Origin of the sequence: Synechococcus sp. MU1617 (assembly GCF_020514235.1) — a bacterium.
GTDB lineage: Bacteria > Cyanobacteriota > Cyanobacteriia > PCC-6307 > Cyanobiaceae > Parasynechococcus.
Genome location: NZ_VTLB01000001.1, coordinates 439,460 through 492,780, shown reverse-complemented (window position 1 = coordinate 492,780; position 53,321 = coordinate 439,460). Strand labels below are relative to the sequence as shown.

General features: G+C 61.8%; 60 protein-coding genes and 2 tRNA genes (1 of these 62 cut by a window edge). 37 read left to right on the top strand and 25 right to left on the bottom strand.

The features are described 5' to 3' along the window. Positions 1–120: 120 nt before the first annotated feature. Positions 121–309 (bottom strand): hypothetical protein, encoded by a 189-nt coding sequence (locus FZZ90_RS02730; protein ID WP_226424221.1) that lies wholly within the window; start codon positions 307–309, stop codon positions 121–123. A gap of 677 nt (positions 310–986) precedes the next feature. Beyond that, positions 987–1,112 carry a hypothetical protein gene (locus FZZ90_RS12795; RefSeq protein WP_255613474.1) on the bottom strand — a complete coding sequence of 42 codons (126 nt, stop codon included), beginning with the start codon at positions 1,110–1,112 and terminating at the stop codon, positions 987–989. Between the two features lie 123 nt (positions 1,113–1,235). Between FZZ90_RS12795 and FZZ90_RS02725 the strand changes: the two genes are divergently transcribed. Next, the gene (locus FZZ90_RS02725; RefSeq protein ID WP_226424447.1) at positions 1,236–1,451 is read left to right on the top strand and encodes a hypothetical protein; all 216 of its coding nucleotides are present in this window, start codon (positions 1,236–1,238) and stop codon (positions 1,449–1,451) included. Between the two features lie 124 nt (positions 1,452–1,575). Here FZZ90_RS02725 and FZZ90_RS02720 read toward each other — a convergent pair whose 3' ends face one another. Further along, positions 1,576–1,737, bottom strand: a complete 162-nt coding sequence (locus tag FZZ90_RS02720) for a hypothetical protein (RefSeq protein ID WP_226424220.1) — start codon at positions 1,735–1,737, stop codon at positions 1,576–1,578. Positions 1,738–1,910: 173 nt separating this feature from the next. Here FZZ90_RS02720 and FZZ90_RS02715 point away from each other — a divergent pair, with 173 nt between their 5' ends. Both FZZ90_RS02715 and FZZ90_RS02710 read left to right on the top strand, forming a co-directional pair. Beyond that, the gene (locus FZZ90_RS02715; RefSeq protein WP_226424219.1) at positions 1,911–2,072 is read left to right on the top strand and encodes a hypothetical protein; all 162 of its coding nucleotides are present in this window, start codon (positions 1,911–1,913) and stop codon (positions 2,070–2,072) included. A gap of 74 nt (positions 2,073–2,146) precedes the next feature. Next, entirely contained in the window at positions 2,147–2,308 is a 162-nt protein-coding gene (locus FZZ90_RS02710; protein ID WP_226424218.1) for a hypothetical protein, read from the top strand. Between the two features lie 642 nt (positions 2,309–2,950). Here FZZ90_RS02710 and FZZ90_RS02705 read toward each other — a convergent pair. Then, positions 2,951–3,106 (bottom strand): hypothetical protein, encoded by a 156-nt coding sequence (locus FZZ90_RS02705; RefSeq protein WP_226424217.1) that lies wholly within the window; start codon positions 3,104–3,106, stop codon positions 2,951–2,953. A gap of 79 nt (positions 3,107–3,185) precedes the next feature. Between FZZ90_RS02705 and FZZ90_RS02700 the strand changes: the two genes are divergently transcribed. The 5 genes from FZZ90_RS02700 to FZZ90_RS02680 all read left to right on the top strand — a co-directional run bounded on the left by FZZ90_RS02700 (position 3,186) and on the right by FZZ90_RS02680 (position 6,922). After that, the gene (locus tag FZZ90_RS02700) at positions 3,186–3,437 is read left to right on the top strand and encodes a DUF1651 domain-containing protein (RefSeq protein ID WP_226424446.1); all 252 of its coding nucleotides are present in this window, start codon (positions 3,186–3,188) and stop codon (positions 3,435–3,437) included. A 1,253-nt stretch (positions 3,438–4,690) separates the two neighbouring features. Continuing rightward, entirely contained in the window at positions 4,691–4,930 is a 240-nt protein-coding gene (locus FZZ90_RS02695; protein WP_226424216.1) for a hypothetical protein, read from the top strand. A gap of 142 nt (positions 4,931–5,072) precedes the next feature. Next, entirely contained in the window at positions 5,073–5,873 is an 801-nt protein-coding gene (locus FZZ90_RS02690; protein WP_226424445.1) for a PfkB family carbohydrate kinase, read from the top strand. A gap of 218 nt (positions 5,874–6,091) precedes the next feature. Then, the gene (locus FZZ90_RS02685) at positions 6,092–6,364 is read left to right on the top strand and encodes a hypothetical protein (RefSeq protein ID WP_226424215.1); all 273 of its coding nucleotides are present in this window, start codon (positions 6,092–6,094) and stop codon (positions 6,362–6,364) included. Positions 6,365–6,703: 339 nt separating this feature from the next. Continuing rightward, positions 6,704–6,922, top strand: coding sequence for a hypothetical protein (locus tag FZZ90_RS02680; RefSeq protein WP_226424214.1), 219 nt, complete (start codon positions 6,704–6,706; stop codon positions 6,920–6,922). A 374-nt stretch (positions 6,923–7,296) separates the two neighbouring features. Here the strand turns inward: FZZ90_RS02680 and FZZ90_RS02675 are convergent. The 3 genes from FZZ90_RS02675 to FZZ90_RS02665 all read right to left on the bottom strand — a co-directional run bounded on the left by FZZ90_RS02675 (position 7,297) and on the right by FZZ90_RS02665 (position 8,818). Further along, positions 7,297–7,370: transfer RNA gene (locus tag FZZ90_RS02675), tRNA-Pro, on the bottom strand. A 13-nt stretch (positions 7,371–7,383) separates the two neighbouring features. Next, complete coding sequence (locus tag FZZ90_RS02670) at positions 7,384–8,535, bottom strand: NAD(P)-binding protein (RefSeq protein WP_226424213.1); 1,152 nt, start codon at positions 8,533–8,535, stop codon at positions 7,384–7,386. A 211-nt stretch (positions 8,536–8,746) separates the two neighbouring features. Beyond that, positions 8,747–8,818, bottom strand: a tRNA-Lys gene (locus tag FZZ90_RS02665). A 79-nt stretch (positions 8,819–8,897) separates the two neighbouring features. On the opposite strand from FZZ90_RS02665, the gene FZZ90_RS02660 reads away from it, so the two are divergent. From FZZ90_RS02660 to FZZ90_RS02630, 7 genes are all read left to right on the top strand, one after another. Continuing rightward, entirely contained in the window at positions 8,898–9,410 is a 513-nt protein-coding gene (locus FZZ90_RS02660; protein ID WP_370631013.1) for a gamma carbonic anhydrase family protein, read from the top strand. 193 nt (positions 9,411–9,603) lie between these two features. Next, complete coding sequence (locus tag FZZ90_RS02655) at positions 9,604–9,726, top strand: photosystem II protein Y (protein ID WP_025362202.1); 123 nt, start codon at positions 9,604–9,606, stop codon at positions 9,724–9,726. Between the two features lie 47 nt (positions 9,727–9,773). Further along, positions 9,774–11,144, top strand: a complete 1,371-nt coding sequence (gene trmFO, locus FZZ90_RS02650) for an FADH(2)-oxidizing methylenetetrahydrofolate--tRNA-(uracil(54)-C(5))-methyltransferase TrmFO (protein WP_226424211.1) — start codon at positions 9,774–9,776, stop codon at positions 11,142–11,144. Continuing rightward, positions 11,141–12,106 (top strand): cation transporter, encoded by a 966-nt coding sequence (locus FZZ90_RS02645; protein ID WP_226424210.1) that lies wholly within the window; start codon positions 11,141–11,143, stop codon positions 12,104–12,106. The genes trmFO and FZZ90_RS02645 overlap by 4 nt, the downstream gene beginning before the upstream one ends. A gap of 24 nt (positions 12,107–12,130) precedes the next feature. After that, on the top strand, positions 12,131–13,687 hold the full coding sequence (crtH, locus tag FZZ90_RS02640) for a carotenoid isomerase (protein ID WP_226424209.1): 1,557 nt from the start codon (positions 12,131–12,133) through the stop codon (positions 13,685–13,687). 35 nt (positions 13,688–13,722) lie between these two features. After that, entirely contained in the window at positions 13,723–14,007 is a 285-nt protein-coding gene (locus FZZ90_RS02635; protein WP_226424208.1) for a hypothetical protein, read from the top strand. Then, positions 14,004–14,558, top strand: coding sequence for a hypothetical protein (locus FZZ90_RS02630; protein ID WP_226424207.1), 555 nt, complete (start codon positions 14,004–14,006; stop codon positions 14,556–14,558). Before FZZ90_RS02635 ends, FZZ90_RS02630 begins: the two co-directional genes overlap by 4 nt. 965 nt (positions 14,559–15,523) lie before the next feature. On the opposite strand, the gene FZZ90_RS02625 is transcribed toward FZZ90_RS02630, so the two are convergent. Continuing rightward, a complete protein-coding gene (locus FZZ90_RS02625) occupies positions 15,524–16,291 on the bottom strand; it encodes a response regulator transcription factor (protein ID WP_226424206.1) in 768 nt (255 codons plus the stop codon). A gap of 74 nt (positions 16,292–16,365) precedes the next feature. Here FZZ90_RS02625 and FZZ90_RS02620 point away from each other — a divergent pair, with 74 nt between their 5' ends. Next, positions 16,366–16,638, top strand: a complete 273-nt coding sequence (locus FZZ90_RS02620) for a DUF6761 family protein (protein ID WP_226424205.1) — start codon at positions 16,366–16,368, stop codon at positions 16,636–16,638. Between the two features lies 1 nt (position 16,639). Here the strand turns inward: FZZ90_RS02620 and grxD are convergent, their stop codons facing one another. Genes grxD through FZZ90_RS02600 form a run of 4 tightly spaced genes read right to left on the bottom strand, consistent with a single transcriptional unit; the run spans position 16,640 to position 18,591 of the window. Next, entirely contained in the window at positions 16,640–16,963 is a 324-nt protein-coding gene (gene grxD / locus FZZ90_RS02615; protein ID WP_226424204.1) for a Grx4 family monothiol glutaredoxin, read from the bottom strand. Positions 16,964–16,983: 20 nt separating this feature from the next. Continuing rightward, entirely contained in the window at positions 16,984–17,232 is a 249-nt protein-coding gene (locus FZZ90_RS02610; protein WP_226424203.1) for a BolA family protein, read from the bottom strand. 48 nt (positions 17,233–17,280) lie between these two features. After that, positions 17,281–17,808, bottom strand: a complete 528-nt coding sequence (locus FZZ90_RS02605) for a hypothetical protein (protein WP_226424202.1) — start codon at positions 17,806–17,808, stop codon at positions 17,281–17,283. Between the two features lie 27 nt (positions 17,809–17,835). Continuing rightward, positions 17,836–18,591 (bottom strand): 1-acyl-sn-glycerol-3-phosphate acyltransferase, encoded by a 756-nt coding sequence (locus tag FZZ90_RS02600; protein ID WP_226424201.1) that lies wholly within the window; start codon positions 18,589–18,591, stop codon positions 17,836–17,838. Between the two features lie 26 nt (positions 18,592–18,617). Between FZZ90_RS02600 and FZZ90_RS02595 the strand changes: the two genes are divergently transcribed. From FZZ90_RS02595 to FZZ90_RS02575, 5 genes are read left to right on the top strand one after another with little or no spacing between them, the layout of a single operon-like run. Next, on the top strand, positions 18,618–19,367 hold the full coding sequence (locus FZZ90_RS02595; protein WP_226424200.1) for a pyridoxine 5'-phosphate synthase: 750 nt from the start codon (positions 18,618–18,620) through the stop codon (positions 19,365–19,367). Then, entirely contained in the window at positions 19,364–19,684 is a 321-nt protein-coding gene (locus tag FZZ90_RS02590; protein WP_226424199.1) for an MgPME-cyclase complex family protein, read from the top strand. Before FZZ90_RS02595 ends, FZZ90_RS02590 begins: the two co-directional genes overlap by 4 nt. Further along, positions 19,684–20,019 carry a hypothetical protein gene (locus tag FZZ90_RS02585; RefSeq protein ID WP_226424198.1) on the top strand — a complete coding sequence of 112 codons (336 nt, stop codon included), beginning with the start codon at positions 19,684–19,686 and terminating at the stop codon, positions 20,017–20,019. Before FZZ90_RS02590 ends, FZZ90_RS02585 begins: the two co-directional genes overlap by 1 nt. A gap of 46 nt (positions 20,020–20,065) precedes the next feature. After that, positions 20,066–20,749: a metallophosphoesterase gene (locus FZZ90_RS02580; protein ID WP_226424197.1), complete on the top strand. Its 684-nt coding sequence runs from the start codon at positions 20,066–20,068 to the stop codon at positions 20,747–20,749. Further along, a complete protein-coding gene (locus FZZ90_RS02575; protein WP_226424196.1) occupies positions 20,743–23,988 on the top strand; it encodes an exodeoxyribonuclease V subunit gamma in 3,246 nt (1,081 codons plus the stop codon). The genes FZZ90_RS02580 and FZZ90_RS02575 overlap by 7 nt, the downstream gene beginning before the upstream one ends. Here FZZ90_RS02575 and FZZ90_RS02570 read toward each other — a convergent pair. Further along, entirely contained in the window at positions 23,985–24,131 is a 147-nt protein-coding gene (locus FZZ90_RS02570; protein WP_226424195.1) for a hypothetical protein, read from the bottom strand. The genes FZZ90_RS02575 and FZZ90_RS02570 overlap by 4 nt on opposite strands. A gap of 269 nt (positions 24,132–24,400) precedes the next feature. On the opposite strand from FZZ90_RS02570, the gene FZZ90_RS02565 reads away from it, so the two are divergent. The 5 genes from FZZ90_RS02565 to FZZ90_RS02545 all read left to right on the top strand — a co-directional run bounded on the left by FZZ90_RS02565 (position 24,401) and on the right by FZZ90_RS02545 (position 32,080). Further along, positions 24,401–28,009 (top strand): UvrD-helicase domain-containing protein, encoded by a 3,609-nt coding sequence (locus tag FZZ90_RS02565; RefSeq protein WP_226424194.1) that lies wholly within the window; start codon positions 24,401–24,403, stop codon positions 28,007–28,009. Beyond that, positions 28,006–29,586 (top strand): AAA family ATPase, encoded by a 1,581-nt coding sequence (locus FZZ90_RS02560; RefSeq protein ID WP_226424193.1) that lies wholly within the window; start codon positions 28,006–28,008, stop codon positions 29,584–29,586. Before FZZ90_RS02565 ends, FZZ90_RS02560 begins: the two co-directional genes overlap by 4 nt. 13 nt (positions 29,587–29,599) lie before the next feature. Continuing rightward, positions 29,600–29,941: a phosphomannose isomerase type II C-terminal cupin domain gene (locus tag FZZ90_RS02555; protein WP_226424192.1), complete on the top strand. Its 342-nt coding sequence runs from the start codon at positions 29,600–29,602 to the stop codon at positions 29,939–29,941. Between the two features lie 103 nt (positions 29,942–30,044). Then, entirely contained in the window at positions 30,045–31,832 is a 1,788-nt protein-coding gene (locus tag FZZ90_RS02550) for a DEAD/DEAH box helicase (RefSeq protein WP_226424191.1), read from the top strand. Beyond that, complete coding sequence (locus FZZ90_RS02545) at positions 31,832–32,080, top strand: hypothetical protein (protein ID WP_226424190.1); 249 nt, start codon at positions 31,832–31,834, stop codon at positions 32,078–32,080. Before FZZ90_RS02550 ends, FZZ90_RS02545 begins: the two co-directional genes overlap by 1 nt. A 20-nt stretch (positions 32,081–32,100) precedes the next feature. On the opposite strand, the gene FZZ90_RS02540 is transcribed toward FZZ90_RS02545, so the two are convergent. Further along, the gene (locus tag FZZ90_RS02540) at positions 32,101–32,295 is read right to left on the bottom strand and encodes a hypothetical protein (RefSeq protein WP_226424189.1); all 195 of its coding nucleotides are present in this window, start codon (positions 32,293–32,295) and stop codon (positions 32,101–32,103) included. A 197-nt stretch (positions 32,296–32,492) separates the two neighbouring features. Here FZZ90_RS02540 and FZZ90_RS02535 point away from each other — a divergent pair, with 197 nt between their 5' ends. Beyond that, positions 32,493–32,783, top strand: a complete 291-nt coding sequence (locus FZZ90_RS02535; RefSeq protein ID WP_226424188.1) for an RNA-binding protein — start codon at positions 32,493–32,495, stop codon at positions 32,781–32,783. 3 nt (positions 32,784–32,786) lie between these two features. On the opposite strand, the gene FZZ90_RS02530 is transcribed toward FZZ90_RS02535, so the two are convergent. Next, on the bottom strand, positions 32,787–33,023 hold the full coding sequence (locus tag FZZ90_RS02530; protein WP_370631012.1) for a hypothetical protein: 237 nt from the start codon (positions 33,021–33,023) through the stop codon (positions 32,787–32,789). 59 nt (positions 33,024–33,082) lie between these two features. Between FZZ90_RS02530 and FZZ90_RS02525 the strand changes: the two genes are divergently transcribed. The 3 genes from FZZ90_RS02525 to FZZ90_RS02515 all read left to right on the top strand — a co-directional run bounded on the left by FZZ90_RS02525 (position 33,083) and on the right by FZZ90_RS02515 (position 38,013). Next, positions 33,083–34,840 carry an ABC transporter ATP-binding protein gene (locus FZZ90_RS02525; RefSeq protein WP_226424187.1) on the top strand — a complete coding sequence of 586 codons (1,758 nt, stop codon included), beginning with the start codon at positions 33,083–33,085 and terminating at the stop codon, positions 34,838–34,840. Positions 34,841–34,902: 62 nt separating this feature from the next. After that, positions 34,903–37,002, top strand: coding sequence for a cation:proton antiporter (locus tag FZZ90_RS02520; RefSeq protein WP_226424443.1), 2,100 nt, complete (start codon positions 34,903–34,905; stop codon positions 37,000–37,002). 66 nt (positions 37,003–37,068) lie between these two features. Beyond that, complete coding sequence (locus FZZ90_RS02515) at positions 37,069–38,013, top strand: LCP family protein (protein ID WP_226424186.1); 945 nt, start codon at positions 37,069–37,071, stop codon at positions 38,011–38,013. On the opposite strand, the gene psbP is transcribed toward FZZ90_RS02515, so the two are convergent. Beyond that, positions 38,014–38,568, bottom strand: coding sequence for a photosystem II reaction center PsbP (gene psbP / locus FZZ90_RS02510; protein ID WP_226424185.1), 555 nt, complete (start codon positions 38,566–38,568; stop codon positions 38,014–38,016). A gap of 134 nt (positions 38,569–38,702) precedes the next feature. Here psbP and recR point away from each other — a divergent pair, with 134 nt between their 5' ends. Further along, on the top strand, positions 38,703–39,278 hold the full coding sequence (gene recR, locus FZZ90_RS02505; RefSeq protein WP_226424442.1) for a recombination mediator RecR: 576 nt from the start codon (positions 38,703–38,705) through the stop codon (positions 39,276–39,278). Continuing rightward, the gene (gene lipA, locus FZZ90_RS02500; protein ID WP_226424184.1) at positions 39,275–40,174 is read left to right on the top strand and encodes a lipoyl synthase; all 900 of its coding nucleotides are present in this window, start codon (positions 39,275–39,277) and stop codon (positions 40,172–40,174) included. Before recR ends, lipA begins: the two co-directional genes overlap by 4 nt. On the opposite strand, the gene FZZ90_RS02495 is transcribed toward lipA, so the two are convergent. The 8 genes from FZZ90_RS02495 to lysA all read right to left on the bottom strand — a co-directional run bounded on the left by FZZ90_RS02495 (position 40,159) and on the right by lysA (position 47,194). Next, entirely contained in the window at positions 40,159–40,656 is a 498-nt protein-coding gene (locus FZZ90_RS02495; RefSeq protein WP_226424183.1) for a hypothetical protein, read from the bottom strand. The genes lipA and FZZ90_RS02495 overlap by 16 nt on opposite strands. A gap of 34 nt (positions 40,657–40,690) precedes the next feature. Further along, complete coding sequence (locus FZZ90_RS02490; protein WP_226424182.1) at positions 40,691–41,662, bottom strand: DUF952 domain-containing protein; 972 nt, start codon at positions 41,660–41,662, stop codon at positions 40,691–40,693. A gap of 49 nt (positions 41,663–41,711) precedes the next feature. Continuing rightward, positions 41,712–42,680, bottom strand: a complete 969-nt coding sequence (locus FZZ90_RS02485) for a rhodanese-related sulfurtransferase (protein WP_226424181.1) — start codon at positions 42,678–42,680, stop codon at positions 41,712–41,714. A gap of 67 nt (positions 42,681–42,747) precedes the next feature. Further along, positions 42,748–42,873 carry a hypothetical protein gene (locus FZZ90_RS12790; protein ID WP_255613467.1) on the bottom strand — a complete coding sequence of 42 codons (126 nt, stop codon included), beginning with the start codon at positions 42,871–42,873 and terminating at the stop codon, positions 42,748–42,750. A gap of 317 nt (positions 42,874–43,190) precedes the next feature. Next, on the bottom strand, positions 43,191–44,186 hold the full coding sequence (gene bioB, locus FZZ90_RS02480) for a biotin synthase BioB (RefSeq protein ID WP_226424180.1): 996 nt from the start codon (positions 44,184–44,186) through the stop codon (positions 43,191–43,193). Beyond that, positions 44,183–44,965 carry an isoprenyl transferase gene (locus FZZ90_RS02475; protein ID WP_226424179.1) on the bottom strand — a complete coding sequence of 261 codons (783 nt, stop codon included), beginning with the start codon at positions 44,963–44,965 and terminating at the stop codon, positions 44,183–44,185. The genes bioB and FZZ90_RS02475 overlap by 4 nt, the downstream gene beginning before the upstream one ends. Next, a complete protein-coding gene (cdaA, locus tag FZZ90_RS02470; RefSeq protein WP_226424178.1) occupies positions 44,962–45,792 on the bottom strand; it encodes a diadenylate cyclase CdaA in 831 nt (276 codons plus the stop codon). Before cdaA ends, FZZ90_RS02475 begins: the two co-directional genes overlap by 4 nt. Before the next feature lie 22 nt (positions 45,793–45,814). Then, positions 45,815–47,194: a diaminopimelate decarboxylase gene (gene lysA / locus FZZ90_RS02465; RefSeq protein ID WP_226424177.1), complete on the bottom strand. Its 1,380-nt coding sequence runs from the start codon at positions 47,192–47,194 to the stop codon at positions 45,815–45,817. Positions 47,195–47,197: 3 nt separating this feature from the next. On the opposite strand from lysA, the gene FZZ90_RS02460 reads away from it, so the two are divergent. The 5 genes from FZZ90_RS02460 (at position 47,198) to FZZ90_RS02440 (ending at position 53,005) form a co-directional block, all read left to right on the top strand. Continuing rightward, the gene (locus FZZ90_RS02460) at positions 47,198–47,713 is read left to right on the top strand and encodes a GNAT family N-acetyltransferase (protein WP_226424176.1); all 516 of its coding nucleotides are present in this window, start codon (positions 47,198–47,200) and stop codon (positions 47,711–47,713) included. A gap of 175 nt (positions 47,714–47,888) precedes the next feature. Next, positions 47,889–50,429: an ATP-dependent Clp protease ATP-binding subunit gene (locus FZZ90_RS02455; protein ID WP_226424175.1), complete on the top strand. Its 2,541-nt coding sequence runs from the start codon at positions 47,889–47,891 to the stop codon at positions 50,427–50,429. Continuing rightward, on the top strand, positions 50,429–51,529 hold the full coding sequence (locus tag FZZ90_RS02450) for an iron-containing alcohol dehydrogenase family protein (RefSeq protein WP_226424174.1): 1,101 nt from the start codon (positions 50,429–50,431) through the stop codon (positions 51,527–51,529). The genes FZZ90_RS02455 and FZZ90_RS02450 overlap by 1 nt, the downstream gene beginning before the upstream one ends. Further along, entirely contained in the window at positions 51,526–52,392 is an 867-nt protein-coding gene (locus FZZ90_RS02445) for an alpha/beta fold hydrolase (RefSeq protein WP_226424173.1), read from the top strand. Before FZZ90_RS02450 ends, FZZ90_RS02445 begins: the two co-directional genes overlap by 4 nt. Beyond that, positions 52,385–53,005: an LmeA family phospholipid-binding protein gene (locus FZZ90_RS02440; RefSeq protein ID WP_226424172.1), complete on the top strand. Its 621-nt coding sequence runs from the start codon at positions 52,385–52,387 to the stop codon at positions 53,003–53,005. The genes FZZ90_RS02445 and FZZ90_RS02440 overlap by 8 nt, the downstream gene beginning before the upstream one ends. Before the next feature lie 6 nt (positions 53,006–53,011). Here the strand turns inward: FZZ90_RS02440 and FZZ90_RS02435 are convergent, their stop codons facing one another. Next, positions 53,012–53,321, bottom strand: the end of a protein-coding gene (locus tag FZZ90_RS02435) for a phosphatidate cytidylyltransferase (protein WP_226424171.1). The gene runs 572 nt beyond the window's last position; the window shows 310 of its 882 coding nt (coding positions 573–882); its start codon lies off the right edge, out of view; the stop codon is at positions 53,012–53,014.

Genomic DNA, 53,321 nt, shown 5'->3' with positions numbered 1-53,321 from the left:
TCTAGGGGACTTGGCTGAGATTGCCAACCTCCATCCCAAAGCGGTTTGTTCGCCATTTGATGTGTTGGTTTGACGACTGCTAAGTCGCTATCTTTGCCCTTGCTTGATTGGTTTGTGGCTTCAGCAATCGTATTCCAGATGAGACTTCTGCTCACGCTTGTCAAGATTGGCCTCTTTCATCTGTGATTCGTCGTAAGCCCAGTCGCTGTAGATCCTTGATTCTGGAAAGCTCCTTTTAAGACGAAGAGCAGTGATGCGCTGGCCAAGTAGATCGAACGACCATTTTGCTGCTGAAAGAACCTTGCCCATGACGCCTCTTTTCAACTCTTCCCATGTGATAGCCCATGGATGTCAATTGAACATTGGTGCATATGCTCATTGAGGCTGGGTTTGATTCAAGACTCCTCGACTGAATCATTGGCGTTTTCTTTCATGGCCTGTTGGCGTCGTCGTTGTACTTCACAGTTCCGGCACTCCTGTTGATCCAATCCAAAGAAATTTAGAGGTTTGATGTAACCGCAGCATCTGCATTGACGTCCTTGTGCAGGGGGAGCATCAAAAGCCATGGTGGTCACTCCTTGGTGTTGCTCGGGGTTTGCTTGATCCGATCAGATAACGCCTGAGGGGACCCTAGTCGCCCCTGCTTGATGCACTGGGGGCAACCGTTTCTCAAGCTTGAGTGCATGTGACCGCAGTTCGCACAACAAATCAGTGCCATGGCTTTCGTTGCTGATGCACCACGCTGATTGTTCAGATCGCATCAGGCATCGGTGTTTGTCCCTAGTGATCTCCTCGTGCTAGCGATGATCAGGATTGATCAAAGATCTTTTGCAGTGCGGTTCTCTTGGTCTGGAGTGAATTGGCCCTCATGGGCTTGCCAAGCGGTCTTGGCTGCCGAGGTCGATTCAAAAAAACCTTGCTGAGCCACCAGATCTGGAGCCCGACAAATGCGAGGGCGAGTAGTGCCAGTTCAGTTGCCCCTTGCATTAGTAGTGCTTGCCGCGGTTTTCGATCGCATCTGTTTTAAAGCACTCCAACTCTTCAGGGGTGTTCAATGGGGGTTTCTCCCGTTTGCCAGCCCATTTCAAAAGGAGTTGCAGCAGTCGTTTCATCCTTCAATTTTGCGCCATCACAGCCTTGGCACATCAGGTCATGACAACCTTGATTTTATTCGGTTCAGAATTATGTAACGCTATTGGGTTTAGGCTCACTCTAAGAAAAACAGTTTGTTGCTGATGACCTTTAAAGAGCTTGTGGCCAGTTTCAATCAAAAAGAAACGACCTGGGAAGATCTTTGTCTTGAAATCAGGTGTGAGAGCTGTTTTGCCTCGGTTTTTGATGAAGTTAACGAGCAAATGGGCTCTGCTAGCGATCTGCTTGCCCAGCTGGCCGATGAATTTCCCAATCATTACAAGAGTTATGCCAAGGAGAGAGGCCTCGATCAGCCTTGACGAAGAGGTGTGAGAGAGGCAGTAGGTCGTGACACCACCCACCAAATCAAGCAACCACGCCCGAAGAGGTCTCCCTCTCACATCCCAACCATAGATCTGGCTCGAGCTTCGGTCAGCCCCGTCTTCAGTGAGAGTCTGCCAAGTTCGCTTTTGCTGCCTTCAGGGCTTCTTCGCAAGCCGCTCGGTCTTCGTTGTCGATGTCACCCTGACTGCCGTTCAACCGTGCCTCCAGGAACGCGATCTCATCAATCCAATAGGTCTTGTCTTTGCCTTGTTGATCAGTCACGCGTCGGGAAAGGATCCAGTCCATCGCATCCTTCATAGAGGAAAGCTGCCCTAGCGGCTGGCCCCCCTGTTTGGTTTGGTCATGATTTTGGGCTGGAGCGCTTCGAGGACGCAGACTGGGTTGATCTGAATGAGGAGCACTTCGCCATCGACGATTTGTTTCCAGTCACCCCCATGACCGCCCTGGTCATCGATGCCGATGGGCGTTTGACCTACATGGGGGAGGACGGGTGTCGTCGTCAGATTGTTGGTGATCTTGAGCTCCTGGACCGTCTGCGTCAGCTGCAAGCGAAGGGCTGGGCTGATCGTGATGGCGATGGCGGTTTGCAGTCGTAGGTGGTCTCGACAGATCTCTCAAGATCAGCGCAAGGCTTCATCTTCTTTTGGTCCTGAATTGAGTCTTTTGACCGATGGGCTGTTTTGCTCTCTTTCCTTATTACGAGGCAAGCCATCTTGAAGTCATGGACACAATGTTTTTCGTTGGCGTGAACGCGGGCCTGCTGATTCTGCTGATTTTTGGTCTCGTTTCAGCCCAAGCCAAGATCAAGGCTGGCCGTAAAGAGATCATCTGAGTCACGCGTTGCTCCAGGTGACTCGTTATTGATCAGCTTGCACTGATCAATATGCGCAGCACGCACTGCTGGCCAGAGCAACAAAAAACCGCCCTTTGTGGGACGGCTTAAAGACCAGCTGAGGGACCGGTTTCTGATTGGTCGAGGAGCAAGCCTTGAGAGTCAGGGCTCTAATTCCATTCCGGTGGATAGAGCCGTGTCCTAGTTGCGCTCAGGTCGGAGGTGTCCTCAACGAGGTGCTTCCTGGTCGCAGACTCTGTAGTACTCATCGCCTTGTGGAGCTGTGGTGAGTTTGGTGGCTCTCATGTCATTTATCCCTGCTAACTCAATCAATAGGAAGCAGGGCGTGGCCTGACTGAGTCATACCTAACGATCGCGCCTGGCTGAAGTAACGCTTTCTTAGGCCGTTGCTTTGACAACGAAAGTCATGACTAGGACTGCAATCGCGACGGTGCCGCTGAAGTAGGCAACGTTCGTGTGGAGTCCTTTCATGCAGCTTGTGTGGGTCGGATCAGTCTGCAGGTTTTTCTCTGGCCAATGGCTAAGGCTTAATGCCTAAATCTCCGCGAAAGAGAAGGGTCGCCTGTCCTGATGGGGAGACGACCTGCCCCGAGAGGTTGCATCAGTAGTAATTGAGGAGATTCACTTCTCCACCGCCAGTAAGGCGGGGCGATGCTCCACTGTGGAGAGGAACTTTGGTCCGAGGACCCAGCGAGAGAACTCAACAACGAGATCTCGGAACTTCAAGCCCGAGTCGCCTTCCCCCACCATTGGAGCAGCGGAGAGCATGAGCAGCACATCGAAAAGCTCCGTCAGCTCACCTACGAAAAAAGCCGTCTGACCGACCGATCAGGCGCCCCTTCTATGGAGTGAACTCATCACTGAAGAACTCTCCTACAAGTCTGTTGGTGCCTGGCTTGCCAATGAGTCACAGCAGCTTTACTACCAATTCACCGCTCATCAGGATGGCTCTCAAGGCGAGTCGATCGTCATGCGCAGCTTCCATTGGCGACCACCTGACGACCCGATCCCTCAGGGGAGTCAACTGATGACACGACAGGAGGCGCTGGAGAAATGGAATGCACTCAAGTCAATGGGTTGGAGGAGATGCGCCGGTCCACTGCGATAGGGCACTTAACGAGTTAGCCCAGTCCGTATCAGCAGTTGGCAACTGGAGCAAAACCAGCGTTAGTCCAGAGTGCTGTCATGAAACAGCCGAACACTCAGCGACTCCGGGCTCTGCGGCTGTCTGCACTCGCGAGGGACAACAAGGTTGTCAATGCCATTCGCACCTCGATCACTCGGGCCCCTGATGCTCTGGTTAAAGAGTTGATGGATGTTCATGGATGGCCCGCGCATGAAGCCCTCTGCGCAGTTCAGCAGCTTCAGCAAGATGTCCTCAATGACACGGCTGAACAGGCAACGGCGTGAAAGAAATCGTTGGCGACGGCCAAGATTGGGTTGGGTGATTGGAGTCCGTGGTTAGCGCTTGTCCTCGTTTGAAGTGAGGGCTCACTTGCATGCGATGCACTCCAGTTTCGTATGCCTACGTTGCGACCGTCGTCCTTTTGAGGGACGTGGGATTTGAAGGCGTAGACAAGACAGACCGCTTCATCATTGCCGCGAGGAGACGTGCCGAAGCTGCATTGCATGAGACATCTCCAGCGAGGTGAACGCCCCTGCGAGAACAGCAAGGCGTTGTAAAGAACTGCCGATCTGCTCGCAAAGAGGAAGGCCGCCCCTCCCGATGGAGAGACGGCCTAGCTCGCTCGTTTATGCATTGCAGTCGACCTAATCAGTGAAGCTGTATCCGTGAAGCGAAGTGCTTATCGAAGGACAGTGAACTGAAAGAGAAAGGTCGAAGCGTCTGGCTAGTGGCAACCCTGGGGCCATTTTGTCCAGGTGTGAAGCAGGACTCCTACGGGGCACCTAGACGGACGGTGCAGAGGAGTGTCGACTGATCAGACGCACATCAGTGTCGTCACAGACGAGGCGCTCACGGTTGGGTTGAAAAGTTGGAGCAGGGGCCAGAAAAGTCAGGCTGCTTCTGCGGTTTGCTCAGGTGGAGTGTCGGCCGTCATGGGCTCCTCCGATCTCGATGCACACACTCTCGGCAGCCGTGGAGCACCCGGCAATCAGCTGTCGTGCTCATTGCCTTCTGGGGCGAATCGGCCGATTGTGGGAATGGCGTGCAAAGCCCGCACCAGATCCGGGCTAGCGAAGCGGGGAAGCCGCCAGATTCCAATCCATGCCGAGCAAGGTGCTCGCCACCAATCCCCTGTGGAGTTGGACCAAGCTTGAAGTGAGCACACAAAACCACATGCTCTGTAATCGCAGCAAAGAGTTCTGACTGATACACCTTGACCAGATTTGGGCCAAGCCATGGGCGACCTGACCAAGGAGCAGGAACAAGCCATCGCGCGGTCAACGATGTATCTGGTCGCAGCACTACTCACCATCCTGATGGTGTTCATCGCCGGACTGTTCCTTTCTGCGGAACTCGACCAGCAAGCCCTGCAGAAAGCCGCAACAGCACAGCAGCTCGCACATCAACCGGAGATCGCTCCTCAAGCCCAGCGGCCATGGACTCCGTGGAGAAGGCACGCTGATCAGGAAACCTAGAGATTCAGCGGTAAAAACCAACCCTCACCGCTAAGTCGAGCCCCAGCCCGCTTTGGGGACCTCTGTTGGGCCGAATGACCAGTGAGGATGGGACTCCAGTCGTCTGGGACTGCCGTTGTCTTGCGTCTCATCCTTGCCGCCCCTGCGTTTGGCTGTGGTCGGCCATGTCGAGTGGGTGGAATTTCTGGCGGTGGATCAGTTGCCCCATCCCGGGACCATTGGCCACGCCCTGCGAACCTTGCAGGAACCTGCTGGTGGTGGTGCCGTCGTTGCTGTGCAGATGGCACGGTTGCAGCAGCAACCTGTCCATTTCTTTACGGCCTTAGGCCGCGATTCGGTCGGCGAAGCCTGCGTCAAGCGGCTTGAAGACCTGGGCCTTGTGGTTCATGTCGCCTGGAGAGATGCATCAACCCGGCGTGGCATCAGCTTGGTTGATGGGGAGGGGGACCGAGCAATCACCGTGATCGGCGAGCGGCTGACGCCATCACTGGACGATGCGTTGCCCTGGGAGGCCCTCGGCGACTGCGACGGTCTCTTCGTTACTGCAGCTGATGTTCCTTTATTGAAAGCCTGTCGCGCTGCTGCAGTCCTGGCCGCGACTCCGCGGGTGCGTTTGCCTGTGCTTCAAGAGGCCAAGGTTTCCCTCGATGCCCTGATTGGCAGTGGCCTTGATCCCGGTGAGCGGGTGGAGCCGGAGCAGTTGAACCCAGCTCCCCACATGCTGATTCGCACGGAAGGTGCCGCAGGTGGTTTCAGTCTTCCGGGCGGGCGCTATGACCCTTCACCCCTCCCGGGGCCATTGGTAGAAAGCTATGGCTGCGGTGACAGCTTTGCGGCGGGGGTGGTCACCGGACTCGCTGCGCGTTGGACCTTGGCGAAAGCCATCGCCTTGGGTGCCCAATGTGGTGCCGCCTGTGCGACGCGCTTTGGACCCTATGGCTAGATCATTAGAAAACTGACGGGTTTGAACGTCAAATTCCAGGAGGCCCTTGCGCACGGCAGGAGTTCCAGCCCGCTGAGATGCTTGTAACCATCTGCGTCTATGGCGTTTATCTGGCAGAAGAAGATGAGTTGGACTCCTGAAGCTGGCCAGGGGGGCAGATGTTCCTGGCGAACAAGGCTTCTCTCTCTTAAAACCGGTGGGCTAACCAAGCAACGTGCATGAATTCCAAAATTGAAAAGGGCCTGATCGGAGCCGCTGTACTTGGAGCTCTTTTTTTGCTGGCACCTATGGCCAAGCAATCCAAGGAGTTTGTGAACTGCGTCAAGAACTCTGAGAAAGCGATCGTCAAGCTGACTGGAGTTGAGTTCCTCGACAAAGATGGCAAGCCCGGCTTCCTAGAGCGCCCTGTTGCTGTCCATTACTGCAACGGTGGCGACATCACCAACTTCCTGACCTTGTCACACATGACCCATGGCGTTCCGGCAGAGTGAAGAACGCATAATTCTTTTGCTCTAACCAATTCGGTAGTTCAGAACAGATATGGCCTCCGACTACCAAGCGGGGGCTTTTTGAATGCAACTAACCCACCCGAAAGGGCTGGCTATTTTGTTCCCGCAGGCTTCTGATCCTTGCGGACCATTTTGGGGATGCTGCTGATGAAATACTCCAAAACTCTCAGAGAAGCCTCAGAACAAATCCGATGAATGCCATTTAACTGGCTGGGCTGCGAGGCAACACACAGCACCAGACCCAGGAGCCCTTCTCTTCCCTCCTGGGTTTTTTATTGGTTGAGCAATGGGAGGAACACTCAAGCCAATCACGTCTGACCCATGATCCGCTCCACTCGAGTGGATGAAGGAGATGGGCTGGGCTTCTGGGGATGGCTAAGCCGCTATGTCCTGATCGACATAGTCCAGAAAATGAATCACTTTTCTCTCCTTCTTCTCTTGCAAAGCTTCTTTGGCAAGAGTCAGGAGCTGGTTCTCTCTCGCTTTGATGGCAGTTCTCCACCTTTTGGGTTTGGGATTAGTCACATGGAAGGGGGCTGAGAGAGGAGAAGTCCTGAACGGCACATGTCTTTTCAAGCCGCAAGACGCTACTGGGCACATCTAAAAACCTCCCAGATGCGTGATAGTTGTTGATGCAGGTTCGCTAGGATACCGTTTATGTGTATCAATCTGAACTCGTCATTGGCCTGCGCGAGCTAGAAAATTGCCTCAAATGAGAAAAAAATTTGTCGGCCATTGCTGAATAAACCTTGTCTGCTGTCTTCCAACTGTCAGGGGGGGAGAGAAGTCGTGCGCAAAAAGGATTGCGGTTAGGTGGCTATAGGCACGTTTTGCGCGCAAGAGCTCATCAGCAATAAAAAACCGCCCCTTGAGGGACGGCTCTGATACCAGCTGGGGACTGGTTTCTGATCGCATCGGGGAGACAGGATTCGAACCTGCGGCATCTTGCTCCCAAAGCAAGCGCGCTACCAAACTGCGCCACTCCCCGGCGCACTTAGAGATTAGCGGTCAGCGTGCAGCTGTTCAGCGAGGTTGACGCCGCTGCGGATCGCTCCCTCTGCTCTGCCAAAGCCAGGCCCTTCGATCCAGTCACCACAGAACCCCACTGCGCTGGTGGGGCACCACTGCAGCTCCTTCGGCAGAGGGTGGTCGAGGGGCCGAGAAGCGCCCCAGCGCATCACCCCCAACGGCGTCGCTTGGTCCAACGCAGCTGAAACAACCGGCAGGCCTTGCAGCAACTCGGGCAACAGCTCCACCAGACGTTGGTGCTCCTGAGCCAGCAGGCGACCCTGGCTTTCGGGCGTGATCGCTTCCCCGGTATCCAAGCCATGCACCACCAGCCCCCAGCGAGCATCGCTTTGCGGCTGCAGCACGAGGCGTTCCACCTTCCAGCGCTCTTTGGCAGCGTCTTTCAACCAGATCTGAGCCGGAAGCTGTTCACCGTTGAGCGCGAGCACGCCCAGGTCCACCATCAAGTTCCAGCGCACCTCGGCTTGGCTGTGTTGCAGCAGGCTCAGTGCCGCATCGAGGCCGACGTCTTCCCCCTCTTCAACGGCTGAGCGCAGGGGGACGTCGTTCCAGGCCAGCATCTTCAGCGAGCGGGGATGGGCCAGCAAGGTTCCACTGAGCACAAGGCGCTTGGCCTTGAGGCACCAGCTTCGATCCTCGTTTTTCAGCAGCCAATGATCCTGGCGTCGCTCCAACCAGCGCACGCGGGTCTCGAATTGACGACTCAGTTGCATGGAGCCAGGAGCATCGAGCAGCACCTCGCAGATGCTGGCCATGCAGGGAATCCCATGCCACCAGCCCCCGTCTGGACAGGCTTCAGGGCAGTTGGCTGGCGATAAACCTGCTTGGGCGTCGAGCGCAAGCACAGCTCGCTCGTCACGCTGAAGAACACCCGCGAAGCGCAACGGCGCTAGCAGTGCCTCCATGCTCTCCGGAATGGAATCACTGAGGGCAAAGCCCGGTGCTCCATGGTTAAGCAGCCAGCCGCCTTGTTCGCGTCTTCTGCGGGTGGCCGCACGGCCACCTGGTCCCCGGCCGGCCTCTATCAAGGCGATGTTGAGCTCAGATCCCAGCTGCTGGAGTCGGCCAATCAGGCTGCAACCAGACAGCCCCGCACCAATAACGGCTAGATCAACCTCAGTCACAAGCGCTGAAGTCTCCGCCGTCGATCACATCCAGTAGCGCTCTGCGGCGACTCGAGAAAACAAACCACCCAGCAATGCCAGAAGAATCGTGACGCCAAAGAACGCGAAATACGCCATCTGAACTGTTGGCTTGATCAGAGATTCACGGCTTTCTAACAGCCGCAGGGGTGTCGGCTCGCTTGAGTTACGAGACGAAATCAAAGCGCTGGTATGGGTCGCCTGAGATTCGAACTCAGGACCAGCCGGTTAAAAGCCGGATGCTCTACCGCTGAGCTAGCGACCCGTGCCCGCTTGGGCATGCCATTTCGGCACCAAATGAGGTTATCACTCAGGTCGCCGGGGAGACTGGTGGCTTCTGAACCATGGCCATGACTGGCTCTAAGCCCTGGCCCGATCCCCAAATCGATGCTGCCGCCTGGGTTGCTGAATCCGCCGTCGTGATCGGCAATGTGCGGATGGCAGCAGGCAGCAGCCTCTGGCCCACAGCTGTTGCGCGCGGCGATCTCGAGCAGATCAGCATCGGAGCGGGCAGCAATGTTCAAGACGGTGCCGTGCTCCATGGCGATCCGGAGCAACCGGTGCGACTCGGTGCCGACGTCACCGTTGGCCATCGGGCCGTGATCCACGGCGCCACGCTCGAGGATGGATGCCTGGTGGGGATTGGCGCCATCGTTCTCAATGGCGTCACCGTCGGTGCCGGCGCCTTGGTGGCTGCTGGTTCTGTTGTCACCAAGGATGTGCCTCCCGGAACCTTGGTGATGGGCACGCCTGCGGTGGTGAAGCGGGAGTTGTCTCCTGAGGCGATTGCTGAACAGCGCTGCCATGCTCGGCGCTACGCGCAATTGGCGGCATCCCACGCCCAGATCAGGCCTTGAACGCAACCGCCTGATTGCTGCGAATTCGATCAGCTTTCAGAGAAGGTCGTGGGATCAACGGAGAAGTCCGTAAGATCGGCGACACAGATTTCCGTTTTCAAGAATGGTCCGAGTTGCCATCGGTCTGGTCCTCATCCTTGTGATCGTCGGTTACTCGGCCTTCAGCGTGATTACCACAGGCCAAGTTCTGGGTATTGACGCCCGCCTGTTCCTGGTGGTTGCCCCGATCCTGGCCGCTGTCAGCTGGGCTGCTTTCAACATCGGCCGTGCGGCTGTGGGCCAGCTTCAGCTGATGCTCAAGCGCAGCCGCGCCTGATCCAGGCAAGCGAGATTCGTAGGCTGAAGGCTGCTTGATGCAGCCGGTTGTCTCAATCCCCCCATGTCACCGTTCTTGGTGCCGGTCTGGCCGGCACTGAGGCTGCTTGGCAGATCGCCCGTGCAGGGGTTGCGGTCACCCTGGTGGAGATGCGTCCGATTCGACGCTCCCCGGCTCACCACAGCAGTGATTTTGCTGAACTGGTGTGCAGCAATAGTTTCGGTGCCCTGAGCAGTGACCGTGCTGCGGGCTTGCTGCAGGAGGAGCTACGCCGGCTCGGCTCGTTGGTGATCGGCACGGCTGACACCCATGCTGTTCCAGCAGGTGGTGCATTGGCGGTTGATCGCGGTCGCTACAGCGCTGCCCTCACCGAAGCCCTCGACCAGCATCCCCTGGTCACGATTGAACGGCGCGAGCAGCAGGCCCTGCCGCCGCAGGATGCGATCACCGTTCTGGCGACGGGGCCGCTCACGAGTGAACCGTTGGCAGAGGATCTACGCCAGTTCACCGGTCGTGCCGACTGCCATTTCTTCGATGCGGCCAGCCCGATTGTGCATGGCGAGAGCATCGATCTTTCGGTGGCCTTCCGCGCCAGCCGTTACGACAAGGGCGATGCGGATTACATCAATTGTCCGATGGACAAGGAGCAGTACCTGGCGTTCCGTCAGGCCCTGCTGGAGGCTGAACAGGCTGAACTCAAAGACTTCGACAAGAATGACGCCACCTTCTTTGAAGGCTGCCTGCCGATCGAGGAGTTGGCGCGTCGTGGCGAAGACACCATGCGTTACGGCCCCCTGAAGCCGATCGGGCTCTGGGATCCCCGTTGGGGTGATGTGAATGATCGCGATGTGCGCCGGGCCAAGCGCGCTTATGCCGTGGTGCAGCTGCGGCAGGAAGACAAGGACGGTCGCCTCTGGAATCTGGTGGGTTTCCAGACGAACCTCAAATGGGGTGAGCAGAAGCGAGTTCTGCAGATGATTCCAGGGCTGGGTCAGGCGGAATTCGTGCGCTTTGGGGTGATGCACCGCAACACCTTTCTCGAATCGCCACAGCTGCTGCAGCCCACCCTGCAGTTCCGCCAGCGCCCAAACCTCCTGGCGGCAGGCCAGATCACCGGCACCGAGGGCTATGCCGCCGCCGTGGCCGGTGGCTGGTTGGCCGGCACCAATGCGGCCCGTTTGGCCCGTGGCCTGGAGCCCATTGATCTGCCGGCCACCTGCATGAGTGGAGCCCTCACCCATTTCGTCAGCGAGGCACCAACGGCCAAGTTCCAGCCGATGCCCCCTAATTTCGGTCTCTTGCCAAATTTGCCGGAACGCATTCGCGACAAACGGGCCCGCTATGGCGCCTACCGCGATCGTGCACTCCAAGATCTGGAGCCGATGCGCGCCCTCCAACCCGAGACCGTGACGGCATGAACAACCCTGCGGAGGCTCGCCGGATCGAACAGCGCTCCTTGCGCTTCGGGGTCGGAGCCAACGCAGTGATGGCATTGGCTGGTTTTTCCGCCCATGTGCTCACCGGATCTTCGGCCCTTCTCTTGGATGGCCTTTATTCCGCCGTGTTAGTGGGCTCGTCTTTGATTGCCAGTCGCATCAGCTGCAATGTGGTGCGGCCGCCGGATCGAGCCTGGCCCTACGGCTACGAAGGCCAGGAAACTTTGTATGTGCTGTTTCGCTCCCTGGTGCTGCTCGGGGTGATCGGCTTTGGCGTCGGCAGCGCCTGCTCCACCTTGATCGACTGGTGGCGGGGGAACAGCATCGCGGCGCTGCATCTGGAGCCGGTGGCGCTCTACACCGCTTTGATGACAGCGCTCTGCGGCCTGCTGGCCTGGCGGCACCGCCGCGATTGGCGCCGCACGGGGCGGGTGTCGCTGCTGCTGCTCACAGAGGCCCGCAATGCCCGGATTGATGCCGTGATCACCCTGGCTACTGGCCTGGCCCTGTTGGCGTCTCCCCTATTGCTGGCAACGCCTTTGTCTGCCCTGGCGCCGATCACCGATGCCCTGCTGGTGCTGGCGGTGAGCCTGGCCTTGCTGCGCGAACCGCTGGCGGCCCTGCGGGATGCCATGGCCCAGGCCGCCGGTTGTGCTGCCGACCCGGATGTGCTGCAGCGCACACGGCTGGTGTTGATGCAGGAGCTGGTGGGGCTTCAGCTGCAGATGATGGACTTCACGGTGCAGCAGCTGGGCCGCACGGCCTTTGTCGTGGTTTACATCAATCCGCTGCAGCCTTTGGAAAGTCGGGTGATTGATGGGCTGCGCCATCACATCGATGCCCGCTGCAGTGCCGAACTTGCACGTCCCGTGCGCTCTGAGGTGATCCTCACGGTGATGCCCCCGATTCACCGCCAGGATCAAAGGCCGCAGACGGCCCCTTAGCGTCACCCCCAAAGAAGCGATGCCATGAGCGAGAACCAGCAGTGGGATGCCGTTGTGATCGGTTCCGGCATCGGTGGTTTGGTCACCGCCAGCCAGTTGGCGGCCAAGGGAGCCAAGACCCTCGTCTTGGAGCGGTATCTGATCCCTGGCGGTAGTGGCGGTGCCTTCAAGCGCGAGGGCTACACCTTCGATGTGGGGGCCTCGATGATCTTTGGCTTCGGCAAGAAGGGTTTCACCAACCTGCTCACCAGGGCCTTGGCCGATGTGGGGGAGCACTGCGACACCATCCCCGACCGAGCCCAGCTTGAGTACCACATGCCCGGTGGGCTGCGCATCGCGGTGGATCGTGACTACGAGCAGTTCATCGCCGACCTCACGGCGCGGTTTCCCCATGAGGCTGAGGGGATCCGCCGCTTCTACGACACCTGCTGGCAGGTGTTCAACTGCCTCGATGCCATGCCGCTTCTCTCGCTGGAGGATCCGGCCTACCTCACCAAGGTGTTCTTCAAAGCACCTCTGGCCTGCCTGGGGCTGGCGCGCTGGTTGCCCTTCAATGTCGGTGCGGTTGCCCGCCAGCACATCAAGGATGAGCAGCTGCTCAAGTTCATTGACATCGAGTGCTTCTGCTGGTCGGTGATGCCGGCGGATCGAACCCCGATGATCAACGCAGGCATGGTGTTTTCCGATCGGCATGCGGGAGGGATCAACTACCCCAAGGGAGGCGTCGGCGTGATTGCCGAAAAACTGGTGCAGGGATTGGAACGCCATGGCGGCGCCATTCGCTACAAGGCCCGGGTCACCGAGGTGTTGATCGAGAACGATCAGGCGGTTGGTGTGAAGCTGGCCGATGGCGAGGTCATCCGTGCCAAGCGTGTGATCTCCAATGCCACCCGCTGGGACACCTTTTCGGGAGTGGCTCACGAGCAGCACCGCTCTGGCCAAGCCCTGGTGGATGCCGCCCACACCCCTGGCAAGGAGCAGTTCTGGCGAAAGCGTTATGTGCCATCTCCTTCGTTCCTTTCGCTGCATCTGGGGGTTCGGGCTGACCTGATTCCGGCCGGCACCCACTGCCATCACCTCCTGCTCGAAGACTGGAACCGGATGGAGGACGAGCAGGGGGTGATCTTCGTGTCGATGCCCTCGCTGCTGGATCCGGATTTGGCGCCGGCTGGGCATCACATCGTCCACACCTTCACGCCGTCATCGATGGAGGCGTGGCAAGGACTGACCCCCAGCCAGTACCGCGAGAAAAAGGAGGCGGATGCGGCACGGTTGATCCAGCGCCTGGAGGCGATCCTGCCGGGCCTCGCCGATGCCATCACCCACAAGGAGATCGGCACGCCACGCAGCCACCGGCGTTTTCTGGGTCGCTTTCAGGGCAGCTACGGCCCGATCCCTGCGATGCAGCTCCCGGGTCTGCTGCCGATGCCGTTCAACCGCACCGGTCTGAAGAACCTGTACTGCGTGGGTGACTCCTGTTTCCCCGGCCAGGGCCTCAACGCCGTTGCCTTCAGTGGGTTTGCCTGTGCCCATCGGGTTGGTGCTGACCTCGGCCTGAACCCTTGGGCACTGCCAGCCTGATCTTCTGCCTAGCGTGATTTGAAGTAGGAGTTGGGATGCCGCCTGAGTTTCAGCCGTCTTCGGAAGATCTGGCCCGCTACCTCGAGCAGAGGGGTGAGCTGACCAAGCCTTGGAATCTCCAAATGCTCCGGCTTAAAAAGCTCAAGGAAGCCAAGGACTCGATGGATCCTCAGCTGTATCTCGAGAAGGTGCAGGAGGCCCATGCCGATCTGATGCGTCTTGGCCAGTTCTGGAAAGGCCGTGAACAGCAGGTGTTTGGTGGCACTTACCAACCGTCTGAACTGATTGAACCGTTGCCGGGTTCTCCGGACGACCGATGACCGGCATCGAACGCTTCGGCCTTTCTCCGTTGATCCGCTTCACCCTGCTCAGCCTGTACGGAGCCTTGGTGTTGCCCTTGCCGTTATTGGCTCCTGCGGAGTCGCGTTGGCTGATGGTGGCCGGGCTGCTGCTGGGCCTGCTGTTGGTGATCGGTCTGTTGAGTGAACGGGTGGAGACCGATGCCGAGGGAATTCAGGTGCGTTACCCCGCCTGGATCAGTTGGTTGCTGCGGCGCGGCTGGACCATGCGTTGGCAGAACATTCGGGCCTTGGTTCCCGTTGGCACCAGTCAGGGCGGAACGGTGTACTACGTGAAGGCAGCCGATCTACGCCACCAGCTCTTGCCGCAACGCATTGAGCGCTTCGATCGATTTCTGGAGCTTCTTGCGGCGAACACAAGTGTCTCGACCAAGGGCATCGGGCGTCTGACGCCGCCCTGGACCTATCAACTGTTGGCAGGATTGGCCGTTGTGATGATTGCCGGCGAGTTGCTGATGTCTCTGGCGCTGGCTCAGGGATGGATCAGTTTGCCAGCGGGGTATCCAGGCTGATCAGAGCTGTATTTGCAAACAGAAAACCCCGCCAGTGCTGACGGGGTGGTGTGTGTGAGGTTTGGTCGGGAGATAGGTGGCTGCAATCAGGACACACTTCTTTCCCTTTCGGGTCTTGTATGGCTTTCAGCCTGTCTCAAAGACGCCCTTTGGCAGGTATCAGGCTTCCCGACGCAATCTTTCAGGCATCAGCAATCCACTTGCATGCGACACAAGTGATTGGAGTCCAGATAGCAACGGCTATTGCGATGGTGAGCATTGGCAGCATGGTGTTCTCCTCTCTGAACACACCATCTCAGTTCCTGTCTGAGAACAACTCCCCCATTTGAGTGATGTTTTTCCCAGGCCAGATCCCCCATTTCAGGGATGCCGTCCCAAGATTCCCTCCCAATCTGGACGTGAAATGGTTTTTTGCGTCAGACCGGTATTGCTGCTTCGATTTCCCAGCCGTCGTTGAGTAGCTCTTCGGCCCTTTGGCAAGCGTCTTCAGACGCAACATCGATGAGGAGAAATCTCTCTCCTTGGTTGCAATACAGCCTGGTCAATCCGATCACGGCGGGGGCTCCCGGGTGTCGACAGAGCCATCTTGACCGGCTTGCGCTGATCAAGCAATGAAGATGGTCCTTCGAACAACTCTTGATTTTGTCCAGATGTTTGGCGTTGCCATCTGTCGTTCAGGCGTTGGAATCGATCCAGTTGCTCCGATGGGATGACAACCGAACTCACCAACCTCCCCTGCGGGACGGTTCAGCTCAAAGTCTGCTCGAATCACCTTTGTGAATTGGGGTGGGTGTCGTCACACCATCTGGTCCCGCCCAAAGAAGAGCAACTGAAGCAGGCCCTTCGTCACCACAAGACAAATTAAGGCCTCTTCAAAGGGCTCGAGGCAATGGGTTGGTTCGGGGTGGAGTTGATTGGCACCAACCCCAAAATTCCAGTCTGTGACTGGAATTAATTCACTTGCCTTAACTGGCTGGCAGGTTGTCGAGGCTGAAGCGGTAGCCCCGCTGACGCACGGTGGTGATACCACCGCCCTCGCCAAGACCGGCCTGCTCCAACTTGCGGCGCAGAGTCAGCACCTGGGTGTCCACGGAACGGGGCCCACCGCTGAAGGGAGGCCAGGCCATCCGCAGCAGTTCCTGACGGCTGCGGACAAGTCCGGGCGGCATCAACAAGGCACAAAGCAGCGCAAATTCGCGGGGGCTGAGCTCCACCGGCTGATCCCGCAGCGTCACCTGGCGCAGCAGCAGATGAACCTCCAGCGGACCAACGGTGACCCGTTCCTGCAGGCCGCTGTGGCCCCGCTTCAGCAGGGTGCGGCATCGAGCAGCCAATTCCTCGAGGCCAAAGGGCTTGCGCAGTACATCGTCGGCACCGTCATCCAGTAGGCCCACCACCGGCTCTGCACCGGCACGTGCCGTGAGCACAATCACGGGGCAACGCAGCTGCTCAGCCAACCGCAGGGCAGAGCTGCGCTCCAGCAGTTCTGCACTCACCAGCAGATCCGGTGACTGTTCTTGACAAACCTCCAATGCTTCGGCGGCACTGGCCACTGCAGCGGTGAGATGACCGTCCTGCCGCAGCCGTTGCACCAGCACCGTGCGAAGGGTGGGGTGTGGCTCGACCACCAGCACCCGCGAAGGTTCCTGACCGGTGTTTGCGCTTGGCATCACCACCGGATCGCTGCTGGCAGCAGATGCTTCCGCCTTGAGGTCGTGGGGAGTGGAGGTCACTGGATCGGCCGAGGCGCGCCTACGCTAAGCCGAAATTCCTGGCAGGCTGGTAGCAGGGGCTGCTGTTGCATCTCATGACATCACTCGACGACCCTGAATCCATCCGTCATTTCCAGTCGCTCTGCGATGCCTGCCAGGAGCTGACCACGAGATATCACACCCCTTCGGAGTTGCGGTTGTATTCCGACGGTTACCTTCATGCGTTGCGAAAGTCAGGATCGCTTGATCCCCGCTCTCAGCATCGCCTCGAGCAATTGATCGATCGCTGGATCATGGATCCCTCCAGCTTTATTGGCCCTGACGGGGATGTGAGCACTTTGTACATGCGTCATCCCCAGGGTTATTGAGTTAGCTGGCGAGTGCGATTTCCAGCTTTTCGCGAAGTTCTCCGGAGTTGTACATCTCGATCAGGATGTCTGATCCGCCCATGAATTCACCTTTGACATACACCTGCGGAATGGTGGGCCAGCTGGAAAACTCCTTGATTCCCTGACGGATTTCAGGATCGGAAAGCACGTCGAATGTCTCGAATGCCACACCGAGGGAGTGCAGGATTTGCACCACATTGTTTGAGAATCCGCACTGGGGCATCAGCTTGGAGCCCTTCATGAACACGAAGATTGGGCTGGAAGCGACCAGCGTTTCGATGCGAGCTTTGGTGGAGGGATCCATCGTTGAGCGTGGGTAAAGCGTTAAGCGGACGCAGCGTCCGAGGGGGTTGAGGTGTTGAGGGCGAGGGCATGAATCGCCTCGCTGGCCAATTCCTGCTGCAGCGCGCTGTACACCATTTGATGTTGACGGATGCGTGAAAGGCCAGCAAAGGCGGACGACACCACTGTCACCTGGAGGTGATCACCGCCACCGGTGAGGTCTTCAACGGTGACGTTGGCGTCGGGAATGACCTGTTGGATCGCTGCTTCAACGGCATCCGGCTGCACCATGGCGGTGGTTGCGCGAGGGGGTACTGGCTCAGATGTTGACAGACCGGCTCATTGGCCGACTGCTGATGCGCCCCGGAATTCAGTTTCAACGAAGCCCAGCTCCAGCAGGCTCTGATAGGCCTTTTGTCCCTGGGGTTTGGCGGGTGTCATCAGCTTGACCACCTCGACAAGCACTGGAACAGCCACTTCGGGCTGGTTCTGACGGCGGAACAGGGCGGCCAGTCGGAGGTTGGTTTCCGCCAACAGTTCCAGAGCTTCACGGCCCTTGGTGTCCATCTCACGAGGAATCCGAGCATCCAGCCCGCGGAAGGCACCACTCAGGTCGCGGTAGAAGGCCAACAGTTGCTTGGAGGCTTTGCGGGCTTTGTCGTAATCGGCCCGTGCCTCGGCCAGATCTCCCCGGCTGGCGGCTGCATCCCCTGCGGCAAGCATCGAACGGACGGCCGCTGGATTGAATCCACCCTGGGTCTGAGCCAGAACACGGTTCTCGGCTGATGTTTGGGCGATGCCAGGAGCGGCGGTGACGCCCAGGGTTGCCACCAGTGCAGCAGTCGTCAGCAATGCGCGACAACCCATGAGACCAGAAGAAAACGTGGGCGGACTTTAGAAGCTTTGTAGGGGTCGGCCAACGGCAGCACGGGCCGCTTGTTCAGCCGTATGCATCGCAGCAGCAAGTTGGCTGTTGAACTGCCGCGTCGCCTCGCGATCTCCCTTGGCTGGCACGGTGAGCGGTGCTCCGAAACAGAGGGCTGCCCGGCTGAAAGGCCGTGGTGGGGCCTGGCTGTAGCCCAAGCCAACGGGAACCACAGGAACGGAAACGCCGCGGCTCTGGGCCAGTTGGGCCAGACGCACCAGGCCGGGCCGCAGCGCAATCGCTTCGTCCTGCCGGTGGATCCTGCCTTCGGGGAACATCACCACCTGTTGTCCGCCGGCTAACAGGTCGATGGCAAGACGAAGAGTGGTCATCGAGGGTCGTCCCTGGTCCACAGGGAAGCAGCCCAGCCGTTGCAGAAACCAGCCCTGCAGTCCCCGCATTTCGGTGGTGGTCACCATGAAGCGGCAGTCGCGACCACTGACCCGCCGGCCGGCGGCCATCGGCAGCATCAGGGCATCCCAGCGGGCGCGGTGCGTCGGTGCCAACAGCACCGGTCCCTGATGGGGGAGATGCTCCGGATTCAGCACCAGCCGCTCACGAAATTGAAACCGCAGCGCCAGATCCTGGGTGGTGAACATCGCCAGGGGGGCCCAGAAGCTGTCGATTCCGACTCGCAGGCTGTTTTCTCGTGTCGCCAGGGCCGCTTGCAACGGGCTGATCGAATTCGGTGCCTGAGAACCTAAATCCCCTAGGCAAAGCTGCATAGGATCCGGCCAACGACTGCCCCGTCATGGCCAGCCTCGGCGTCAATATCGACCACATCGCCAACATCCGTGAAGCTCGGCGAACCGTTGAGCCGGACCCGGTGTCGATGGCACTCCTGGCTGAACTCGGTGGGGCCGATGGGATCACCGTGCACCTGAGGGAAGACCGGCGTCACATCCAGGATCGGGATGTGGAGTTGCTGCGCCAAACCGTGCGCTCCCGCCTAAACCTTGAAATGGCGGCCACCGAGGAGATGGTGGCGATTGCGCTGCGGATCAAGCCCGACATGGTCACCCTGGTGCCGGAACGGCGCGAGGAGGTCACCACGGAGGGGGGCCTGGATGTGGCTGCACAAGAAGCCTCCCTGGAGTCCATGGTGCAAACCCTTCAGGCCGCCAAGATTCCGGTGAGCCTGTTTGTGGATCCGGAGGCCACCCAGCTCCAAGCCTGCAAAAACACGGGGGCCTGCTGGGTGGAATTGCACACGGGTCGCTACGCCGATGCCGACTGGAGCACCCAGCCCCAGGAGCTGGCGCGGTTGCAAGAGGGCACAGCCATCGCCCGTCAGCTCGGTCTGCGGGTCAATGCCGGCCATGGCCTCACCTATCAGAACGTCGAGCCCATCGCGGCCATTCCTGGGATGGAGGAACTCAACATCGGTCACACGATCGTGGCCCGCTCTGTCGCCGTCGGACTGCAACAGGCTGTGCGGGATATGAAGGTCTTGGTTCAGAATCCCCGCCTTGATCCCCTTTTCGGACAGGCGCCCGGATGACCAAATATCACTTCGTTGCAGCCAGCGAGCGCTTCCTCACCGTGGAGGAGCCGCTGGAGGAAGTGCTGCGGGAGCGCCAACGCAACTACGCCGAAACCGGCAAGACCATTGATTTCTGGTTGGTGAAGCAACCAGCTTTCCTGTCTTCTCCTGAGCTGGCTGAGCTGAAGGAGAGCATTCCCCAGCCAGCTGCCGCTGTGGTGTCCACCGATCCCACCTTCATCACCTTCCTCAAACTGCGTCTTGAGTACGTGGTTGTGGGGTCCTTTGAAGCACCGTCCGCGGGGATTCCCGATGCTCTTGCCGGTGCCGTCTGATGAATCCCAGTTCCCTACCCGTTCAGCAGCGCATCGCACTTCTGGTGCAGGCTCTCGATGGTGCGCAGAAAACCAACAAGGCGTTGGCTACCTGTGCCGACGGGGACGCGATGGTGGACATCCTTCTGGGGGCTTCGGCCAAACTTGGGCTGGGGCTGACTCGTCGGGATCTCACAGAAACGCCGCCGATTCGCGATTGGATCTGGTTCAAGAACAACGATCCCCTGGTCACCGTCGGTGATGCCAAGGCCCGCTATCGCCGCGAAACCCCCGATAAGCCCAAGCCAGACCCGAGCCAACCCAAGGAACGCAAACGCTTTCTCGGTTTGTTCTGATCTGCATTACGGAGTATTGGCGGTGCCTGGCTGAGCATCAGAATTGATGCATCTCCAGGTTGTTGCTTTGAACCTGCGCAGCCGCCGGCATTGGGTGATTGGAGATGTGCATGGCTGTTACCAGCCCCTATGCCATCTGCTCGCCAGCCTGCCGCCGAACGACCATCTGGTCTTCTGCGGGGATGTGATCAACCGTGGCGAGGCCATCCCCGCCACGCTGAATCTGGTCTGGGATCTGATCCAGACCGGTCGTGCCACGTGGCTGCGCGGGAACCATGAGCAAGACCTCATTGAGGCTCTTGAATCCCAGGACGGCTTGAGTGAACACGCCACCTACGGCCAGTTGGGCGACAGCCGCGCACACCAGTGGCTGCCGCGCCTGCAACAGCTTCCGCTCATCTATCGCGGTGACGGTTGGTGCGCCACCCATGCCGGGTTCAACACCGAGGGCCAGCCGGATCTGTCGATTCGCGATCCGTTCTGGGAGGCCTATGACGGTCGTTTTGGCCTGGTTGTTGTGGGGCACACGCCACGTCCCCAGGTGGAACGGCTTGGCTCCATCGTTTTGATTGACACCGGGGCGGTTTATGGGGGCTATCTGTCGGCTTACTGCCCTGAAACAGATGCGGTCGTGCAGGTGCAGGGGGCCGCAACCGACACCAGTTTTCCCCGTCCTTCGGACCTCAATCGGCGGCTGTCGGTGCTGGCTGGAGAGGTAGGCCCTTGCTGAGGGTTTACCGAAGCAACAGGGCTGAATTTCTGGCTCGCTTGCTCTCCCGTCAGTTGATCGAGCAGCAGCCGGGGCCCCTGGAGACGGTGGAGGTGATGGTTAACACCTGGCCCACCAGTCGATGGTTGGGGGAACAGCTGGCCACAGCCAATGGCATCAGTTCCCTGGTGCGGTTCCCCTTCCCGGGCAGTCGCCTGCGGCAGCTCGTGCGGCAGGTGCTGCATCTCCCCGCGCAGGAAGACGATCCATGGCGGGCGGGCCAGCTGGTGTGGGCTGTGCTCGAGCTGCTGCCGGAGCTGTTGGATCAGCCCGTCGCCCAGCCGCTTCAGGCCTGGCTGGCCCAGCGTGAAGGAACCTCCTCGGGGTTGACACGGGATCGCTGGCAGTTGGCGCGCTCCATCGCCGATGCCATGGACGATTACGCCCTCTACCGCCCCGATCAACTGGAGCAGTGGAAACGGACGCGACCTGAAGACGACTGGCAGCCCGTGCTCTGGCGACTGCTGGCCCAACGGCTGCCCCGAGCTCCCTTCGGTCTGCAGGTGCGTGAGGCCGTCGATCGTCTCCGGCGAGGAGACGTTGATCCGGACCTGCTGCCGCAGCGGCTGCGGCTGTTCGGCATCAGTGCTCTGGCGCCGGTGCAGGTGGATCTAATTCAGGCCTTGTCAGGCCTGTTGGAGGTGGAGATCTACCTGCTGACCCCGTGTCCGGATCTCTGGCAGCGCTGCGGCAGTCGGCGCGCTTCGCTCAGGGATGACTGGCTGGTCCCGCCCGATGGGGGCTGGTTGGCGGAGGCACCGCGTTTGGAGGCTGTCCTTGGCCGGATGGGCGCTGAATTTCAGCAGTTGCTGGAGGGCTCCGGTGAAGTGCAGCTGGGGGAGCGACGTGAGGGTGATCTGTTTGCAGGTTCACTGCAGATCGCCGCGGCGGAAGAGCGCCAGCCCACCCTGCTCGATCAGCTTCAGCAGCAGCTGGTGGATGCGGAGAGCATCTCTGAGCTGAATCGTTCCTCAGGCGATCAGTCGCTGCTGTTTCAGGCGGCACCGGGGCCTTGGAGGGAGGTGCAATTGGTGCGTGATCGCATCCTGCAGTGGCTGGCGGCCGATCCCGATCTCGCGCCACGCGACGTGCTGGTGATGACACCGCAGATTGAGCGCTATGCACCGTTGCTCAGCTCCGTGTTCAACGACACGGCGGCCATCGGTCTTGATTTGCCCTGGCGTCTAACCGATCGCAGTCAGCAGAGCAGTCCGGGGTTGTCGATGGCGATGTTCACGCTGCTGGAGCTGGCTGCTACACGCTTCACCGCCACGGGGCTGGAACGTCTCCTGGCCAACCCGGCTCTGCAGGGCCAGCAGGGACTGACGGCGGAGGAGGCGGTGCTGATCACCCAAACGCTGCAACGCAGCGGTTTTCGCTGGGGGTTGGATGCCCGTGAGCGGGGCGGGGACGAGATGCACAGCCTGCGTTGGTGTCTCGACCGTTGGCTGCTGGGGCTGGTGCTGCCGGTGGAGCCGGGCCTGGCTCCGGCAGGGGCGGCACCGTTCCAACAGGAGCTGGACCCTGATCGTCTGGTGCGTTGGTGGACGCTGCTGGATCGTCTGGCCTGCATGCTTGACCGGCTGCGACAGCCCCGGCCGTGCCATGGCTGGGTGCAGGTGCTGCAGTCTCTGTTGCAGGAGCTGTTTGCTGGGGGCGGGGCCTGGGCCGATGAGGCGCAGAGCTGGGCGGCGGCGCTGGAGGAGTGGCGGCTGCGGGCCCATGGCTGCCCCCTGGATCTCGACGCTGCCGTGGCCTTGGAGGTGCTGCAGGAGGCCTTGTCGGTGGACAGCGGCCGCTTTGGGCACCGCAGTGGCGCACTCACCATCAGTGCCCTGGAGCCGATGCGGGCGATTCCCCACAAGGTGGTGGTCTTGATGGGCCTCGACAGCGCCGACTTCCCGCGCCCAAGCCGCCGCCCTGGCTTTCATCTGCTCGAGCAGCAACGGCGACTGGGGGATCCCCGCAGCAGCGATCAGGACCGCTACGTGCTGCTGGAGGCCTTGATGTCGGCACGCCGTCATCTGCTGATCAGCTGGTGCGGGCGGCTGGAGCGCACCGGTGAGCCCCAGCCACCTGCTGCGCCGGTTGAACAGTGGCTTGCCGTGCTGCAGGAGCAGTTGCAACGGGCCGGCGCGTCCATGGAGGGGTTGTTGATCACGCCGGCGGCCAACCCTCTCTCCCGTGAGAATTTCCAGCCCAACGCACCGCTCAGCTGTGATCGGCGCCAGCTGGACGCCCGGCGCTGCCTGGATCGTGCTCCGGCATCGGCCCAGGATGCCCAAGGGCTGGCCTGGGCATCGCTCTGGCAGGAGGACACGATCGATGACGAGGCCGAGGGACGTGATGGAGACGATCTAGCCCTGGATCCTGAAGCGTTGCTGGCCTGGATGCAGCAGCCCCAGAAGGCCTGGTTGCAGGCGCGGGGGTTGCGGCCTGGGGAAGGCATTGAGGCAGTGGAGGATCTTGAGACGCTCGAGTTGGATGGTCTGCAGCGCTATCTGCTGCTCAACCACGAGCTTGAGGAGCAATTCATTGTTGGATCGGCGCCTGATTGGACGGCGTCGCTGGCGGGCCAGGGTGTGTTGCCGGCGGGGGCTGGCGCGGCCCTTGAGCAGGAGGAACTGCAGCGGCGTTGGCAGGCCCTGCAACGGCAGCTGGCATCGCTCGGTCCCTGCCGGCGGGAGGTGCCTGTGCTCGGCGGCCTGCCGATGCCCCTGCTTTACGCCGGTGACACCCAGGTGGTGGTGCAGCCCGGCATGCTTACTGCCGCGGCGGTGATGCGCGGCTGGTTACAGCACCTGTTGCTGTGCGCCGAAGGATTGGCTCCAGGCGCCGGTTCAGCTGTGGTGGCGCGCAGCACCCGGGTGGCCGGCGCCGAGGTGCACTTGCGCTGGACGGCCTTGCCGACGGTTGAAGCCGAAGACCAGTTGCAGCAGCTGGTGCGGCTGGCGCAGCAGGGGCTGGAGCGCTGCTGGCCGGTCCCCCCGAAGAGCGGCTGGCAGATGGTGGTCAAAGACCGGCGCAAACCGGGGACCGGGGAGCAGGACTTCCGCAAGACCTGGCAAGACGAAGGGGCGACACCGGTGATGCAGCTCTGCTTCGGTGCGGAGATCGCTGCGGAGCAACTGATGGATCAGGCCGGATTCCAGGAGGCGTGTCAGCTGCTGTACGGCCCCCTTCTGGCGCAGCTGCGTTAGTCGAACAACTCGTCCAGCATTTCGCGCATGCGTTCGTTGGAAATCACCGCGGGCTCGCCTGCCTGACGGCGAAAGAAGTAGGCCCGATGTTCTTGGTTGATGCTTTCAACAGCGGCTGCCTTTCGCACCAGCAGCTGGGCCAATTTCTGACGACGTTCGTGGGACACAACAGGCCGGTGGCTTCCCACAACGTGTTGGCCTGATGGCACGGCAACATCGCAAGCCCCTGTTCTCTCAAGGGTTGGGTTGCATCCGTTCACAAGCCCACAAAAAAGCGAGGGTTCTTCAGGCCCTCGCTCAGGTCGTCTTCTGTTCTGGGGTGTGACTGCACCCAGTCCAGTTCGCAGCTTTCTCCGGCTGCTTCATGGAAGTTAACACTGGTTTTGAGGGCGGAGTTGAGCAGACTCCATCCATGGCCCAGCGCTTCGATGCCAACACCTACCCCCTCGGCCCTGGGGTCCGCCTGCTTGAGGCCAGCGCTGGCACCGGCAAAACATTCGCCCTGGCGCATCTCTGCCTGCGGCTGATCACGGAGGCCGACCACGCCCTCGAGGCCTTGTTGGTGGTGACCTTCACCGATGCAGCGGCCGAAGAGCTGCGCTCCCGCATCGGCCAGCGGCTGCAACAGGCGTTGCAGGGACTCGAACAGCTGGAGGAGGGTATGGAGGCTGTTGCCCCGGACCCCGTCCTGGCGGAGTGGCTGGCGGGTTCCGAGCCAGGGGAGGCGCGTCAGCGGTGGATTCGGCGCTTGCTGGTGGCCCTGGAGCAGTTGGACCGGGCCGACATCACCACCATCCACGGCTTTTGCCGCCGGAGTCTTCGACGTCTGGCCCTCAGCAACGCTGCGGCGATGGAGCCTCAGCTGGACACTGACGCCACCGCGCTCCAATCCGAGGTGGTGCAGGACCTCTGGCTACAGGAGCTGCATAGCCTGCCGCCGGATCAGCTCAAGGCGTTGCGTCAACGTGGCCTCTCGCCCCAGACCTTGCGCAGAGGGCTGGCGCAACTCGATGGCCAACAGCAGCCGCGGTTCCGGGCCGGTGATGGGGCGATCGATCTGGACCAGTCCCTCGCCCCACAGCTGGAGCACTGGCTGGCGCAGCTCTGGGACGACTTCGTGCCGCTCTGGCAGCGGGAGCATGTCGCCCTGGATGCCGGGTTCCGTCAGGCGGCCGAGCAGTGGAAAGCCCAGGGTTGTGCAGCCACAACCCCTTACTCCGCCAAGCCCAAAAGTGATCGTTGCGCGCAGATCAACCAGTGGCTGAATGGGCAGACCGCAGTGCCATCGCTGCTGGAGATTGCAGCCCATGAGAAGCCGCTGAAGGAGTACTTCCACCCCGGCAGTTGGTGCAAGGTCGCGCGCAAGTGCGGTGAGACCGACCCCAGCCTGGTGACGCCGGCCCTGCAGGCCGCTGTTGCGGCGCTATGGGATGCACCGATCGAGCGCACCTGGCAGTTCCTGCTGGAACGGGGCTTGCGGGAGCTGGACCTCCGCCGCCGCCGCCGCGGTGTGATCACCTTTGGCGGCTTGTTGGCCGCTATGGACCCCTGCGATGGCGACGTTGCCTGGCTTGCCCCCCTGCAACAGCGCTACCGGGCTGTGATGGTGGATGAGTTTCAGGACACAGACCCCGTGCAGTGGCGCCTGTTGCAGCGTGCCTTTGGTGGTGGTGAACGCCACCTGCTGCTGATGGTCGGTGATCCCAAGCAGGCGATCTACCGCTTCCGTGGTGGTGATCTGGCCACCTACATGGCAGCGCGGGATCGGGTGGAGCGGATCGATCACCTCCTCGACAACTTCCGCACAACGGCTCCGCTGATGGAGGGGTTGAACCGGTTGATGGCTCCGGGTCTCCCCCGATCTGAACTGCCGGTGCCCGCGGTGCAGTCCTGCAGCTCCGCCACCCCACCTCAGGACGCCCCGGCATTGCAACTGCTGCTGTTGTCCACCGAGGCGCCCTCCAGCCGCAGTGCCCTGGAGGAAGAGCTGCCCCAGCGGCTCGCCGCGATGGTGCTGGATCAACTGCAGCAACGGGAGGGTCTCACCCCAGCAGATCTTTGTGTCCTGGTGAGTCGCCATCAACAGGCGGAAGACCTGCGGCGCGCCCTGGGGGGCTGCGGGATCCCCACCCGCCTGGTGACCCAGGGGGATGTGCTCGACAGTGAAGCTGCGTTGCTGTTGCAGTGGTTCCTGGATGCCCTGGCGGAACCGGGTGATGACGCTCGCCTGCGTTTGCTGGCTTGCTCGGGATTGATGAACATCGCGCCCGATGCCCTGGAGCCGGCCCTGCTGGATCAGCTGGCGCTGCAGTTGCGCGGTTTGGCTGAGGTGATGCCGCGGCTGGGCCTGCTCGGGGCCCTGGCCGATCTGCTGAACGGTGAACAGATGGCGGGGCTGTCGGAACGGGGACGGATGTTGGGGGATCTGCAGCAGGCGGCGCGGCTGGTGCAGGAGGCGATGCACCGCCAGGGGTTGGATGTGGCCACTGCGGCGGATTGGTTGCGGCGGGAGCGGTTGCACCCCAGCCAGCCGGTGCCGGAGGCCCGCCAGCCCCACAGCGATCAGGCCGATAGCGCCATCGCCGTGGTCACCATCCACCGCAGCAAGGGTCTGGAATATCCGGTGGTGATCTGCCCCTACCTCTGGCAGTCCCCCCCAGCTGTGTCCGGTCCGCTCTGGCGTGACCCCCGCTCCGGGGAGTGCCTGGTGCGGGTGGATGTTCACTGGGGGGAGGGCTGGCAGGCGGCGCAACAGGCGCAGCAGGAGATTGCGGCCGAGGCCGAGCGGCTGGCCTATGTCGCGGTGACCCGAGCCCAATCCCAGTTGATTCTGATCTGGGCCAGGGCCAACGGCCAGGAGGATTCCCCCTTGCCCGCCTGGTTGTTCGGTGCTGAGGCCGCTGGGGCTGCGATCGACAGCCTCACCGATGAGCGGCTGAGCGATGCCTTGGCATCGCGAAAGGTTCCGATCAGCATCGATGGCCTGGTCGAGAGCCTGCCCAGCGGAAAGCGCTGGCGGCCTCCGCTGGTGGCGGAGCCATTGGCCCTTGGTTCGGTTCCCAAGCGCATCGATCGGAGTTGGGGCAGGGCCAGCTACTCGGCCTGGATTGCCTCATCCGACGACGTTCAGCTCCATGAGCAAGGTCGCGATCGCGATCCTGGTGCCGAGGAATCGATCTTGGCCGGGGCAGAACCGGCATGGGCTGAGACGGGACCGCTGGCGGCCTTCCCGCGCGGGGCCGGGGCGGGGGACTGCCTGCACCGGATCCTCGAACAGTTCCCCTTTTCTGCGGCGGAGGCCTCTGAGCCCGGCCAACGGCTTGATCTGATCGCCGCAGAGTTGCGGCGGGCTGGGCTTGATCCCGATCTTCAGAACGATGTGTTGATGGGTTTGGAGCAGGTGTTGCAGACCCCCCTGGGGGGACCGCTGGGTGCCTTGTCTCTGGATCGGCTGGGGCCGCATCAGCGCCTGCCTGAACTCAGTTTTGATCTGCCGGTTCAGCACGTGCGCACGGCCGATTTGGTGGCCGCCTTCGGCTGTGATGCCCAGGCCCGTTTTGGCCGCTCCTACAGCCCGGCGTTGGCGTCGCTCTCGATCAACAGCCGCGGTTTTCTCACCGGTTCAATCGATCTGGTGTTCCAGGACCCCCAGCAGAAGCGCTGGTGGGTTCTCGACTGGAAGAGCAATTGGATCGGTGAACGGCGCACCGGTGCTGAGCCGGGACGGTGCGGTCCGCATCACTACTCCCAGGAGGCGATGGAGGAGCAGATGCTGCATCACCACTACCCTCTTCAGGCTCACCTCTACCTGGTGGCTTTGCATCGCCATCTGCGTTGGCGGCTGCCGGATTACGACCCGGAGCAGCATCTGGGCGGCTACGTCTACTGCTTCCTGCGGGGGATGCCCGGATCGGTAGCTGCCTCTCCAGATGATGCTGTCGGGCCTGGGCGCATCGTCGAACCCGTGTCGCTCAATCGCATCGCAGCCCTGGATCGAGCCCTGGGGCAGGTGCCGGCGTGACAGAGCTTCTGCCCCCGGGAATCAGCTCTTGGCCCTCCAGCTTCTCGGCTGGCCTCCATGCCGCTCTGCGGCGACGGATTCCGCCCCAGGCGGATGGCCCCGCATTGGAGGAGCTCAGCCGCGACTTGGTGCTGGCCTTGGAGCAGGGGGAGTTGACGGTGGCGCTGACGCCGGAACGGCTGGCCGTTGCCCAAGCCAGTGGCTGGCTGGAGGGGGATGCCTCCCCCCTGCTGCTTCAGGGTGATCGGCTGGGCTGGCGCCGCTGGTTGCAGGCCATGGAGCAGGTGGTGGCCGAGCTGGTAGAGCGGGCCCAAGCTCCCGTTCCAAAGTCCGTCAAGGTTGTTGATCCCCAGCTGTCGGATCGTCTCAACGCTGAACAGTGCGCCGCCGTGCGCGCCCTGGATCAGGCCTCGGTTGTGCTGCTCAGCGGTGGCCCGGGCACGGGTAAAACCAGCACGGTGGTGGAGATTCTGGCCCGGGCGGAAGCCCGCCATCCAGGCCTACGCATTGGTTTGGCGGCCCCCACGGGCAAGGCGGCTCGGCGCCTGGGGGAGGCAGTGCTGGCACAGCGGGCTCCGTTGCCCTGCAGCACCCTTCACCGCTGGTTGGAGGCCGGCAGCCGTGGCTTCGGCAGGCATCGACAGCGTCCCTTGGAGCTGGATCTGCTGGTGATCGACGAGATGTCGATGCTGGATCTGGCCTTGACCCAGGCCTTGCTGGAGGCGTTGCCCAGCAGTTGCCGGCTGCTGTTGGTGGGGGATCCAGCCCAGCTGCCGCCAGTGGGGAGTGGAGCGGTCTGGCATCGGCTTCAGCAGCCGGACGTGCGCGACCGTTTCGCTGCCGGCGCCGTGCATCTCGAGCGCACCTACCGCAACCGCGGAGCCCTTGCGCAGGTGGCTCAACAGCTTCGCCAGGGGGATCTGCGGGCTTTTGCAGTGGATCTGGCCGCCTTGCCTGAGCAGGCCAATCTTCAAGTGCACCCCAGCCCCCTGCGTCGTTTTCCGGCCTTGGTGCGGCAGCGCTGGATCCAGCGCCTCCAGCAGCTTCAGGAGCTGACTGTTGATCTCGACCGCTGCCCCGAGCAGGGTTTGATGTCGGAGTCGCGGGCCTTGTTCGCGTTTCTGGAGCAGGACCTGTTGCTCTGTCCACGCCGCCGGGGGCCGTGGAGTCTTGATGATGTGCATCGCACGTTGCTGGGGGCCAATTCCGCGGGCAAGGTCGAGCGTTGGCCGATCGGCTTGCCGGTGATCTGCGGCAGCAATCAACCGGAACTCGGCTTGGCCAATGGCGACCTCGGGGTGGTGATCGGGGCCGGCTCTGAACGACGCCTGTTGTTTCAGGTGGTGGATCCGGAAGGCCAGCCGCAGGTGCGCCGTTTGCATCCAGCCCGTTTGCGGCGTTTGGAGCCCGCAGTTGCTCTCACCATCCATCGGGCCCAGGGCAGTGAGGCGGATCGGGTGATCGTGCTCTGGCCCGATCCCCTCGAGGATGGTCTTGCTGCAGAACATCAACGCCGTTTGCTCTACACAGCGATCACGCGTGCTCGTGCCAGCCTTGACCTGGTGACGCTGATCTGAAGCGGGTGATCTGATGCGGGTTGAGCGTCCCTGGGGCTGGTACGAAACGTTGATTCAGGGGGACAACTATTTGGTGAAACGGCTGCTCGTTCGTGCCGGGCAGCAGTTGTCTCTGCAGCGGCATCGTCATCGCAGCGAAAGTTGGACCGTGGTGTCAGGTTCGGGGGCTCTGCTCTGCGGTGAGACATGGCATGCCGCAGGCCAGGGCGTCATGCTCTCCATCCCCTGCGGCGCTGTGCATCGCGCCCGTGCAGATGGCTTGGATCTGCTGATTCTCGAAGTTCAGCACGGTGATGATCTTCGGGAAGACGACATCGAACGTCTTCAGGATGATTACGGCCGGGTGATAACTTGAGATCCAACCTTTGAAGCGTAGGCAACACAACCAGAGCGCAACTCTTCGTTGCAGGGAGGTTGTGAGCCTGATTTCAAGGATCAATCAGGCGAAGCCACCTTCTATGACGGAACAGCAACAGCAGCGCGACGATTCCGCCTGCGCAGTGGATCTTTCTGCATCCGCGCTGCCGGAATCCAATTCCAATGCTGAGGTGTTCACCACCACGATCACATCGGCTGAGCCGGAATCCGGTTTTGCCGGTTTTGGTTTCAGTGAGGCCCTGCTCCGCACCCTGGCGGACAAGGGATATTCCGATCCGTCCCCCATCCAGAAGGCCGCATTCCCCGAGCTGATGCTCGGCCGCGATCTGGTGGGTCAGGCCCAGACCGGTACCGGCAAAACAGCAGCGTTTGCGTTGCCGTTGCTCGAGCGTCTTGAGAGTGGCCAGAAAACACCCCAGGCCTTGGTGCTCGCCCCCACACGGGAGCTGGCGATGCAGGTGGCTGAGTCGTTCAAGGCTTACTCCGCTGGCCATCCCCACCTGAAGGTGCTGGCGGTTTACGGCGGCACGGATTTCCGCTCCCAGATCAGTGCCCTCAGGCGCGGGGTTGATGTTGTGGTGGGCACCCCGGGTCGGGTGATGGACCACATGCGTCAGGGCACGCTCGACACGAGCGGTCTGCGCAGCCTGGTGCTTGATGAAGCGGACGAAATGCTCCGCATGGGCTTCATCGACGATGTCGAGTGGATCCTCGATCAATTGCCTGAGCAGCGCCAGGTGGTGCTGTTCTCCGCGACGATGCCCCCCGAGATCCGTCGCCTGTCCAAGCGTTATCTGAAGGACCCTGCTGAGGTCACGATTCGCACCAAGGATCAGGAAGGCAAGCGGATCCGCCAGCGTGCGATCACGGTGCCGATGCCGCACAAGCTCGAAGCCCTGCAACGGGTCCTCGACGCCTGTGGTGGTGAGGGTGTGATCATCTTTGCCCGCACCAAGGCGATCACCTTGACCGTGGCTGAAACCCTTGATGCCGGCGGCCATCAGGTGGCGGTCCTCAATGGCGACGTTCCTCAGAACCAACGGGAACGCACCGTGGAGCGCCTGCGCAGTGGATCGGTCGACATCCTTGTGGCCACCGACGTTGCGGCGCGGGGTCTTGATGTGGAGCGCATCGGCCTGGTGATCAACTACGACATGCCGTTCGATAGCGAGGCCTACGTGCACCGCATCGGCCGGACGGGCCGCGCTGGACGTACCGGAGAAGCGGTTCTGTTCGTGACCCCACGGGAACGGCGTTTCATCCGCAACCTCGAGCGGGCTACGGGTCAGCCGATTGAAGCGATGGAGGTGCCTGGCAACACGGCTATCAACCAGGGGCGGTTGGACCGTTTGCGCAAGCGTTTAAGTGAGGCAGCCCAGGCGCAACGCCCTGAAGCCGATGAAGCGGCCCTGCTTCAGGAGTTGATGCAGCGGGTGGCCACGGAGCTCGAGCTCAGCCCCGAGCAACTGGCTATGGCGGCGCTCAATCTGGCGATCGGACCCGATGCGCTGCTGCGCAAGGGAGACGATGACTGGATCCAGAACACCCGTCGCAACGACCGTGACCGCGATCGCGACCGCAATTCGGGCGAGCGCCGTGAGCGGCGCGAGCGTCCGGCACGGGCCCCTGAGGAGAACATGCAGCGCTACCGGGTTGAGGTGGGTCACCGCGATCGGGTCAAGCCGGGCAACTTGGTGGGCGCCATCGCTGGCGAGACCGGTCTGCAGGGCCGAATGATTGGCCGCATCCAGATTTTCGACAATCACAGCCTGGTGGATCTGCCCAAGGGCATGCCCGAGGACGTGTTCAACAGCTTGCGTTGCTTGAAAGTGATGAACCGCGAACTGCAGATCAGCCAGGCCTCTTGATGCGTGCGCTTCTGGCTGTTGGCCTGATTGCGGCTCCTCTGGCTGCTTCGGCTTCGGACAACAGCCTTATCACCCAGTTCTGCAGAACGGCCGTCAAGGCCGAGCTACAGAGGGCTGGGACTGTTCCTCCTGAGGGAATGGTGGACGACACCTGCCGTTGTTTTCTGGCGGAGGTGCAGAACGGGGCAGGGATCCAGACGGCCCAGGCCACCTGCAAGGCCAAGGCAGCCGAGACCTATGGCCTCTGATCCCCGGGGATCAAGAAGGGTCAGAGATGGCTCACCTGCACGGTGGCCTCGGGCTGAAGCAGGGCCAACTTCTCCACCACTTGAATCAACTCGATCTGCTCGCTCGGCGTGGACTGCCGGATCAAGTTGTTGAGCAGCACAAGCTTGTCCACCGGATCCAGTTCTCCATCGGCGGTCCAGGCCAGGGCTTGGAAACAAAGGCTGTCGAATGTCATCTCTCTCCTATGTCAGGGTCTTCTGACAATGGAGTGGATGGCTTGGTTGTGGGCGGGTCTTCGGAATTGCTTCTTTTTTTTGTGTTGATTCGTGCGACTGCCCTGTAACGTCATCGGGTTCACGCCTGAGCATTGGCCCTCTCCGAGCTTTCGGAACCGGCTCAAGCGATCGATCAAGTTCAACGGTTCCACGGTCCATGACCATCTACATCGGCAATCTTTCATTCCAGGCGGAGCAAGAGCATCTTGTTGATCTCTTCAATGAGTACGGCGAGGTCAAGAACTGCAGCCTGCCCCTGGATCGTGAGACGGGCCGCAAACGCGGTTTCGCCTTCGTCGAGATGGTCAATGATGCCGATGAGCAAAAAGCCATCGACGATCTTCAGGACGTGGAGTGGATGGGCCGCATGATCCGCGTCAGCAAAGCCACCCCTCGGGAGCGCTCAGGCGGCCCCCGTGGTGGTGGTGGTGGCGGTTACCGCGGCTGAGGCTCAGGCTTCCGCCTCTATCAGTTCTGATTCCATTTCACGCAAGCTCAGCCGACGCAGCACGTCATCACTGCTGTCTGCTGGGCTTTGTTGATGCTCAAGGGCGTCCTGGAACTGGGGCAAGACATCCCGCAGTCCGCGGCGTTTCTGTCGCGCGAGGTAACGGTGAAAGCGGTTGAAAGACCTTGATCGGCTCATGGCACCTCCTTCAGTTGTGGTTCCGTTGTAGTGCGTCTTCAAGGGTGAAAACCGTGTCGGAACGAACCCTCAGGAAAGCTTCAGCAAATCGCTCCCCCTTGATGCGGCTGATGCGCCATCTGGCGCCGCAGCGCCGCCTGGTGCTCGCAGCGGTTAGCTGCTCCCTGCTCAACAAGCTGTTCGATCTGGCCCCACCCGCCTTGATCGGTCTGGCCCTGGACGTGGTCCTGCGCGGTGAGCAGTCTGTGCTGGCGGGTTTCGGTCTGAGGACCGCCGGCCAGCAACTGTGGTTTCTGGCCCTGCTCACCTTTGTGATCTGGGCGGCGGAGTCGCTGTTCGAGTACCTCTACGACGTGCTCTGGCGCAACCTGGCGCAAACCACCCAGCACAGCCTGCGGCTCGAGGCTTACGACCATTTGCAAAAGCTGGAGCTGGCCTTTTTCGAGCAGGACAGTACCGGTCGCCTGATGGCGGTGCTTAATGACGACATCAATCAGCTCGAACGCTTTCTGGATCGCGGTGCCAATCAGATCCTGCAATTGATCACCACCGTGCTGGTGGTGGGCATCGGCATGGCGATGGTGGCGCCGGAGGTGGCCCTGTTCGCCTACCTGCCGATTCCGGTGATTCTTTGGGGATCGCTGCATTTCCAGCGCCAGCTGGCGCCGCGTTACCGGGAGGTGCGGGCCCGGGCGGGCGACCTCGCCTCCCGGCTTGCCAACAATCTGGGGGGAATGCTCACGATCAAGAGCTTCACCGCTGAAGCTCTGGAATTGGAACGTCTGCGGGCGGAGAGCCTGGCCTACCGCCAGAGCAATGCCCGGGCGATTCGTCTCTCGGCGGCCTTTATCCCCTTGATTCGCTTCGCGATTCTGTTCGCCTTCCTGGCGATCCTGTTGATCGGTGGCTTCAAGGCCTTGGCAGGGGAACTGCCGGTAGCCACCTACAGCGTTCTGGTGTTCATCACCCAGCGCCTGCTCTGGCCGTTAACCGCCATTGGCCGAACCCTGGATGAATACCAGCGGTCGATGGCCTCCACGCAACGGGTGCTCGATCTGATCGACACGCCGGTGCTGATCCAGGGAGGAACGGTGCCTGTGGATCCGCAGCGGCTGCGGGGTGAGATTCGCTTTGAAGCGGTGGATTTCGCCTATGCCGGCCGATCAGCCCTGCTGCAGGGCTTCGACCTGACCGTGCAAGCGGGATCGACCCTCGGCATCGTCGGGGCGACGGGGTCCGGCAAGAGCACGGTGGTGAAGCTGCTGTTGCGGCTGTATGAGCGCGATGGCGGAAGCATCTGCCTGGATGGTGTCCCCATCGACACCCTGCAGCTTCAAGACCTGCGCCGCTGCATCGCCCTGGTGAGTCAGGACGTTTACCTCTTCCACGGCACCGTGGCCGAGAACATCGCCTACGGGGTCGCAGATCCCGATCCGGTGGCGATTGAGCAGGCCGCTCGCTTGGCGGAAGCCTCTGGATTCATCGATGCCTTGCCCCAGGGGTACGACACCCTGGTGGGGGAGCGGGGGCAGCGCCTCTCGGGCGGACAGCGCCAACGCATCGCCCTGGCCCGCGCCATCCTCAAAGATGCCCCGGTGCTGGTGCTCGATGAAGCCACCGCAGCGGTGGACAACGACACCGAAGCCGCCATTCAGCGCTCCTTGGTGCAGATCACCCAGCACCGCACCACCGTGGTGATCGCCCACCGGCTCAGCACGGTTCGCCTTGCCGATTGGATTGTGGTGATGGACCAGGGCCGGATTGTGGAGCAGGGCAGCCATGACAGCCTGGTGGCCCAGGGCGGGATCTACACCAACCTCTGGCAGGTGCAGGCCGGCGAAGGGGTTATCGCTTCCTGAAGCAGCTGTTGTTGCCGGCAGATCCGGCGACCATGCTGGGTCCGCAAGCCGGCGGTGCAGCCATGGCCATGCAGGCCTCGATCAGCCATGTGATGCATCACCCCCTTGGGGTGTTCTCGCTGTTGGTGGCGATCAGTGCGGCGGTGCCGCCGTTGATCCGGCGGCTGGGTCTTCCCGATCTGGTGGGGTTGCTGGCAGCTGGCGTGCTGGTGGGTCCCCACGCTTTGAACTGGGTCGACAGCAGCAGCGAAACGGTACGGCTGCTCTCCGATCTCGGGGCGGTGTATCTGCTGTTCACGATGGGTCTGGAGATTGACCTCGAGGAGTTCAACCGGGTCAAGCGCCGCTCGTTCATCTATGGCCTATTGATCCTGTTGATCGGTGTGGGTACGGGTGTGTCGATCGGCCTGATGGCGGGCTTCGCCTCGGTGTCGTGCCTGTTGCTCGGCGCCCTGATGGCCACTCACACCCCCCTGGGCTATCCGATCGTGCGCAGTTACGGCGCCCAGAAGGACGAGGCGGTGGTGGTGAGCGTTGGCAGCACGATCTTCACCGACATCGTGGCCCTGCTGCTCCTGGCGGTGGGGCTGGGGCTGGGCCAGGGCAGCCTCAGCGGTCTTGGCCTGGGCCTGTTGCTGCTCAAGATCGGTGGCTTCGCTCTGGTGGTGGTGATCGGCATCCGCTGGCTGGGCCGGCGCCTGGTGCTGCGGGGCATCAGCGATGAAAACCGGATGGTGCTCGCTGTTTTGGTGGCACTGTTCCTGGCCTCCCTTGGGGCTGAGCTGGCCGGCGTCGAGAAGATTGTCGGCGCCTTCCTGGCTGGTCTGGCGGTGAATTCCGTGCTGCCCGAGGGCCGGGTGAAGGAACAGGTGATTTTTGTGGGTGGCGTGCTGTTCATCCCGATCTTCTTCATCGACCTTGGATTGCTGCTGGATCTGGGCAGCCTCGGCCAAAGCCTGGCCAACTTTCAGTTCACCGCGCTGATGCTGGTAGGCGCTATCGGCGGCAAGGGTCTGGCGTCCTGGCTGAGCGGACGGCTGTTCGGTTATCGCCGCGCCCAGATCCTGATGATGTGGTCGCTGACGATGCCCAAGGTGGCGGCGACCCTGGCCACGGCCTTCATCGGCTACCAGGCGGGTCTGCTCAATCAGACCGTGCTGAACAGTGTGCTGGCGGTGATGGTGGTGACGGCCACCCTGGGGCCGATCCTCACGGAGCAGTCGGTGACACGGCTCAAGGATCCCAGTCCCGATGCGGTGCCGGTCAGCTTCGGTGAGGAGGCAGCGGTGCTGGACGGCGTCAATGAGGTGGTGCAGCGCCCCCTGCGCATCGTGGTGCCGGTGGCCAACCCCAGCACTGAGAAGGGGTTGTTGAGCATGGCGGCCCGATTGGTACGGGGATCGTCGGGGGCTGAAGGGTTGCTGCTCCCCCTGGCGATGGTGAATCCCAGCCTCGAAGAAATGCGCGGTGGTTTGAACCGGGCTGTTGCCGCAGCCCGTGGACGCCTCAGCACGGCGGAGAGCATCGGTGCCCAGTTGGCTGTGCCCACCCGCAGCCTGCTGAGGCTGGATGAAGACATTGCCGGTGGTATGAGCCGCACAGCTTTGGAACAGGCCGCGGATCTGTTGCTGATCGGTGCAGCCCGCACCGATCAACTTCGGGCCTGGCTAATGGGCGACATCGTTGATGGGGTCTGTCGCACGGCTCACTGTCCGGTGGTGGTGGTGAACCTGGGCCGTGAGACCGATAGCAGCCTGGGTCGAATCCTTGTTCCGATCAAAGACCTCTCCGCCAGCGCCCGCGAGCAGTTCGAACTGGCGCTGCGGGTGATCAACTCAGCCCCGGAGGATCAGCGCGTTCGGATCACCCTGCTGCATGTGCACGACCCCCGCTTCAGCGGCCAGGACCGTCACTGGATGGAACAGCAGCTGATTCGCTGGCGTCCGCCGGGGATTCCAGAGGAGCGGTTCCACATCGTGATCGTGCGGGGGCCCGGCATCGATGGGGCCATTCATCGCCTCAGCCGCGAACACGATCTGGTGATCTTGCGCACTCAGCGCAGGCGGGTGGCTGGACTGCCGATTCCCGGCAGTGATCGCATCAGCAAATTGATCCGCCAGCTCCCCTGTGCCTCGATGGTGATCAGCGATCCCTTGGTTTAACAGAGGCCTGCGCACCTCTTCCCGAGATGGGACGAGCGCGCCAAGATGCTGCATAGCGTGTAGTCCATGCCACAAGCCCCCCCTGCTAAGGCGTCAACTGAGGCCATCACATGGCCGGTGGTTGCTGCTGTGGTTGTGGGTCTCAGCGGCGGCCTGATCTTGTCGGTGCCTCTGTGTCGGTTGATCATGGCGCCGTCCAGGACTGCAGATCAACCTTTCGCGCTGCCTCAGCCTGCGCCGCTTGCCAACCCATTTGTTGGTTGGACCGGCTTCGGGGCAAGGGAGGTGGTGGTGCTGGGCCGAGACCGCACTGGCAACAACACTGATGTGATTTTCACGGTGCGGGTGGATGGCACCACCACAACGATCACCCAGATCCCCCGCGACAGCTACATCGATGCCGAGGGCTTCGGTGGCATCAAGCTGAATGCACTGATGGCTTACGGCGGTGTGGAGGCGGTGGAGCGGGAGTTGTCGCGGTTGATGAACCGCCCGATCCGCCATCACATCCTCGTGCGCCTGGATGCGATCGAAACCCTGGCCAACCTGGTGGGGGGCATCGAAGTGGATGTTCCCAAGCGCCTTTATTACGTCGATCGCAGTCAGAACCTGGTGATCGACCTGCAGCCCGGCCCTCAGCTGTTAAGGGGCAAGGATCTGGAGGGCTTTCTGCGTTGGCGCAACGACGGCCGCGGCGATTTCGGCCGGCTTGAACGGCAGCAGCTGGCGTTGAAGGGTCTGTTTGAGCAGATGAAACAACCGCAGAATCTGATCCGCCTGCCGGCTTTGATCACCGCTGCTGGCCAGGCCTTGGAGACGGATCTGGGGCCGATGGAACTGGGGGGATTGATCACCGCCATGGGCACCACCGACCTCAATGCCTCCAGCCTGAAGGCGGTGCCGTTCAATGCCGATGGCATCAGCTATCTGGATACGGAGTGGCCCGCCAAGTCGAGCAGTGGGGCTGATGCGAGTAAGGCCAGCAGCCAGCGCTTCCGCTTCCTGTTCTGATCAGATCAGCAGGGTCAGTGAGTGCACCACCCGTCCGCAGAGGTCTCCAACCTTGGCCCAGCGGTCTTCGTTGACGCTGGTGGCCAGGGTGTAGAGGCGCCCTCGGTCCACCACCACGGTCGCCAGCTCGTGGCGGTCGCGGTCTTCCAGGTGCACGGCGTATTCGAGGTCGTAGAAGGTGTGGCCATTCACCTCGCGCTCCTGCGCTTCCACCAGCTCGGCGGTGCGGCCGCTGCCGGCGGTGGCGATCACCTCACGGCGCAGCCGCTCTCCCACGGCGACGGCGCTGCCCAGTTCACTCAGCTCGTTGTCTTCGCTCACCTTGTTGATCATCAGGCTCACGGTTTCATCGCTGTGGATCAGGTCGTGAAACACCACCCGGGGGCCGTTGCTCACCTGCACCTCGGTCCAACCGGTGGGATAGAGGAAGGCGAAACGGCCATCCGGGCTTTGGTACGACTGCAGCCCGGCCGTTGGTCCCGCTGCGCAGGCTCCCAGCACCAGTGCCAGGACGCTGCAAACGATCACGCGACTCAGAGATTGGAGGAGCTGCATCAGCGGGGCGATCAATCCACGGGCCATTCTGCCTTCGTGCCCTGATGGCCGTGACCACTGTTGCGGCAGATGATCTCCGCAACTCCTACATTTCCCGCATTGGCGGCAGACCACTGAGCGGCTTCACCAAACCGTTGGCCCGGCTGATTGATCAGTTCGAGCGTCTGCCCGGCATTGGCCCGCGCACGGCCCAGCGGCTTGCCCTGCATCTACTGAATCAACCAGAGGAGCAGATCCATCAGTTCGCTGATGCCCTTTTGGCGGCCCGCACCCAGGTGGGCCAGTGCCAAACCTGTTTCCACCTCTCCGCGGATCCCGAATGTGAAATTTGCCGCAACCCCGAGCGCCGCAACGGGGTGATTTGCGTGGTTGCCGATTCCCGGGATCTTCTGGCGCTGGAGCGCACCCGTGAATTTCAGGGGCGCTACCACGTGCTTGGGGGCCTGATTTCGCCCATGGACGGCATTGGACCGGAGCTGCTGCACGTCACCGAACTGGTGCAGCGGATCACCAATGAGGAGATCAGTGAGGTGATTCTGGCTCTCACCCCCAGCGTGGAGGGGGATACCACCAGCTTGTATCTGGGGCGGCTGCTCAAGCCCTTCTGTTCGGTGAGCCGGATCGCCTACGGCCTGCCGATGGGCAGTGAACTTGAATACGCCGATGAGGTCACCCTGAGCAGGGCCCTGGAGGGGCGCCGGCCGGTATGAGCAAGTACAGCGCGATCCCTCCCGCCGAGCGATTGCCGGAATGGCTGAGGCGGCCGATTGGCAACGCCTCCGAGTTGGAGCGGGTGCAGGGGCTGGTCAAACAGAACCGCCTGCACACCATCTGCGAGGAGGGGCGTTGCCCCAACCGCGGCGAGTGCTACGCCGCCGGAACGGCGACGTTCCTCCTGGGCGGATCGATCTGCACACGCAGTTGTGCCTTCTGCCAGGTGGACAAGGGCCAGGCCCCGATGCCGCTGGATGCGGCTGAAGCGGAGCGGGTGGCCGATGCGGTGGAGGCGATGCAACTCCGCTACGTGGTGCTCACGGCGGTGGCCCGTGACGATCTTGCCGACCACGGCGCCAACCTGTTCACCAGCACCATGGCGGCGATCCGGGCCCGCAATCCGCTCATCGCCCTTGAGGTGCTCACCCCCGATTTCTGGGGCGGTGTGGCGGACCCCGAGCGGGCCGTGATGGCCCAGCGGGAGCGGCTGGCGACGGTGCTGGCGGCCCAACCAGTGTGCTTTAACCACAACCTGGAAACGGTGCAGCGGTTGCAGGGGGAGGTGCGCCGGGGTGCCACCTATGAACGATCGCTTGGTTTACTGGCGGCGGCCCGAGAGCTGGCGCCCGAGATCCCGACAAAAAGTGGCCTGATGCTCGGCTTGGGGGAAACCCGCGATGAGGTGATCGCCACCCTCCAGGATCTCCGTGCCGTGGATTGCCAAAGGATCACCCTGGGGCAGTACCTGCGTCCCTCGCTGGAGCACATTCCAGTGGCCCGCTACTGGACGCCGCAGGAGTTCGACGCATTGGCGGAGGTGGCCCGTGAGCTGGGGTTTGCCCAGGTGCGCAGTGGCCCGCTGGTGCGCAGCAGCTATCACGCCGCCGATTGACGCCAGCCCTGCAGACTGCGATCCAGCACGGTGGCCACCTCACCGCTCATCAGGGCCCCGGCACCACCCCAGACCATGCGCAGGGGTAGATCCCCGAGGGCTGCTTCCACATCGCGAGATTTGCTGAAGCCGCGTTGGCGGAAGTAGCGCACCAGCCGGCGGTGCTGCTGCTCGTCGTCGCGGATGGCCAGTAACCGGGCCCGTGAACAGGGGGTGGCCTCCTGGGCCCAGGCCATGGTGGCCGCCCAGATCAGATCACCCACGCCCGCCGGTGCCTTCGGCATCACCCGCATCGTGTCGAGCTGCAGGCCCGTGGCAGCGGGGTAGGCCCATCCCTTCATTTCCCCCAGCAGCAAAAGACTGCCGCTGGCGGCTTGCCGGGCCACCACCAAGCGCAGGCTCCACAGCCCCAGGGGACGGCCCACCTGTAATCGCAGCAGAAGCTCCCGCTCGCGGGCCTCGGCTTCCAATTGCTCAAGCATCGATCGGGATCTGGCCGTGGTCATCGTCCTGCAGTCATGCTGCCTCTGGCATGAAGCCGACCGAGCACACCGCCTCCAGAGGCAGCGCCCCATAGAGATGGGGGAACAGGTCGCCGGTGGGAATGGCATCGGCCCGTAGGGGAGCATTCACTGCGGCGGGATCAATCTCCAGTAGCAGCACCTCGCCAGCGTCGGCATAGAACCGTTCAAAGGTTGCCTTCACCTGCTCTTGCCAGGAGCAGTGGATGAAGCCCACCTGCTCCAACGTCATCCCCCGGGTTGAGATGCGGTAGCTGCCGCTGGCCTGGGCCGCTTGCCAGTCGGCCTTGAGGGCCAGGTGAAACAGGGGTTGATCCAGGGGCACCGCGATGGCATCGGCGGGGAAGTGGTGTTGCTGCCCACCGGCATTCCAGGGGTCGGCGCGCTGCATCAGCCGCTCGAAGCGGGGATCCTCGAGGAAGCGATGGAGCCAGTGGCGCAGTGCCTCCAGCGCGTTGTCGTTATCGAAGCCCTCCGGATCGGCGATGCGCCACTGCCGCACGAACGGCCAGAGGGCGGCATCCGCCAGTGAGCAGTGCTCTCCCAGCAGCCAGCCCTGAGCAGCGATCCTTTGGTTCCAGCTGGTCAGGATCGCCAGACCGGCGGCGCGCTGTTCCTCTTTGTTGGTACCGGGGTAGCGGTCGGTGTACTTGAACCGGTCCAGATGGTGCTTGAACGGGCCGTCGTTCTGCTCGATCAGTGCTGAGGCATCGCCGGTGTTGCGCAGCTCGCGAGGGTCCGCCTGAGCAAGGGCCCAGTCCATCACGGCCAGGCTTTCCTCGATCACCTCGCCGTTCGGCAACACCAACACGGGCACCGTGCCCTTGGGGGAGACCGCCAACATCTCAGCCGGTTTGGCCTTCAGGGCGATTTCGCGCCACTGCACCAGTAACCCGGCCTCCAGCAGGGCCCAGCGGGCGCGCATGGCGTAGGGGCAACGGCGAAAGCTGTAAAGGATCGGCAGCACGGCATCCGGATGGTCCCTGGCAGGGATTGTCCGATGCGGCCTGATCTCTTCAGGCTTGCTGCTGGTCGATGTTGTGTTGGTCGATCTGGTGTTGCCGCATGGCGAAGCGTTCCCGATCGGCATCGGTGAAGCGATCCACGCAGTGCACGCACTGCACCCCTTTGATGTAGCTCGGCAGTTCGCGTTGCTGGGCTGACACCGGTAGGCCGCAGGCGTGGCAAAGGCTGTGCTCGCCGGGTTCCAGCTGGTGGTTCAACGCCACCCGTTGATCAAAAACAAAGCACTCCCCTCGCCAGCGGCTCTCGGTTTCCGGTACCTGCTCGAGGTACTTCAGGATGCCCCCACGCAGGTGATGCACCTCCCCGAAGCCTTGTTGCTGCAGGTAGCTGCTGGCTTTCTCGCAACGGATTCCGCCAGTGCAGAACATGGCGATGCGTTTGCTGCCCTTCTGTTCGATCAGGGGCCGCAGCGTGGACTCTGCCCATTGCGGAAAGTCGCGGAAGCTCTCGGTGCTGGGGTCGATGGCCCCCTCGAACGTGCCGATCGCTGTTTCGTAGCTGTTGCGGGTGTCGATCACCAGGGTCTCGGGATCATCCACCAGTGCATTCCAGTCGTTCGCTTCCACGTAGGTGCCCACGCTGGTGCGGGGGTCCACGCTGTTCACGCCGATGGTCACGATCTCCTTTTTGCGCCTGGCTTTGAAGCGGCGGAACACCGGCTTTTTGGCCCAGCTGCGCTTCACCTCCAGCCGTGCGTAGTGGTCGTTGCCGAGCACCAGGGAAGCGCGCAGATGATCCAGCACCGCATCAACCGCTGATTCCGGGCCACTGATCGTGCCGTTCACCCCTTCATGGGCCACCAACACCGAGCCGAGCACGCTGCCATCGCGAGCCAGGGTCGGCAAGCTGCTTAGCAATGTCTCCCGTCGCTTGTCGTCCAGGGGCGTGAAGGCATAAAACGCCGCTACCAGGAGTCGGCTGTCTTTCGCCAGCACAGGCTCCAGGTTGCTCGGGTCCACGCTGTTACGGGTTCAACAGTCCTCCAGCCTGCATCAGGCCGGGGTGTTCTACCCGTGTTGTTGGTCGTCAGGCTTTCTTGCTGATGCGCACCGCCGCCGGTTTCAGCGGACAGGCCAGGGCATGGAAGGGCTTGTGTCCCCCTTCAAAGATCAGGCTTCCCATGGGTTGAGCGTTGGCGCTGTCGATCTTCATGGCTGTGCCACAGACCTACACGGTGTAGCTCAACAGGGACGCCACCAACAATGAGTCTTTTGTGCAGTGTTTCCGGTTGGTGACAGTCGGGATTGTCGGCGCAGGACCTGTCGGCCGGATCTCAATAGCGGTGATGGTGATGACGCTGCTTGTCGTCTTTGATTGCCTCCAGGATCACGGACAGAACAAACAGGCCAAGCAGGGAGGGGATGACGATGGGATCAATCACGGCGCCTCATCGACGGGCTGTTTCTGGTCTAGCCCTGCACTGACACCCCCAATGTGCCAGTGGAGCAATCGTTACATGGGTCGGCTGATCAGTGGGGCGAGCGGCTGGCCGGAGCCGCCGCTTCCTCCAGCCAGTTGGCTGTCACCCCCGCATCGGCGAGCAGTTGGCGGTCGGCCTCAACATCCGGGTTGCCGGTCGTGAGCAGAACATCGCCGTAGAAGATTGAATCGGCCCCCGCCTGAAGGCAGAGAATCTGCGCTTCCCGGCTCATCGATTCACGGCCTGCGCTCAACCGCACCCGGGCGTGGGGCATCAGGATCCTCGCGGTCGCCACCATCCGCACCAGCTCCAGCGGTTCAAAGGGAGCCTGGTCTTCCAATGGGGTGCCCTCTACCGCCACCAGCCCGTTCACCGGAACGCTTTCGGGATGGGGGTTCATGCTGGCCAGCACCTGCAGCATGGAGGCACGGTCCCGCAGGGTTTCACCCATTCCGATGATGCCGCCGCAGCAGAGGGTGACGCCGGCATTGCGCACCCGTTCCAGGGTTTCCAGCCGTTCCTGGTAGGTGCGTGTGGAGATGATCCGGTCGTAGTGCTCAGGGCTGGTGTCGAGGTTGTGGTTGTAGGCCGTGAGGCCGGCTTCTGCCAACCGTTCCGCCTGTTGGTCGGTGAGCATCCCTGCGGTCACGCAGGCCTCCATCCCCATGCCGCGGACCCCCCGCACCATCTCGAGCATTGCCTCAAAGGGAGCGCCATCGCGGATCTCGCGCCAGGCCCAGCCCATGCAGAAGCGGTCAGCACCGGCCTCCTTGGCGGCCTGGGCACGCTGAAGCACCGGCTCCACCTGCATCTGGGCCTCAAAGGCCGTGACGTCACTGCTGTTGTGGATCGACTGCGAGCAGTAGGCGCAGTCTTCTTCGCAGCCCCCTGTTTTCACGCTGAGCAGCGAGGCCAGCTGGACCCGGTAGCCCGGGTTGGCTTCCCGATGCACGGTTTGGGCCTGCCAGAGCAGCTCCATCAAGGGAAGTTCCAGCAGGGTCTGGATCTCCTCGGTAGTCCAGTCGTGGCGGATGCTGAGGGTCATGGGCTGATCGGATCAAGACCGCCGAAGCGGCGGTTACGACGTTGGAAATCGAGCAGGGCGGCTTTCAAGGCATCGGCATTGAAGTCAGGCCAAAGCACATCGGTGACGTGAATTTCGGCATAGGCCAGCTGCCAGAGCAGGAAATTGCTGATGCGGTGTTCTCCGCTGGTGCGGATCAACAGATCGGGATCCTGTTCGCCAGCCGTGAACAGCTCGGCGGCGATGCTGTTCTCGTCGATGCTGTCGGGGTCTAGCTCCCCGGCAGCAGCGCGTCGGGCCAGACGCTGAGCAGCCTGCACCAGCTCCCGTCGTCCGCCGTAGTTGGTGCACACATTGAAGTGAATGCCATTGTTGCTCGCCGTTCGGGCTGTGGCGTCGGCAATCAGCTCCTGCAGTTTCGGGGGCAGGGCCTGCAGATCGCCGAGAAAGCGAATCCGCACTTGTTCGGCCTCCAGGGCCTGCAGTTCAGCCTGCAACACCCGCTCGAACAGGGTCATCAGGAAATTCACTTCCTCCCCAGGGCGCGACCAGTTCTCCGTTGAGAAGGCGTAGGCCGTGAGGGCTTGGATGCCCCAGTCGCTGCACAGCCGCAGGGTGGACTTCAGCGCTTCAACGCCGGCACGATGCCCCATCACGCGGGGCAAACCGCGGGATTTCGCCCAGCGACCGTTGCCATCCATGATCAGGGCCACATGCTGCGGGAGCCGACCTGGGTCGAGGTCCGCAGGCAGAAGCGAACGATCGGCCGTGTCAGTGCTGGTGGCCGGAGGGCGGCTCAAGACAGCGATTCGGGCGGAGCGCTACCCACCGTACGTCGTGCCGGCGGCATCGATTCGGCGGTGTTGAACAGCTCCCTGAGCAGTTCCTGGAGGCGAGAACTGGTGATCGGTCGTTCCAGCTTGCCCTGGTTCGCCAGAGACAGCGTTCCGGTTTCTTCTGACACCACAATGCAGATGCAGCGATCAAAGCGTTCGGTGATGCCGAGTGCCGCCAGATGACGGGTGCCGAATCGGCTCACGCTGTGCCTCGACAGGGGAAGAATCACGCCCGCCGATTCGATTCGATTGCCCCGCACCAGCACGGCACCGTCGTGGAGGGGGGTGTCGGCGGCGAACAAGTTGAGCATCAGCTCTCGACTCAGCACAGCACCAATGGGGATGCCGGGATTGAGAAAATCCTCGGGCCTCAGGTCGCTTCCCAGGTCCACCACGATTAAGGCACCACGCCGCAACTGAGACAGCCGGCCCGCGGCCTCAGTGATCTGGCTGACGGTGCCCGCCGAAGCGCTGAACTCTTTCTGAGGGTTGCCCAGCAACACGGCAAGACGACCGGTGCCCAGCAGCTCCATCAGGCGACGCAGCTCCCCTTGCCAAAGGATGGCCAGGGACAGCGAACAGGCCATGACGAGCGCGTCAACCAGCTTTGTGGTGAGGGGCAGGTTGGCGAAGCGCTGGACAAACCAGGCCATCGCCACCAGAAACAACCAACCCCGAAGCAGCCAGAGGGTGCGCTGCTCGTTGACGCGGGAAAAAAGCAGAAAGCCGATGGAAGAGGCAAAGAGAACGTCGAGCACTAGGCGCGGATCCACCACCGCCAACACGTTCACTCCGCCCTTCTCACTGCTGACTTCAACGTAACGCGTTGAATCGTTCTGGCAAAACGTCGTAGCGCAGCAGGTCATCCGGCTGCTCCCGTTTCTGCACCAGTTCCGCTGAACCGTCGTGCACCAGAACGGCAGCGGGCCTCGGGATCCGGTTGTAGTTCGAACTCATTGAGGCGTTGTAAGCACCGGTGGCAAACACGGCGACGATGTCACCGCTCTCGGTGGTGGGTAGGGGGAGGTCCTTCAGCAGCACATCGCCGGATTCGCAGTGCTTGCCCACCAAGTTCACACTTTCGTCTGGCTTGGCCAGCGGGCGATCGGCCAGGCAGCAGGTGTAGAGAGACTGGTAGGTGATCGGGCGAGGGTTGTCGCTCATGCCACCGTCGATGGCCACGTAGGTGCGCACGTTCGGGATCGTTTTGCGCGAGCCCACCGAATAAAGGGTCACGCCGGCGGTCGCCACAAGGGAACGACCCGGTTCGCACATCAACCGCGGCAGCTCGAGGCCCCGTTCCTGGCATGCGCTGGTGACCGCTTCGGCCACCACCTGGATCCACTGCTCAATGCTCGGGGGATCGTCCGATTCCACGTAGCGGATGCCCAGGCCACCGCCCACGTTGAGGTCGGTCACCGGATGGCCCAGCTCACGGGCCAGCTTCAGCTTGTCGGCCATTACCGCCGCCAGATCCCGGTGGGGCTCGAGTTCAAAAATCTGGGAGCCGATGTGGGCGTGAAGTCCGGTGAGTTGGGCCCAGGGTTGTCCCATAAGGCTGCGCAGCACGGGTTCCACCTGGTCGGGATCGAAGCCGAACTTGCTGTCCAGGTGACCGGTGCGGATGTATTCGTGCGTGTGGCACTCGATGCCGGGGGTGAAGCGCAGCATCAGACGAGCCGGTTCGGCTCCAGCGGGCACCAGTTCGGCGAGGCGATCCAGATCGTGCTGGTTGTCCACAACGATCGTCACTTTGTTGGCGTAGGCGAGCAGCAACTCCTCGTCGGATTTGTTGTTGCCGTGCAGCACCATGCGATCCCCGGGCATCCCCCCGCGCAGCGCCGTCAGCAATTCACCGGCTGACACGGCATCCAGACCCAGCCCCTCGGAGGCCGCCAGGCTGCTCATCACCAGAGAGCTGTTGGCTTTGGAGGCGTAGATCGGTAGGGATGGCCCGGCGTAATGCTTTTCCAGGGCCTGCCGGTAGGCCCGGCAGGTGGCCCGAACGGTCGCTTCATCCAGCACATACAACGGTGTGCCGTAACGCTCGGCCAGATCGCTGAGACGACACCCCCCAACAACAAGACGGTCGGTGCCGTCGAGTTCTGTGGTGATCGGGGTCAGGTTGCGATTGGGGCTCTCCGCATCCCGGTTGGCCTCGAAGGGCCGTTGACTGGTGATGGTTTGGGTCACGGAGTGGCGGCGTCGGAGGGCAATCTAAGAATCGACCCTGTAGAGGGCGGACAGATCCCGCAGATCCTGCGTCTTGATCCGTCCTGGCAGCAAGCCTGTCTGGCATTGGATCAACGGGCGCTCAACGGCCTCTGGACAGGAGAGCAATGGCGGCGGGAGCTGGACGACCCCCGGCGCCTCTGCATCGGTGTTGTGCAGATCGACGTCCTTTGGGGTGTGGCCTGTGGCTGGATGGTGGCCGATGAGCTGCACATCACTGCGGTGGCTGTGGATCCCGACAGGCGTCGCAGTGGCCATGGAGGTCTGCTTTTGCATGCACTGTTGCAACGGGCACGACAGCACGGTGCAGTGCACGCCACCCTCGAAGTGGCCAGCGACAACGTTGCCGCTCTGGCGCTTTACGCCAAAGCCGGTTTTCGCACCGCAGGCACCCGTTCCGGGTACTACTCCGATGGTCGCGACGCCCTCATTCTGTGGTGTCGCATCCCGTCACCTCCGTCGCCCACGTCGGCGGCTTGAAGTTGTTCGGTTTCCCGTCCCTGGGAGACAAAAAAGCGGTGAATCTTGTGGGATTCATTGATATTTTTTGTGCGCTTCAGGCCAGTCTCAGACTGGAAAGTGACCGAACAGACCGAACACTCGCAGCGATCCCTCAACCCTGATAGCTTGGTCACATCACTGCACTGGCCCAGCGATGTTTGAACGCTTTACCGAGAAGGCCATCAAGGTGATCATGCTGGCCCAGGAAGAGGCTCGCAGACTTGGTCACAACTTCGTTGGTACAGAACAAATCCTCCTCGGCCTGATCGGCGAGGGAACGGGCGTTGCCGCCAAGGTTCTCAAATCCATGGGGGTCAACCTCAAGGATGCTCGGGTTGAAGTTGAGAAAATCATCGGCCGTGGTTCCGGCTTCGTTGCCGTCGAGATCCCCTTCACGCCCCGCGCTAAGCGGGTGTTGGAGCTGTCTCTGGAAGAGGCTCGCCAGCTTGGTCATAACTACATCGGCACTGAGCACCTGCTGCTCGGTCTGATCCGTGAAGGCGAAGGTGTTGCTGCCCGTGTGTTGGAGAACCTCGGTGTCGACCTGGCCAAGGTGCGCACCCAAGTGATTCGCATGCTGGGTGAAACCGCTGAAGTCTCTGCCGGTGGCGGTGGCGGCGGTGGAAAGGGATCCACCAAAACTCCCACCCTCGACGAATTCGGCAACAACCTCACTCAGCTCGCCACCGAAGCGAAGCTTGACCCCGTGGTGGGTCGTCACAACGAGATCGACCGCGTCATCCAGATTCTGGGTCGCCGCACCAAGAACAACCCTGTTTTGATCGGCGAGCCGGGTGTCGGTAAGACCGCCATCGCTGAGGGTTTGGCCCAGCGCATTCAGCAGGGTGACATTCCTGACATCCTCGAAGACAAACGTGTTCTGACCCTTGATATCGGCCTGCTGGTGGCCGGCACCAAGTACCGAGGTGAGTTCGAAGAGCGCCTCAAAAAGATCATGGAGGAGATCAAGTCGGCGGGGAACGTGATTCTCGTGATCGACGAGGTGCACACCCTGATCGGTGCCGGTGCTGCTGAGGGGGCGATCGACGCCGCCAACATCCTCAAACCGGCCCTCGCCCGCGGCGAGCTCCAGTGCATCGGGGCCACCACCTTGGATGAGTACCGCAAGCACATCGAACGTGATGCTGCCCTGGAGCGCCGTTTCCAGCCGGTGAATGTGGGCGAGCCGTCCATCGACGACACCATCGAAATCCTGCGGGGCCTTCGCGAGCGTTACGAGCAGCACCACCGCCTCAAGATCACCGATGACGCCCTTATTGCGGCTGCAACCCTCGGCGATCGCTATATCTCGGATCGCTTCCTGCCCGACAAGGCCATCGACCTGATCGACGAAGCCGGTTCCCGGGTGCGTCTGCTCAATTCGAAGCTGCCCCCCGCGGCCAAGGAAGTGGACAAAGAACTGCGTTTGGTGCAGAAGGAGAAGGAGGATGCCGTCCGCGATCAGGACTTCACCAAGGCTGGTGAACTGCGCGAGAAGGAAGTGGAACTGCGTGAGCAGATCCGTTCTCTGCTTCAGACCAACAAGGATGAGGCCAAAGCCGACGCCAGCTCTGAAACCGGTGAAACGGCTGTTACCGAGGCGGCTGCCTTAGACAGTTCACCGATGGTGAACGAGGAGGACATCGCCCAGATCGTGGCTTCCTGGACCGGTGTTCCAGTGCAGAAACTCACCGAGAGCGAGTCGGTCAAGCTTCTCAACATGGAGGAAACTCTCCACCAGCGTCTGATCGGTCAGGACGAAGCCGTCAAGGCGGTGTCTAAGGCCATTCGCCGTGCCCGGGTCGGCTTAAAGAACCCCAACCGCCCGATCGCCAGCTTCATCTTTTCTGGCCCCACCGGTGTCGGTAAAACCGAGCTCACCAAAGCTCTGGCCACCTACTTCTTCGGCAGCGAGGAGGCGATGATCCGCCTCGACATGTCGGAATTCATGGAGCGCCACACGGTCAGCAAGCTGATCGGCTCGCCTCCGGGCTATGTGGGCTTCAACGAAGGCGGTCAGCTCACTGAGGCCGTGCGTCGCAGGCCTTACACCGTTGTGCTCTTCGACGAAATCGAAAAGGCGCACCCCGATGTGTTCAACCTGCTGCTGCAACTCCTGGAAGACGGTCGTCTGACCGACTCCAAAGGCCGCACAGTCGACTTCAAGAACACCCTGATCATCATGACCTCGAACATCGGTTCGAAGGTGATCGAGAAGGGTGGCGGCGGCCTCGGTTTCGAGTTCTCCGGTGAAAGCGCTGAGGAGTCTCAATACACCCGGATCCGTTCCCTGGTGAATGAGGAGCTCAAGCAGTACTTCCGGCCTGAATTCCTTAACCGTCTCGACGAAATCATCGTCTTCCGTCAGCTGAACCGCGACGAGGTCAAGGAGATTGCCGAGATCATGCTCAAGGAGGTCTTTGGCCGCATGGGCGAGAAGGGCATCACCCTTACGGTGTCCGATGCGTTCAAGGAGCGCCTGGTGGAGGAGGGCTACAACCCCGCCTATGGCGCACGTCCGCTGCGTAGGGCTGTCATGCGTCTTCTCGAGGATTCCCTCGCCGAAGAGGTGCTGTCTGGTCGGATCAAGGACGGCGACCATGCCGAAGTTGATGTCGATGAGAACAAGAAGGTGGTGGTCCGCCATAAGGGTCAGGTGGATACGGCACCGCAACTTGCCGGCGCCAGCGTCTGATGGTTCGATCCATCTCGTCCCACTCCATTGCCCCCGCCAGCGTTTTGCGGGGGGATGGGGCCTGGGATGAGGCCTTGCCTCAGATCAAATCCCTCTGCTCACGTCCGTTGGTGCTGGGTCGCAGTTCCTCCACGGCTGACCAGCGTCAGTGTTTGGTCGTGGATCTTCAGGCCCAAGGGCTACTCCCCGTTCAGGCTCAGCTTCAGTTCGACTGCTGTGAGCAGGATCTCCACAAAGTGGCTTTGGAAGCCCAGGGCTGCGACGCCGTTCTGGCAGCCGGGGGCGGAAAAGTGCTGGATGCCGGCAAGCTGCTGGCCCACCGCCTTTCCCTCCCCTGCATCACTGTTCCGCTGAGCGCCTCCACCTGTGCCGGTTGGACGGCTCTGTCCAACATCTATTCCCCTCAGGGTGCTTTCAAAGGGGATGTGGCCCTGGATCGTTGCCCTGATCTTCTTGTCTTCGATCACGGCTTGGTGCGCCAGGCCCCACCCCGCACCCTTGCCAGTGGTGTCGCTGATGCCCTGGCCAAGTGGTACGAAGCCTCAGTGAGCAGCGGCGACAGCTGCGATGGTCTGGTGCAGCAGGCCGTGCAGATGGCTCGGGTGCTGCGGGATCAACTGCTGATCGACAGCCTCACGGCTCTGGAAGATCCAGACAGTGCGGCCTGGGTGCGCACCGCCGAAGCCTGTGCTCTCACCGCCGGGGTGATGGGGGGACTGGGCGGCGCCCGTTGCCGCACTGTCGCGGCCCATGCCGTTCACAACGGCCTTACCCAGCTGGAGGCTTGTCACCACGTTCTCCATGGCGAGAAGGTGGGTTTCGGAATTCTTGTGCAGCTTCGCTTGGAGGAACGTCTGGGCGGCAACCGCCTTGCAGGTCAGGCGCATCGCCAGCTGCTGCCGTTGCTGCGACAGCTGGGTTTGCCTGTCAGCCTTGATGATCTGGGTCTGGCGCAGGCCAGCCTCAGTGAGTTGCAGGAGGTGTGTCGCTTCGCCTGCCGCGAGGGTTCCGATCTGCATCATTTGCCCTTCGCTGTAACGCCTGGTGCTTTGCTGGAGGCCCTTGTGGGTGCTGCGGAACTCAGCCCCATCAACCTTTGAAGACGCTTCTGGATCAACTGCGGCCGGCTCTGCTTGACCCGCAGGCCGAGTCCCTGGCTGCTGAGGTGCAGTGGTGGAATTTGCCTGGCCTGGGAGTCGATGATCCCTTCCCGGTTGCGGTGCTCGGCCAAGGCTCTCCGTTGTTGCTGCTGCATGGTTTCGACAGCAGTTTTCTCGAATACCGGCGCCTGGCTCCACTCCTGGCTGATCGCTTTCAGCTGTTTATCCCCGACCTGTTCGGCTTTGGCTTTTCGCCACGTCCCTTGGGTCTGACCTATGGGCCGCAGGCTGTTTTGCGACATCTCGATGCCCTGTTGGAGCGGCTTCCTACAGAGGCTCCAGTGGGCCTGATCGGTGCTTCGATGGGTGGCTCAGTGGCCGTGGAGTTGGCCCGGCGTCATCACGAGCGCGTGGCTTCTCTGCTGCTGCTTGCTCCAGCCGGTCTCACGGGGCGTCCGATGCCCGTGCCGCCCCTGCTGGATCGTGTTGGTGCCTGGTTCCTGGGTCGTCCCGGCGTGCGGCGGGGGCTTTGTCGCCAGGCCTTCGCCGATCCCGATACGGATGTGGGAGCTCCAGAAGAACAAATTGCCTCCTTGCACCTGCAATGCCCCGGCTGGGCTGAGGCGTTGGCAGCCTTCGCCCGCAGTGGTGGTTTCGCCGGATGTGGAGATCCCCTGCCCTCCCAATCACTGCATGTGATCTGGGGTGACAATGATCGGATTCTGCGTGCTCCGCAGAAACAGGCGCTTCAGGCCTTGCTGGATCAGCCTGTGGAGACCTTCCCCTCCTGCGGCCACCTCCCCCATATCGATCAGCCCCGCAAGGTGGCTGACCGTTGTCATGCGCTGTTGACCAATGGCTGATCCCGTTCTCAATGTGCTGGCAGGGGCCCTGCGCCTTTGGATTCGCAGCCAATGCGAGAGCCTCGGCAGCCTCGAGCTGGCCCTGAACGGTTCCACCTGGTCTTTGCTGCGGGGGCGTCTGGATGGCGTGACTCTCAAGGCGAGGGATGCCTGTTTTCAGGGGCTGCCCTTGCAGAGCGTGGAGTTGTGCAGCGGTCCGATTGCGGTGGACATGAAGCTGCTGAGTCCCGGTCAGATGTTGGCCCTGCAGCAGCCGTTCCAGGTGGAGGGAGAGGTGAGCTTCAACGGGCGTCAGCTCAACAGCGCTCTGCTGGCCGAACCCTGGCGCTGGCTCGGGGATTGGATGGCTGAGCAACTGATGGGCCTCAGCCCGTTGGGGGCTCTGCGTATTGAAGCGGATCTGCTCGAGTTGCAGGTGCCCGTCGCTGCTCATCAAGATCCTGCTCGCCGTCGCTTCCGCCTCAATGCTGAGCAGGGAACGTTGTGCTTCCGGCCGGAGACCGCCGATGAACCGTGCACCTTGCTTCCGATGGATCCTGCCATTCGGATCGTGCACGTGCAGCTGGCGAGTGGTCAGTTGGCCCTCAAAGGTCAGGCCAGCGTCACCCCATAGCGCTTGTTATGGGGCCAACAGCGGTTGGCACAGCGCGATGGCGTAAAAGACCACTGCTGGGGTGAACAGATAGCTGTCGATCCGGTCAAGGATTCCGCCATGGCCGGGCAGCACGTCACCGGAATCCTTCACGCCTGCATCGCGTTTCATCATCGATTCGGTCAGGTCTCCCACCAGGGCGAACAGAGCGATCAGTGCGCCCAGCAGCAGCCCCGGTAGGCCATGCAGGGGCCAACCCATCAGCTGGCCGCAGACCAGGCCGATCAGCATGGCTGAGATGAATCCACCGATCGCCCCTTCGATGGTTTTCCCGGGG

Excerpts from the sequence above, each read along its gene's own strand:
- FZZ90_RS02730 (WP_226424221.1), bottom strand. The coding sequence starts at position 309 with ATGGGCAAGGTTCTTTCAGCAGCAAAATGGTCGTTCGATCTACTTGGC.
- FZZ90_RS12795 (WP_255613474.1), bottom strand. The coding sequence starts at position 1,112 with ATGAAACGACTGCTGCAACTCCTTTTGAAATGGGCTGGCAAACGGGAG.
- FZZ90_RS02725 (WP_226424447.1), top strand. The coding sequence starts at position 1,236 with ATGACCTTTAAAGAGCTTGTGGCCAGTTTCAATCAAAAAGAAACGACC.
- FZZ90_RS02715 (WP_226424219.1), top strand. The coding sequence starts at position 1,911 with ATGACCGCCCTGGTCATCGATGCCGATGGGCGTTTGACCTACATGGGG.
- FZZ90_RS02710 (WP_226424218.1), top strand. The coding sequence starts at position 2,147 with ATGGGCTGTTTTGCTCTCTTTCCTTATTACGAGGCAAGCCATCTTGAA.
- FZZ90_RS02695 (WP_226424216.1), top strand. The coding sequence starts at position 4,691 with ATGGGCGACCTGACCAAGGAGCAGGAACAAGCCATCGCGCGGTCAACG.
- FZZ90_RS02685 (WP_226424215.1), top strand. The coding sequence starts at position 6,092 with ATGAATTCCAAAATTGAAAAGGGCCTGATCGGAGCCGCTGTACTTGGA.
- FZZ90_RS02680 (WP_226424214.1), top strand. The coding sequence starts at position 6,704 with ATGATCCGCTCCACTCGAGTGGATGAAGGAGATGGGCTGGGCTTCTGG.
- FZZ90_RS02660 (WP_370631013.1), top strand. The coding sequence starts at position 8,898 with ATGGCCATGACTGGCTCTAAGCCCTGGCCCGATCCCCAAATCGATGCT.
- FZZ90_RS02645 (WP_226424210.1), top strand. The coding sequence starts at position 11,141 with ATGAACAACCCTGCGGAGGCTCGCCGGATCGAACAGCGCTCCTTGCGC.
- crtH (WP_226424209.1), top strand. The coding sequence starts at position 12,131 with ATGAGCGAGAACCAGCAGTGGGATGCCGTTGTGATCGGTTCCGGCATC.
- FZZ90_RS02635 (WP_226424208.1), top strand. The coding sequence starts at position 13,723 with ATGCCGCCTGAGTTTCAGCCGTCTTCGGAAGATCTGGCCCGCTACCTC.
- FZZ90_RS02630 (WP_226424207.1), top strand. The coding sequence starts at position 14,004 with ATGACCGGCATCGAACGCTTCGGCCTTTCTCCGTTGATCCGCTTCACC.
- FZZ90_RS02620 (WP_226424205.1), top strand. The coding sequence starts at position 16,366 with ATGACATCACTCGACGACCCTGAATCCATCCGTCATTTCCAGTCGCTC.
- grxD (WP_226424204.1), bottom strand. The coding sequence starts at position 16,963 with ATGGATCCCTCCACCAAAGCTCGCATCGAAACGCTGGTCGCTTCCAGC.
- FZZ90_RS02610 (WP_226424203.1), bottom strand. The coding sequence starts at position 17,232 with ATGGTGCAGCCGGATGCCGTTGAAGCAGCGATCCAACAGGTCATTCCC.
- FZZ90_RS02605 (WP_226424202.1), bottom strand. The coding sequence starts at position 17,808 with ATGGGTTGTCGCGCATTGCTGACGACTGCTGCACTGGTGGCAACCCTG.
- FZZ90_RS02600 (WP_226424201.1), bottom strand. The coding sequence starts at position 18,591 with ATGCAGCTTTGCCTAGGGGATTTAGGTTCTCAGGCACCGAATTCGATC.
- FZZ90_RS02595 (WP_226424200.1), top strand. The coding sequence starts at position 18,618 with ATGGCCAGCCTCGGCGTCAATATCGACCACATCGCCAACATCCGTGAA.
- FZZ90_RS02590 (WP_226424199.1), top strand. The coding sequence starts at position 19,364 with ATGACCAAATATCACTTCGTTGCAGCCAGCGAGCGCTTCCTCACCGTG.
- FZZ90_RS02585 (WP_226424198.1), top strand. The coding sequence starts at position 19,684 with ATGAATCCCAGTTCCCTACCCGTTCAGCAGCGCATCGCACTTCTGGTG.
- FZZ90_RS02580 (WP_226424197.1), top strand. The coding sequence starts at position 20,066 with ATGCATCTCCAGGTTGTTGCTTTGAACCTGCGCAGCCGCCGGCATTGG.
- FZZ90_RS02565 (WP_226424194.1), top strand. The coding sequence starts at position 24,401 with ATGGCCCAGCGCTTCGATGCCAACACCTACCCCCTCGGCCCTGGGGTC.
- FZZ90_RS02555 (WP_226424192.1), top strand. The coding sequence starts at position 29,600 with ATGCGGGTTGAGCGTCCCTGGGGCTGGTACGAAACGTTGATTCAGGGG.
- FZZ90_RS02550 (WP_226424191.1), top strand. The coding sequence starts at position 30,045 with ATGACGGAACAGCAACAGCAGCGCGACGATTCCGCCTGCGCAGTGGAT.
- FZZ90_RS02545 (WP_226424190.1), top strand. The coding sequence starts at position 31,832 with ATGCGTGCGCTTCTGGCTGTTGGCCTGATTGCGGCTCCTCTGGCTGCT.
- FZZ90_RS02540 (WP_226424189.1), bottom strand. The coding sequence starts at position 32,295 with ATGACATTCGACAGCCTTTGTTTCCAAGCCCTGGCCTGGACCGCCGAT.
- FZZ90_RS02535 (WP_226424188.1), top strand. The coding sequence starts at position 32,493 with ATGACCATCTACATCGGCAATCTTTCATTCCAGGCGGAGCAAGAGCAT.
- FZZ90_RS02525 (WP_226424187.1), top strand. The coding sequence starts at position 33,083 with ATGCGGCTGATGCGCCATCTGGCGCCGCAGCGCCGCCTGGTGCTCGCA.
- FZZ90_RS02520 (WP_226424443.1), top strand. The coding sequence starts at position 34,903 with ATGGCCATGCAGGCCTCGATCAGCCATGTGATGCATCACCCCCTTGGG.
- FZZ90_RS02515 (WP_226424186.1), top strand. The coding sequence starts at position 37,069 with ATGCCACAAGCCCCCCCTGCTAAGGCGTCAACTGAGGCCATCACATGG.
- psbP (WP_226424185.1), bottom strand. The coding sequence starts at position 38,568 with ATGCAGCTCCTCCAATCTCTGAGTCGCGTGATCGTTTGCAGCGTCCTG.
- lipA (WP_226424184.1), top strand. The coding sequence starts at position 39,275 with ATGAGCAAGTACAGCGCGATCCCTCCCGCCGAGCGATTGCCGGAATGG.
- FZZ90_RS02495 (WP_226424183.1), bottom strand. The coding sequence starts at position 40,656 with ATGCTTGAGCAATTGGAAGCCGAGGCCCGCGAGCGGGAGCTTCTGCTG.
- FZZ90_RS12790 (WP_255613467.1), bottom strand. The coding sequence starts at position 42,873 with ATGAAGATCGACAGCGCCAACGCTCAACCCATGGGAAGCCTGATCTTT.
- bioB (WP_226424180.1), bottom strand. The coding sequence starts at position 44,186 with ATGACCCTCAGCATCCGCCACGACTGGACTACCGAGGAGATCCAGACC.
- FZZ90_RS02455 (WP_226424175.1), top strand. The coding sequence starts at position 47,889 with ATGTTTGAACGCTTTACCGAGAAGGCCATCAAGGTGATCATGCTGGCC.
- FZZ90_RS02450 (WP_226424174.1), top strand. The coding sequence starts at position 50,429 with ATGGTTCGATCCATCTCGTCCCACTCCATTGCCCCCGCCAGCGTTTTG.
- FZZ90_RS02440 (WP_226424172.1), top strand. The coding sequence starts at position 52,385 with ATGGCTGATCCCGTTCTCAATGTGCTGGCAGGGGCCCTGCGCCTTTGG.